Raw genomic sequence first — 57671 nt, 5'->3', positions numbered from 1 at the left:
ATGCACCAGACAATTTTGGCGCGCGCTAGCCGTAATACAGAAATTGTCAAAGCTAACCGTTTTCGTTTCATTCGCTCTAGTAGCGCTTCTTTGCCGCCGATTATCATTGAACAGCTAGAGGCAACTCTGAATGCTCCTGTGGTGGAATCTTACAGCATGACTGAAGCATCTCACTTAATGACTACCAATCCCCTACCGCCAAAAGTCAGGAAACCAGGTACTGTCGGTTATGGCTTCGGTGTAGAAGTGGGTATTATGGACTCTGAAGGCAACCTTTTATCTAAAGGAAGCTTGGGGGAAGTGGCGATCAAAGCACCCAATGTTATAGATGGCTACGAAAACAATCCAGAAGCTAACGCCACTGCTTTTGTGAATAGTTGGTTCCGTACAGGGGATCAAGGTACTGTGGATGTAGACGGCTACCTCCGCTTGACTGGACGGATTAAAGAATTGATTAATCGGGGTGGGGAAAAAATTTCTCCTTTAGAAGTGGATGATGTCTTGCTACGCCATCCTGCCGTCGCCGAAGCCTTAGCTTTTGCCGTCCCCCACAAATCTTTAGGAGAAGATATCCACGCGGCTGTGGTTCTGAAAGCAGAAGCTAGCGAAAAAGAACTTTTAGCTCACTGTGCAACTATGCTGGCAGACTTCAAAGTTCCCAAGCAAATTCACATTTTAGATCGACTACCTCGTGGTGCTACCGGTAAACTGCAACGGTTAACGATGGCGAAATTGCTGAATATAGGGGAGTAGGGAGATAACGGAATGTTAGAAATAGCGCGGTGTTAGCAGTGGGAAAGAGTTTGAGAGCGATCGCTACTTATACTAATTCAATTTTGCGACACATCTTTGGGTAAAGACGCGATGAATCGCGTCTCTACAAATGATCTATTTGTCTTTTTTCAAATTGGTGTTATTCTACTTCCCCAACACCCCTCTCCACCTGAAACCGAATTTTCAACCATCAACGTTCGCGCAGCGTCTCCAAGAGTTGCGTTAAAATCACAAACGGCTACGCAATCTATAAAAACAGAGGTTGAACAGTCAGATCCTTCTGGGTAATACTGAAGTTACGCTGTTCTGCTGTGGCAACGAATGAAACGATCGCTTCACACGTCACAGCAACGGTTAACATCACCAGGTTTCGTGCTAATGGATAATCACAGACATCATCATTCACATCGGAAGGAACGCGATAAACGTCATTCCAAATCACCTCTGCATAATCTGCTGATAGTCCAGCATGAAGACAAGGTATGCTTAATTGGTCAGCATAATCTTTCACTGCTTGACGTGCCACGCTATTGTCAAAGACATCGATAATTAGCTGGCTGTCTTGAAGTAATTGATTTGTATTTGCTAGTGTCAACTCCTTTGTTTTGGCATCAACTTTAGTACCAATTGCTCGATATAAATTGTTCGCCAAGATTTTCGCCTTGAACGCTCCCACATCAGAACGGTAATAAGGCTGAGTTGAAAGATTACGCTCCTCAATGCGATCGCGATCTATTACTGTAAGTTTATCAAAACCAGACCGAGCTAAGTTTTCTGCAATGTTAGCTCCTAATGCTCCAGCGCCACAGATGGTTACAGGATAGTTTTTCAGCTTTGCCATCACAGCATTAGTGCGGTAAAGCTGTTCGTGAAAAAAGATACTCATAATAATTCGTAATTCGTAATTAATACTCTTGTTGTTCCATCACACCTACTAAGGATTGCAAGTCAAAATCGCTATCGCGTCCACTTAGGCAAATACCAGAACTAACAACAGTCAAATCAGTTTTTGCGATCGCACTACTATGGCGAACACCATCAGCAGTTGTCCAATCGACTGTCCAGTAGTCGCTGCGATCGTGGAATTGATTTAAGGTACCGCCACCCATTTGCAACGCCTTTCTCAATCGCTTTTCATCCTGTTGGGGTTGAGTAAATCCCTCAATACGCCGAGTTGCTAATTCATACACTGTGCGGAGTTCTGGAGTAATGCCTTTAAACTGTAATTCCTCAACTGGAATGATTTGCTTAACGGTAGATTGCAGTGTTTCAACAATTACCGGATCGGTACGGCGATCTACTTCCTCGAACCAGCAAGACTGTCCATTCCATCGGGCAATGATTTGCTCAAAGGTAACGCCCTCGGTAACTAAGTGGACTGCGATCGGTTTAACTACCTTCAACCGTTGACGCATATCTACTTCATTAACCGGGTATGCTAACCAAGTTTGTCCCCGCAGTTGGTGTGCTAACCGCAGTCGTATTTGGGGAAAGTGTTGCAGGTATTCCGCAATTTGGGGTAAGTCTGCTTCTTCTACAACCGTTGCTGTTTTCTCATCCACAGGCTGAAAGATGCCCCAACCTTCAAATTTACTAGGCTTTGGCGTGAAGGTGTAGACCATCCCGGCTACCCGTGTGCGAACTCGTCCACCTTTGACACAGGGTGCAAGGAATTGGGTTGTAGACAATTGTGCTTCTGCGATCGCAATTTGGTTGATTAGCTTACGGATGTCAGTCATCATTATCTCTATTTACGCATAATTACTCAAGATATTCTCGGCATCAAAGTATATAAAAAAACATAATTGTCAGACAATAAACCCAAAAAATAGAAAAATAATGACTACCCAAATACAACAAATATCAGAGTCCCGAAAAAAGTTAGCATCTGCTTACCGTGCAGTTTACGCAATTGGAGTTTTGAGTATTTTTCTAAGCATAATATTCTTTGTTGCTGGTAGTCGATTGCCCGATTATCTAATATTGGTTTTTTGTTCTTTATTTATTGGTTTACTCTATTTAGTTCTAGGTTTTTTTGTACAACGTAAATCAAAAATTGCACTAGGTATTGCAGTAGGATTGATGTCGCTAAATGTGTTAACTGGCATTTTTAATATGATTCAAACTGGTAAACCGTTTAGCTTGATTGTTCCCATGATATTTTTAGGTCAGACTATAGGAGGATTTAAAGCTATAGAAGTATTAAAGTCAAAAAATTGAAGTTAATTTTAATTTTGTTAATCAATAGCCTCCTACTTAGAAAGTAGTAAGATTCCTGCGTGCAAGTTGGTGGAGCATTGCGTGTTCTCAGTTACTAGAGGGACTCCGCTGGTGAGTTGTTACACACTCTTTTAAGGATGGCTACTTTTAAGCCTACCTCCCAGGTTCTTCGCACTCCCCGTTCACACACGCCCACTGCATTTGGCAGTGTTACCTTTCCTCTCGTACTAGTATGTAGGCTCCAAGAGTTGGGGCACGCAGGATATTAATATAATACAATATACTACATTAATTTGGAAGAGATGAAAAGAGGGATTTTGGAATAAAGCGATCGCTGCCACTTCATACACCTTGTTCGTGTCGCTTATCAGTATTGCTTTGTTGCGTTAAAGTTAAAAATAATCTAATATTACTGATATTTTCAGATAATTTATGGGAATTCTAAGGTTAAGGTAAGTTTCTTTTTATCAACTGAGGAGCCATAAGATGATCGCTCTTGTCGTGGGATGGTTTCAGCAAAAATTCTTTAAACAAGTAGAGAAAATAACACCCAGTAAGGAAGGATATAAGTTTGAGCATGATGAACTAAAACGACTAATGAAGAGATTGCGTAATTTTGAAACGGTTGAATTTAGAGATTTATCTGGTTCTTTGCTCAGTCCTGAAACAATTGATCAACGCTTTGGTCAAGATGGTGGAATTGATTGTGTGATTCGCATTGTTACTCCTACAGAAGCAGGCGCACGGAATGTCGCTGGACGCATCAGAAATATCCTTATTAAGGGAGACTACTGATGGCTACCTATGACATTAATTTGGAATTCAAACATCGTCGTTTAACTCGCCCAATTCTTGACGCGCTTGTAGGGACTCATGTGCGTGAAGGTGGGGATGAACTAATTGTTCGTTGCCTTAGTGCAACAAAAACCGTATATGAGGCTGTTGAGAAATATAAAGCCAAAAAAATCAGGATAACTATAGTTGCTAGAGACTCTACTCCATACGAATCATGAGTTACCACCTAATTTTTGCATTAAATCTAGAACAGCAAGGTTCTCAAATCTTCTATAATCCGGAAGCGTTTGTAGGTAATCCAGTTGTCATATCAGTTCCAGAAGTTAAAAAGCTAATTGATTATTTGATTCCAAAGCTAAAGCTAGTTGCTGTTGTTGAGAAAGAAGCAGCTAAAATAACTTCAAAAGGTAAAAAACCTAGTACTGATAAAACTAAAATATCTGAGAGCAATTTAGATTCTGAGCAAGATAAAAGTCAAACTAATATATTCTTGAGAGAAGTGACTGCTGAAGCCTATGTAGGTAAGGTTAAGGATTTAGATAAAATTTATCTTGAAGAATTATGTACCGGAATTGCTACATACCTTACAAACAACGTTTCTAAAATTTCTGCCGAAACTCTTCTATCAATGGAAATTAATCCTATCTTCTCGGGACTGAGGGAAATTATTGATTTGCGAAACTATCTACTGAATTTCGTTAAAAATCCTAATGATAAGAAGAAATATCGAGAAGGTTACATCTACATCATGAATGTCTAAAATTTGTAGAATTTTCAGCAAACACTGCTCATTCATATTGAATGAGCAGTGTTTTATTGTAACCCTATTTATCCTCTCGCACAGGCAACGGTATATCCAAAATCTCCATCAGCAAATCCAGGCGAGAGGGGCGCGTTAGCAGTGGGACGATGTTCGGCAAACTGTAGTAGTCACCCGCGAAAGTGAACGTATCTACAGGTGCTTGCTGCTGCTTCAGTTGACTCTCCACCCAGTTGTAATGAGTACCTACACGGACAATCACCACATTGGGCATTATCGCCAATTCCCGGCAGTAATTCTTGTAGACTTCACCGAAGTAAGGAGCAGCATTTTCGCCCTCATCCGTTACTAGAATAATCTGGTCAACTACCTGCTTCTTCTTCCGCATGGCTTCCAATGCACAGCCGATGCTAGTACCACCGCCTGCTTTGATGTGCTGGAAGGCGCGTTCCCAGTCGCTCAACTCCTTGCCCTTTGCCGTAACAGCGTAAGGAATGGTGTCAAAGGCGTAAACAAACAATTCTGCTTTTGTGATACCAGAGATGAGGGCAGCGAGTTGCAAACCCGTCGCGATCGCATTTTCCATTGAACCAGACTTGTCTACCAATAAAGCAGTTGGACGAGCGATCGCACCACGCCGCTTTACCTGTTCGTTAGTCACCTTTTCCAGTTGGGCAACGGTGTCTGCGTCAAAATCTCCTGCATCTGTGGCAACCTGTGCTTTGAATGCTGAAACACGCCCACTCTTAGAAGCTGCTTCCAGCTTGGAATCAATCAGCTTCTTGACTTCTGGATGATCCATTGCACCTCTAGTCTGGAGAGACTTGAGGTTGTTGATCGCTTCTTGAGGAGTCATGCTGTTGATTAACGCCACCAAGACAACTGGAGTAAGTTGCTTGATAGTACCAACTGCGATCGTATAGGGAATTTTGAACTCCACAATCAGCCGTGCCTGTTCTGCGGCATTTTCTGCCTTAGCAAGCTGCTTCAGCACATTTGCTAAGGAACCCTCTGGAGGAGTATCGCCAAACAGAATCGCATTTGCCCGTTCATTTGGCTTAATGTGCAGTGAAGCATATAAGTGCTTCATTGCTTTACGACCTCGCAAAGCGGCGCGATCGAACAGAGCCGGATTGTTTTCCCGTGTCTTCAAGTAACGCCGTACCGCAGTCCGAGCCGAACGAGGTAGCTTATTTTGCTGCTGTTTCATGAAGTCCACCACACGAGCTACCTGATAGGGTGGAAACTCTTGCAGCATCATAAATCCAGCATCTCGGTGTTCAATCAAATTGCTGGTTAGTAAATGAGCTAAGAATACTTCTTTATGGTCGCGGACATCGCCATGACGCTGATACCAGACAGCTAGATGTCCGTAGAATATGGGATCGAGTTCAACAATTAACTGGTGAATTTCTGCGACTTGCTCAAGTTTGCGATGAGGAGTTGTCAGCAAACTGTTGAGCATTTCCAAACGCAGATCGCGTTCTGCGGTATTCATGGGAACCTCCTTTAGGAATTTTGGATTTTAGATTTACGATTTTGGATTGCAATCGAAAATCCAAAATCTAAAATCTAAAATTGAAGGAGGCAGATGTTGCACGCGGGGCGATATCACCGCGCAAGTTGTAGAAGCATTGAGTATAACTTTTTCAAAATTATGTAAGCTTCTGCGATCGGGGCGCGGCAACAACTGCCAGTTTTGATATGAGTATCGAAATCGTTAGTACTACTCCCTAAAAGTAGTAGCTGCGTAAACTGCCATCATATCTGCCGCTATTGCGACAGCACTTCTTGAAAGCAGCGACCAGAACCACAAAGACAAAGGTCATTGTTACCAAGCTTTTCTTCTAGTTCCTTGTCGCCATGAACAAGGCGATTGCCACGTTTAACAGCTTTTTCAGATGGGTAGCCACGACGACGTTTGCTCGATGGTTCAAAAGCAGAAATCGTCAAAATTGTCGAAATCTTCAGGCTCGATGTTGAAAGAATTAATCTTTTTCATCGTTCTCACCTCCATATTTAAATAAAATAAAGTCGCTTCGTGCAAGTCGAAAAAGCTGTTGATTCACACACGGGATTTGAACCCGTAATTGCTCGATCTCCAATCAAGTGCCTTACCATTCGGCTAGTATGTAAGCTTTTTCAGTTAGGGCACGAAGCGAAAAATTTAGATTTTAGAAAGTTGATTTAAAATAAATCGAATTTCTTTCTTGTTACACTGCTTTTTACTAACAGCGTAAATCATTCGAGCTGTATATGCCACAGAATGATGAATTGTACCTTTGACAGCATCCTTCACATAATGAATGGGTGGCGATGGCAAATCTTCAAAGGTAATTAAATACCAAATCTCGTTTAGCTTTTGGTATTGATGATAATTATCAATGATGACAATATCAGTTTGTTCTTGCTTTTGCTTTTGCTTTTGCTTTCGAGGTATTTTCTCGGCGGCACAAAGAATTCCGGTTTCAGGATGGATATAGAAGCGATCGCGATAGCTTACATCTAGCTGATTTCGATACCCTTGATAAGGCTTACGATAAAAACCACCATCAATTATTTCCACATGCCGTTCAACATAATCCCACACATGATCGATAACATGCTGTCCTGCCATTGTGTTGGGATCTAATCGTTGACACAGTTGACTATAAACCTCATTCCAAGGCTGTCCAACTTGCGATCGCAAAAACCGACGCAGAGGGCCGAGATGATCTGAAAGATACTTAGATTTATTTATTGGTTTAATCAGGTAGGGATTCAACAATCCATCCTGAATTGCATCCTGGGTGATTTTGTATAATTGCTTCTTAAAGCCAGTCACCTTTTTGAGGCTAATTCTCCTTCCACTCCGAGGACGCTCAATTACAATCTCGCTCAAACGATGTTCGCTCATATCTCACGTTCTTTAAATGCAGTTGTACTAATTGAGTTGTTATTAAACATGAGTTAGCTAACATCATTGAACTCACCTCCGTATTGAGTACAGGTTATAAATAAATACAATTCAAATAATTGAAATTCCGCACAAGTTAGCAAAGCAGTTTTCACAATTGCCTATACCAATTTGGCTACGCTCCCATCAAAGGGAGCGGCAGGAATCGAACCTGCATTCCGTTGCCGGAGTGTGTGTAGGCTTCACAAGTTAGGGCGCGGAATAAAACTATGTAATTAGAAATGAAGCAAAGGTTTATGTTTTATACTTTCTTACCTCTGCTTTAAAAGTGCTAAGTCATAAGTTCAGAGTTAAAAATTAAAAGCGATCGGTCAAAGAAACTAATTTATTCAAAACTCCTAACTCCTAACTCCTAACTCCTAACTCTTAACTCCTATCTAACCATAGACAGCTTCAGGGCGGACGATCAAATCGCCACTAGGACGGCGATCGATTACATAAGCAGAAAGGCGATCGCTATTTACATCTAAATGTCGAGCAACCCGCTCCTTCACTGCTGCATCATTCATCCCTGTTGCAATTCCCAATTGGGTTTTTGGTACGTCAACAGAACGTCCTTCAAATCGAATATGAACCATTGCAATCACCTCTTGTTTTAATTACGAATTGATATTAGTGGATCTGATCGGGATTGAACCGATACCCTCCCTGTGAGAGTTACACTCACACCTCATGCAAGTTGAAAAAGCTGTGGTTACACCGCAGGAATTGAACCTGCAACTTATCGTTTTAGAGACGATCGCTCTACCATTGAGCAAGTATGTAAGCTTTTTCTGTCAGGGCACAAGTGACATCTGGGAACTCTACCGTTAGAGCTACAGACCCAAGGAAAGCATTATTGCAATGCTTTTGAGGAGGCTTTTCTTTTATACTACATTTGTAATACACAATTTACATAATGTCAAGTGTCGGGATGGATCTGTTAAGCTGAAAGCCATGAAAAAATAAAAATTGCAGGCTGTAAAGCCATTGAGCACTGGTATAGTAGGATTCCACTTGTTACAACTACAACGGATAGCGCAGCGTAAAGCCTGCGGCATGGCAACTCTTGGAGACGCTATGCGTAGCTTGCTTCTCTGTAAGAGTACGCTTAGAGCGAGTACTCGAGCGTCGGGAATCTCCCTTCAGGTGACGCTCCTTCTCTGCGAGACCCTACGCGAACGTCGCTAACGCTACGCTAACACCAGTGACCTACGGCGGGAAACCCGCCTACAGCGCTGGATTCACCACAACGCAGTGGCTCCCCCACAAGAATCATCTTTTGATTCAGCAACGCCAGCAAATCTAACTCTATCGACAGATATTTAAGAAAAACCAAAAAAAGTATACGATGGCGAAAGCGATCGCTGTGAGTATTATGCTAAACCTCTGGTACAAAAGTGCTGTCATCTATTGCATCGATGTTGAAACGTTTATGGATGGTAACGGCGATGGCATAGGAGACTTTGAGGGACTGATCGATCGCCTAGATTATATTGCAGGCTTAGGCATTAACTGTATTTGGCTGATGCCATTTTATCCCACACCAAACCGAGATAACGGCTATGATGTTACGGATTATTACAGTGTAGATCCGCGTTTGGGAACATTAGGAGACTTTGTAGAATTTCTCCGTCAGGCAAACGATCGCGGGATGCGCGTTATTGTTGACTTAGTAATTAATCACACCTCGACTGACCATCCTTGGTTTAAAGCTGCTTGCAAAGATCCGCATTCTAAATACCGGAATTATTATATTTGGTCAAAGGAAAAACCGGCTGATGCTGAGTCAGGAATTATTTTCCCTGGCTATCAACAGAGTACTTGGACATATAATGAGGAAGCTGGAGCCTATTACTTTCACCGCTTCTTTGAGTATCAAGCAGATTTGAATATTGGTAATCCTCAAGTCCGCGAAGAATTCGACAAAATCATGGGATTTTGGCTCCAACTGGGGATTTCTGGCTTTAGAGTTGATGCAGCTCCGTTTTTAATTGAGCTAAAGGGTATTGAAAAACAGGCAGATATTAAAGACCCTTACCGTTATCTGCAACAGATGCGGAACTTTCTTTCCTGGCGACGAGGAGATGCGATCGTTCTGGCAGAAGCAAATGTCTCAATGGAGGATGTACCGAAATATTTCGACGATGGCGATAAGTTGCAGATGTTGTTTAGCTTTATCGTTAATCAGTATCTCATGCTTGCCTTGGCTCGCGAAGCAGCGGCTCCTCTTATAGAAGGATTGAAAGCACCGCCAAAGATTCCAGACATTTGTCAGTGGGCGCACTTTATCCGCAATCATGATGAATTGTCGTTAGACAAGCTCTCTAAATCGGAACAAGAAGAAATATTGACCAAATTTCATCAGAATAAAGAGCAGGTGTGGATTTACGATCGCGGTATTCGGCGTCGCTTTCCACCTTTGGTTCAAGGAGACGAGCGTCGGATTCGTTTGGCTTACAGCCTGATGTTTACTATGCCAGGAACACCAGTCCTAAAGGCGGGTGAAGAAATTGGTATGGGAGACGACTTATCGTTGGAACAACGCGACGCCAGCCGCACCCCAATGCAATGGTCAGCCGAGTCTAATGGAGGGTTCTCGACCGCTCCTAGCGATCGACTTATTCTCCCGGTAATCGAAGAAGGGGAATATGGCTACCCACACCTGAATGTCATTGCTCAAAGAAGAGATTCCAACTCACTTTTAAACTGGATGGAACGAGCAATTCGGATGCTTAAAGAATGTCCAGAGTTCGGTTGGGGAAGTTGGGAACTGATTGAGACAGATAACTCAGGAGTGTTAGCTTTACACTATCAGTGGCGCGATGGAAGGGTTGTAGCCCTTCATAATCTGGCAAAAGATGGTTGTACAGTAACTCTCAAGTTTAGCGGCGATCGCGAATCCCATTGGATTGATTTGCTTGGAGATAAACCCTATGAGCCGATCAAACATCCAGAAAGCGGCATACAACTTGAAGGCTACGGCTACCGTTGGGTGCGTGTTGGTAGGGAACGCCTTTAAATAGGGGTTATAGCGATCGCCAGATAGATTAGGACATAAAATAGGTGTGGCTCAAATAATATCAATTCAAATGCCCATTCTGTCCGGCAAGAACAGCAACCCTAGCCCTAGATATTAGCATCAAAGCTGGCATTAAAAGCACCAGCGGAACTATCGCAAAAAGATAGATGTAATACTACCCAATACGGTTCGGATAAGCATTTTTCACAATCGAGTGTGGTCTGGGGAATGGGTTTGGAGGTATTGGGTAAAGGATGTATTCAAAACCAATACCTTTTCCCTTTCCCCTTGCCCCTTATCCCTAGAGCAGGGTGGTTTCATACAAGCAGAGAAAAAATAAAACTGAGTTTCAAAGCCTCTCTCCGCTTCGGGGAGAGGTTTGGAGAGGGGTCAAAATCTATGGTTGTACATGAGAAATCAAGACTTATGTAACCTGAGTTCGGGATAAGGAAAAGGACAGGTAGTAAGCTGAAAATAACAACAAATCCAGCAACCTGTCCTATGTTTAGTTTAGATGCTTTGTTCTGTCATGTAGATGATTTCTGTAAAGCGTTTGAAGCTCAATGGCACAGAAAACTGTTAAATCATGGAGGAATAAAACGTGTAAGAGCGAAAAGCTTGTGTTTAAGTGAAATAATGACAATTATCATCGCTTTTCATCAAAATCACTACCGGAATTTCAAACATTTTTATTTGAATCAGGTGAAACAGCAGTGGAGTTCTGCGTTTCCAGGTCTTCCTTCTTATCAACGATTTATTGAATGGATACCATCAACTTTAATACCTTTATGCGTCTATCTGAAGCATTGTTTCGGACAATGTACGGGTATCGGCTTTATCGATTCAATCTGCTTGAAGGTATGTCATAATCGTCGGATTTCTCGGCATAAGGTATTTAAAGGTTTAGCCGCTCGTGGCAAGACTTCCGTGGATTGGTTTTTTGGTTTTAAGCTTCATATTGTTGTCAATGAGCTTGGTCAACTCTTAAATGTGACTCTTACTCCTGGTAATATTGATGACCGTAAACCCGTACCAGATTTACTGTGTAAGCTTTTTGGCAAAATATTTGGCGTTAGCGAAGCTTACCGAAGGTATCGCGGCTATGTTTCTGAAAAACTTGCTTCTCAGCTTTTGGAAGAGTTCGGAATCCAATTTTTCGCTAAACCCCGTCGCAATATGAAGAATAGGCTGATGCGTCTTCATGACAAACTTTTGTCCCGTAAACGCTCAATTATTGAAACGATTAATGATCAACTCAAAAACATTTCTCAGATTGAACATTCTCGACACCGAAGCCCCGTTAATTTTTGCGTTAACGTTCTTTGCGGATTAATCGCTTATTGTCATCAACCTAAGAAACCTAGCCTTCAACTGGAGTGGCTTTTACCTCCTTATCTTTAACCCGAACTCAGGTTATGTATTTTTCTTTTTTTGTATGAAACCACCCTGCTTGCCCCTTATCCCCAGAGGGGGCCCCACCTTCCCCTTTAACCGAACCGTATTGTAATACTACCCACATTTCGCAGGTGCGATCGCTTTCGTGTTGTATTTTTGAAGTATGAGTATTTCAGATTACAAATCAAAGTACAAGATTATTCATCGCTTAGGCATAGTGGCATCAAGGTAAGTCGCTTAGTGACCACCTGCTCCCTGCCTCCTGCCTTCTGCCTCCTTCACGGCTTTGTTTTTAATTAAAAAGTATTGAATGCAGTTAACAAATTCTTCTAATTCTAAAATTAAATTAGTAGTACCTTTAAGGTCTCGATCGCTAGCTAGTTGTTCTAGTTTGTCAGTTGCTAAGTACATAGCTGTGGCTCCAATGTTGACACTAGCACCTTTAAGGTGATGAGTTTCTCGCGCTATTTGCCCAAGGTCATCAGCTGCGATCGCTGCTTTAATTATCTCTAAACGGGGTTTAATATCTTCAACGCATATTTGCAATAAATTTAATTCAAATTCTCGATCGTTTCCTGATATCTGATGCAAGTGTTCCCAATCAATTGCTAAGTCAGTGGAAACTGTCTGTTCATACACACCTGCCTCTTGCTGGGAAACGATCGCACCTGTCCAATATTCTAGAGTCTGTGCTAATTTTTCTTTAAATACTGGTTTACTCAAATAGTCGTCCATTCCGGCATTTAGACAAGTTTCTTCGTCTTCTTTCATCACATTAGCTGTCATCGCAATCACTACAGGACGATGACCCAATGCAAAAGCATCCTCTTGCCAACGATGAATTTCTTTTGTGGTTTCCAAACCGTCGAGAATTGGCATTTGGCAATCCATTAAAATCAAATCGTAAGGAATTTTTTCTAAGAGCTGCAAAACTTCCTTTCCATTAGCAACGACATCGGCTTTGTAGCCCAAACTCTGGAGTTGCTTTAGTGCTACTTTTTGATTCACCAAATTATCTTCGGCTAAGAGAATTCTTAACTTGGATTTAGTAGAAGGATTAGGTGGACAGGAAGTAACAATACTTGAAGTTTCTGTACTGGGAATTTCTTCTGTAGCCTCTAGCTTTCTGTTTCTACACCCTTGTTCTGATTTCGGCTGAGTTTCTAAAATATTTATGATGGTATCAAGGAGTCGTGATGGCTTAATGGGTTTGAATAAATAAGTAGCAAATCCGATTTTGAGCGCCTGTTGTACTTCATCCCGTTGATTAGTAGAGGCGAGTATAATCAAAGGGATCTTAGCAATTGCAGAATTGGCTGGAATTTGTTCTTTTATTGTCATGCCATTTGTTTGGGCTATTTGCATATCAATCAAGGCAACATGATATGATTTCCCCTGCTCGCTAGCTTGCTGAATAACTTTAACGGCCGCAGCAATACTGTCAGCTCGATCTACCTCCATCCCCCAATGAGTAGCTTGATGGCAGATAATTTTATAATTAGTAGTGTGGTTATCCACTACCAATAAGCGGCGATTTTGCAAAAGTCCGCGATCGCATTTTGGCTCAACAGGCTCAACTTGTTTGGTAAAAAGTAACTCAAACCAAAACTTAGATCCTTTGTCCATCTGGCTTTCTACCCCAATCGCTCCTCCCATCAAAGTTACAAGTTGTTTACAGATAGCTAATCCCAAACCGGTACCACCATACTTGCGAGTGGTCGAAGCATCCACTTGGGTAAATGGTGTAAAGAGTTTGCGTTGGTCTTCAGGGCTAATGCCAAGACCTGTATCTGTAATCGCAAAATGGATGGTGGCTGTAGTCAAAGAAAGCGAACGCAATTCGGCTTGTACTAATATTTCGCCAGCGCTGGTAAATTTGATGGCGTTGCTGATTAAGTTCATCAAAATTTGCCGCAGCCTACCAGTATCTCCCTTGAGTTGAGTGGGGACGTTGCGATCGATTATTGCAGCAATTTCTAATCCCTTGTTATGGGCTGAAGGAGCCAATAATTCCACCACGTCTTCTACACAAGTGGATAGGTCAAAATCGAGAGTTTCGAGAGCCATCTCTCCAGCCTCAAGTTTGGAAAGATCCAAAATCTCGTTGATCAAACTTAAAAGAGCGTCTCCACTACTGCGAATTATTTCAATAAAATCTCGCTGTTCTTCGTCTAAAGGAGTATCTAACACCAAACTAGTCATCCCCAATACAGCGTTCATCGGAGTGCGAATTTCATGACTGATATTTGCCAAAAAGGCACTTTTCGTCTGAGAAGCTAATTCGGCTTGGCGACGGGCAATTTCAAGTTCTTGTCGCTGACGAGTTTCGGCTGCTAATAGTTGGGCTTGGGTCAAAGCAATACCTACTTGGTCGGCTATTTGCCGCAAAAGATCGGTTTCAAAGCTAGACCAGTGGTGGGAATCGTCACACTGATGAACTATGAACAAACCGCTAAGTTCTTCTTTAACAAGAATAGGTACAACCAAATTGACTTTGACCCCAAACTGTTGCATTAATTCCAGATGGCTTTGTTCAACTTCTAAAAGATCCAAGTTATCCAGTCCGAAAACCTTGCCTTGACGATACTGCTGTAGATAGTACTGTTGGAGATATTCTGCTTCAAAGTAGGGGGCGGCGTTATTTTGCTCTTTGATTGCTGGTAAGCCAGAAACTACTGCTTCAACAACGGTGTTTGCAGTAGTTTCTGGCATCAGCTGATAGATTAAAACTCGGTCAGTCTGGAGAATCTTTTGTACCTCTTCGACAGTGATTTGGAGAATTTCTTCGATGTCCAAAGATTGACGAATCTTCAGGGTGATTTCGGTAAATAGTTGCGATCGCAAATTTTGGCGTTGTATTTCTTCTTCAGCCTGTTTACGCTGGATAAATTGCCCTACTTGCTCGCCGATAGAATTCATCGTTTTTACTAAATCTTCGTCAAGGGGCTGGATTTCACGATTAAAGCAGGTAATCACACCGAGGATTTTATTACCACTGCGGATCGGAAAACCAAAAGCTGCATGTAGTCCTACTTGAGCAGCTATTTTGAAGTTAGGCAAATTAATATCTTTAGCGATATCAGCGATCCAAACCGATTCAGAACTAGCCCAAACCCGTCCAGGTAGTCCAATTCCGGGTGCAAAGGTGGTTTGCCGCTTCAGTATTTCAAACTCTTGCATTTCAATGGATGCTTTATGCCAGATATCGACAAAATGCAGCACATTTGCTTGCTCATCTACCATCCAAATTTCACCCAAATCCCATGCCAAACTCTCACAGATTCCTTGCAATATTTGGTGAGTAGCTTCGCTAATTGTGGTGGACTCTGCTAGAACGCGGGTTGCAGCATATTGTGCAGTCAAATGCTGTTGTGTTCGTTTGGCATTGGTAATGTCAATGCCAGTAGCAACTATATATTCAACACAGCCCTCATAGTCTTTTAAGATGGTATTCGACCAGGCAATCAGCCGCCGACTACCATCTTTCATTACCCAATAGTTTTCATAATTATGGGAAAGTTGACCAGATCGTAACCGATCAAAAACCGCTTTAACTGGCTCCACTTCTTCAGGAAGTAGTAACAAGTTCCAGCTATACCTACCCCTCACCTCATCAAAAGAGTAACCAGTTATTTGCTCGCAGGCTTGATTGAAACGAACGATTTGCCCTTGAGAATCGAGAACTATTACCAACGCACCGACCGTATCAAGGACTGCTGAGATAAAGTTGCGTTCTTGATTTAAGGTTTCTTCTGTCCTCTTCCGTTCAAGAACCTCACGATAGATCGAGTAGTAGACTACAGCAAGAACGATAAAACTTAGGCAAATAGCGATCGCCAATGTGAGAATTGTGTTCCGAGTCCAAATCTTTGCTGCTTGTGACTGCTGTCGGATTCGTCCCCTGTCCTCGTTTTCTATCTCATCGATCGCCTTGCGGATATCATCCATGAGATTTTGTCGATCGTTTTTCAGCAGTACTTGCAACGCTGCCTCTAATCCCTTATTCTGGCGCAAATCGATAGTCTGTTTTAGTTCAGTAAGTTTAGCCGTTATCAGAAATTCAAGCGTTGCCATCTGCTTTTGTTGATTCGGTTGAGCTGCTGTTAACTTCTTCAGCTTGGCAATTTCTCGATCGACGTTACTAAGTGCTGTTTGATACGATTTTAGATAAAGTTTGTCTCCAGTGAAGATGTAACTACGTTGCCCAATTTCAGCATCCTTTACCTGGGACAGTATTTCCTCTTGGCTGTTAAGTTTTTTATAAGTATTTGTTACTAGACTGCGATTAAAATTACTAAATACTCTTGTATTTTGATCGGAAACCACCCCAATCAGAACTAAAATTATTGACGACAAACCAAAACTTGCTGCAATCTTTTTGAAAAATTGCTTGCGTACCCTCTGTACCTGGTTGCTTTTCTTGGAAGCAAGTACCAAACTTGCTAAATTTCGGCGCAATTCCAGTTGCTTTATGACTTGACGAGCTAAAGTTTGTAATGCCTCTATTTGTTTTGGATTAAGTTCTCGTGGTACGTAGTCAATTACACACAGCGTTCCGAGGGCGTATCCTTCAGCGTTAGTTAAAGGTACACCAGCATAAAACCGAATATTTGGGTCAGATGTCACCAGTGGATTTGTTGCAAACCGTTCGTCATCTTTTGCATCAGGCACTACCAAAACATCAGACTGGAGAATGGCATGGGCACAGAATGCGAAATCTCGGTGCGTTTCTGGGGCATCCAAACCGACTTTTGACTTGAACCATTGGCGATTTGTATCAATTAAGCTAATTAAGGCAATAGGAGTCTGACAAATATACGAGGCTAAACGAGTCAGATCGTCAAAGGTGGCTTCCGATGGCGTATCGAGAATCTTATACTGCAAAACTGCATCGATTCTCTGGGCTTCGTTATCAGGTAATGGTGCTTTCATCCTTGAGTCTTATCTACATTCTGGGGAGTGGGGAGTGAGGGAGTGAGGGAGCAGGGGGAGATAGGGAAGATGAGGGAGATAGGGAGACAAGGGGACAAGGGGGTAAACAAAACTCCTAACTCTTAACTCTTAACTCAGCACTCCTAACGCCCAATGCCCCATGCCGAATTTGGTCAATAAACTTACCTTTAATTAATGACAATAGTTTACTTAAAACCGTTAGCGTAATTTTACTGAGTTATATGTTGTTAAATAATCGATCAAATGCTTAAATCTCTGCTATATTTTTTGTGGGCTGGCTTATTGGAAATTGGGGGCGGCTACTTAATCTGGTTGTGGTTGCGCGAAGGTAAGCCGTCCTGGTTGGGTATATTGGGAGGAATTGCTTTAGCTTTCTATGGGGTTATTGCAACTCTCCAACCAACAAATTTTGGCAGAGTCTATGCGGCTTATGGCGGCGTGTTTATCGCAATGGCAATGCTTTGGAGTTGGAAGGTAGACGGGGTAACTCCAGACCGCTACGACTTAATCGGAGTATGTTTAGCTTTAATAAGTGTTTTAATTATCATGTTTGCCCCCAGAAGTTAAGTAAAATTTCTAGATTATTTTGAACTTTTATAGTGTTCTCTGGTAAACAAATAATAATCTCACGCAAAATTGCAAAAGTTTTTTCGCAACTAACCTGTTAGAAGCAGGCATCTGGATATCTACATGTTTATGAGGGAAATAGAAAGAGAACTCATGATGCAACATTTTGCAACTAGATGAGGTAAACTTCTCCACAACCCTCACGCTACTTGCTTCTCTCTTCTCTAAAATGACGATCGCGATCGCACCAGTAGGGTATTTCTCTACCTCATATTGGCATAACCTCTGTCTTTGCACCCTGTTCGCGATCGCACGAGAAGTTGAAATTTGCAGCATATTTGGGCAAATTATCGGAAAATACTGACAAGAATTTACAATACTCGTTACATATCACAATTATTTTGGTTTGTAACAGTAAGTAACTAAAAATTCGTAATTTTGTCCGGCTTGAATAAAATACTATTCTTCTATTCTTTAAAAAAAAAGATGCAATGTAATGATTGCGTGTTTATACGCTAATTTAAATCTTGGCAACTACAATCGGGTTTATATTTTTGTTAACATTTCAAGAAAATTCAAGTTAAGTAACTTTCAAGACAAAAATGTGTCAATAAAAGTAATCAAATGTAGTTAAGGATACAAATTGTTGGTGCTTAGGAAGAAAAAAAAGTGTTGAAGAAAGTTGTGATGATTGGAGCTATCACCCTACTATTTTTAGGAGGGCCGTTGATGGGCAATGCTTTTGCCCAAACCCCAACTGCTGCCCCGCCTACTGCTGATACTGGAGACACAGCATTTATGCTGATTTCAGCAGCACTTGTGCTGCTAATGACACCAGGATTGGCGTTTTTCTATGGTGGATTTGTGCGATCGCGTAACATCCTAAACACATTGATGATGAGCTTTGTGTTAATGGCAATCGTCGGAGTTACCTGGATTCTGTGGGGCTATAGTCTTTCCTTTGCGCCAGGTTTACCATTTATCGGTGGATTGCAATGGCTGGGTTTGAATGGTGTCGGATTAGAGATAACCGATTATCTCAAAGGGTCAAACCCGCCGGAAGTCGTTTCTTATGCCGGCACAATACCCCATCAGGCATTCATGATTTACCAAGCCATGTTTGCCATTATCACCCCAGCCTTAATTTCTGGGGCGATCGTTGAGCGGATTAGTTTCCGCGCCTATTCGCTGTTTGTTCTACTGTGGTCAACCTTTGTTTACGCTCCCCTAGCCCACATGGTGTGGGCGAAAGGTGGATTCTTGGGTTTGTACGGTGGATTAGGTGCCCTCGACTTTGCAGGTGGCACAGTAGTTCATATTAGTTCTGGCGTTTCTGCTCTAGTAGCAGCGATCGTCCTTGGGCCTCGGAAAACCCATCCCGATCGCCTTAGCCCGCCGCACAATGTTCCTTTCATTTTACTGGGTGCTGGCTTGCTATGGTTTGGCTGGTTCGGTTTCAACGCTGGAAGTGCCTTATCTGCTGCCAGTGGAACTTCTGGTAATGTAGTCACAAATTTAGCAACAACAGCCTTTGTTGCTACCAATACAGCAGCGGCGGCGGCGGCTTTAATGTGGCTAATTTTGGAAAGCGTTTTACGGGGTAAACCGACCGCAGTGGGAGCAGCTACAGGAGCTGTTGCTGGTTTGGTGGGTATCACCCCCGCCGCCGGATTTGTCACACCGCTATCAGCGATTTTAGTTGGTTTCATCACCTCCTTTGTTTGCTTCTATGCTGTGAGTTTCAAGCATAAGCTGCAAATTGATGATGCCTTAGATACCTATCCTGTGCATGGCGTTGGCGGTACAGTAGGAGCAATTTTAACGGCCATTTTTGCCACGACTCAAGTCAACGGAGGAGGTAAAGATGGAGTGCTGCGTGGTAATTTTGGTGAATTGATAGTTGAACTAGTAGCAATTGTCGTTGCCTATGTAATCGCAGGTGTCGGTACGTGGATTATTCTCAAAGTTATCGATGCTACAGTCGGGCTGCGAGTCAAAGAGGAAGCGGAATTGCAAGGTATGGATATCAACGAACACGGCGAAGAAGGTTACAACTCCGAGTTTGGCGATCGTCCTACTCAGTAGAGAGTGCTGAGTTAGAAGTTAGGAGTTGCTTCCCTAATGCCCAATTTAAGATTGTGTAATTTGCGATCGCTAGCGTTAAAATTTGATTCAAATAATTGGTAAATTTCGCTAGTCGTGTCTACATCTCTTAAAACCTTTCCTATCTGGGCATTTTTCTCGCTGTTAACCAACGGCATCCTAATGTTGGCGGTCATTCTGCTCATTTGGCAACAGCAGAGATTGGCCGCTTTTTTTGGGATAATCGCATCCCCACAGCCAATCAACCTGAATAATTCACCGCAAATTGCTACACCTGATTTAGGTCGCCGTCACCAACTCACTTATCAAGAGTGGATAGATATCCTCAACCAAGAAGCCAAGGTCGCCGCTGACCAACATCCTCCGCATTTAACCATCCTGGCGGGAGATTCTCTGAGTTTGTGGTTTCCCCCTGAGTTATTACCCGAAGGTAAAAATTGGCTCAATCAAGGAATTTCTGGCGAAACCAGCAATGGACTCTTAAAAAGATTAAAAATATTTGACCGCACCCAGCCAGAGGTGATTTTTGTAATGATTGGCATTAATGACCTAATTCGGGGCATGAGCAATGGGGAAATTTTAGATAATCAGCGCCAAATTATCAATCACCTACAAAAGACTCATCCTACAGCGCAAATTGTTGTCCAATCGATTTTGCCACATGGGGCAGAAGCAGCAACTTGGAAAGGACGAGATAAACTATTGGCTGTTGCCAATAGTCGCATTCGCGAGTTGAATCAGCAACTACAAAGCATATCTACCAAAAAAGGTGTCAAATACCTCGATTTACATCCCCTGTTTACCAACAAGCAAGGAAATCTCCGCCGCGAATTTACTACTGATGGCTTACATTTAAGTCCTGAAGGCTATATGGTTTGGCGTTCTGCATTGCAGATTTATAGCGAGATTGAATTAAAACCTCAGCAAGAAAAAGAGGGGAAAAGGTTAAAGGGTAAAGGGTAAAGGCATTAAATCCTTTTCCCTTTGCCTCTCTCTGATAATATCTTTGAAGACAACTCTGTATCAATCGCGTCTAGGCGCGAGAAAATAAGAAATAGTGAGTTTAAGTAGACAAATCTAATGGATACAAAAGCTTTTAAGCGCAACCTCCAACATTCAGAAAATTACAATCGCAAGGGCTTTGGTCATCAAGCAGAAGTTGCCACGCAGTTGCAATCTGAGTATCAGAGTAACTTGATTCAGGAAATTCGCGATCGCAATTACACTCTGCAACGGGGTGATGTAACAATCCGACTAGCACAAGCCTTTGGCTTTTGCTGGGGTGTAGAACGGGCTGTGGCTATGGCCTACGAAACTCGTCAGCATTTCCCCACAGAACACATCTGGATTACTAACGAGATTATCCACAACCCTTCTGTAAATCAGCGGATGCAGGAGATGGAAGTACAATTCATCCCCATTAAAGAAAAGAATAAAGACTTTTCTATTGTTGGAATTGGTGATGTGGTCATATTACCCGCTTTTGGGGCTAGCGTTCAAGAAATGCAGATACTTCACGATAAAGGCTGCAAAATTGTTGATACAACTTGTCCTTGGGTATCTAAAGTTTGGAATACAGTAGAAAAGCACAAAAAAATCGATTATACATCAATAATTCACGGTAAATATAAGCACGAAGAAACAGTTGCGACTAGTTCCTTCGCTGGCAAGTATTTAATTGTGTTAAATTTGCAAGAAGCAGAATATGTTGCTGACTATATTATCAATGGTGGCAACCGTGAAGAATTTCTGACAAAATTTGCGAAAGCTTGTTCAGCAGGATTTGACCCCGATCGCGATTTAGAAAGAGTTGGCATTGCTAACCAAACTACCATGCTTAAAGGCGAAACTGAGCAAATCGGCAAGCTTTTTGAGCGGACTATGTTACAAAAGTATGGCCCCACTGAGTTAAATCAGCATTTCCAAAGCTTTAACACTATTTGTGATGCCACTCAAGAACGGCAAGATGCCATGTTGGAATTAGTGGAACATAATTTAGATTTGATGATAGTAATTGGTGGGTTTAATTCCTCGAATACTACTCAGTTGCAACAAATTGCCTTTGAGCGAGGAATTCCTTCTTACCATATTGATACTGTTGAACGCCTTAAATCGGTATATTCTATTGAACATCGCCAATTAAATGGGCAGTTAATAACTACAGATAACTGGTTGCCTGATGGGGAAATTGTTGTAGGCATTACTTCTGGTGCTTCTACGCCTGATAAGGTAGTAGAAGATGTAATTGAGAAGATTTTTAGATTAAAAGCAACAACAGCACTAGTTTAAAAGTTCTCAGAGGACTTTCAAATAAAAACATCCAATTACTTAGGAGGTGGGCAGCATTCGACTGAACAAAGCCAAAGTCTTGCCCGCCTTACAAAAGTATTTTTGCTGTATTATGCAGACTGCAATACATCACAATACATCATTAGACCTTTTGGCATTTGTGCTTTTTGCACTCTTGGGGAAAAGGGTAAAGGTGAAAGGGGAAAGGGACTTTTGCAGAACCTTTTCTCCTTTTCCCAACTTATACAATAAGTCTATTATCTCCAGCTTTGCTCCTGAATTCAGAATAGTTGAATTCTTCAATTGTTTGCAATTGCCAAGATAATGAATGAGGTACAATAACTGCATCCTTCACCTCTCTTTGCAAGCGAGGAAGGGACTATAATGTACCTTCACCATGATGAAGAAATACTATATTTATTCACACATCACGCGTTTTGAAAAAATTATAGATAGCAAGACCAATAGCTAAAAGCAACACTGCATGAATGAGATTTCCGGCAATATGAAGTGCCAGTCCTAATGCCCAAAAAGCAACCAGTATAACAACAATACCCCAAAGTATACTCAACATATTATTTGTTCTGAATTAAATCAGTTTTAATTTATTCAAATATTTTACTCCATCGCTTCACTTTTATCTATTTGCCTTAAGAAAGATTACTTTGAGTGATGGCGCACAGTCATTTGCTATGCTTAATCTTTCGTTACTATTTAATTAGATAAAGATAGCGGTTCTGAACTGTCAGTTAACTGCCCCGATCGCTACCTCAAGCGACAGGATTGCTCTATAGTCGGAGCCTGTGCGAGTTGCACCATAATTGCTACTAATCAACCGCAACCTTACGATCGCCTGAAGCTAGCAATTCTAGCAATTATTGAGTCACATCCAAAAACGGCAACAAACCAGGGAATACCAGCAGCAGGTATCCAACAAGCGGCAAGTTTTCTTTGACTAGCTATTTTGGTGATTCTGGCATGACTTTAGAGATTTGCAATAATTAACGCCTCTAGCCATTGGGATAATAAACCTCTTGCAAAAGTAATTTTTGCAAGAGGGGTTAAAGGGAAAAGGGTTTTTATGAGCCGCTTTCCCCTTTAACCCTTACCCTTTTCTCCACTTTTGCAAGAAGTCTAAGAAATATTTCTACCGAAAGAACTATAAAAATTTCATCACGATTTCATTATTGGATGAAATCTTTAAAGGATAAATTCAGTTACATGTCTTTCTTCAGCTAGAGATAAATTTTATCATATTTTTGATATTGATTTATACAAGACTCATATTGAATTTTTGCGAAGCTAGTACATAATAAGTACAAAGTCTGTTGAATATGTCAAGTCAAACCGATGTACAAGTACAAAGAATTAGAGCTATTGGCTTAACAGTGACAAACTGCAATCGCTCTTTGGATTTCTATACACAAGCACTTGCTTTTGAACTAGTTTCTGACATTACTGTTGAAGGACAGGATTACAGCGACTTAGGAGGTGTGACTGGGACAACAATTCGCATTGTCACTTTACGATTAGGTGATGAACCGATCGAGTTGATGGAGTATCTTAATATTCAGGGTAAACCCATTCCCAGCGATTCACAAAGTAATGACTTGTGGTTTCAACATCTGGCAATTGTCGTGAGTGATATGGATCGTGCTTATACTCACTTGCGTTCATTTCCCATTGAACCAATTTCAGTTGCTCCCCAGACAATACCACCTGAGAATAAAGCATCTGGTGGTGTCCGCGCTTTTAAGTTTAAAGACCCTGATGGTCATGATTTAGAGTTAATTTGGTTTCCACCTGATAAAGGACAAGATAAGTGGCATCAAAATAGTCATAGCTTGTTTTTGGGAATCGATCATAGCGCGATCGCTATTTCCAATACCGAGCAGAGTCTACACTTCTACTGCAACCTCCTGGGAATGCAAATTGATAGCCGCAGTCTCAACTGGGGTGCAACCCAATCTCGCTTGGATAATTTACCAGGAGCCGAAGTCAAAATTACAGCACTACGACCTGTTCAAGATGGTGTGGGAATTGAACTGTTAGACTATATTGTGCCTGAAAAAGGCCGCCCAATACCGAGTGACTGGAAAAGTTGCGATATTGCACATATCCAAATTGAGCTTGTTGTAAATAATCTTGAACAGTTTGTAGATAAGCTACGGCGTAACAAAGTTCAGTTTATATCGTCGCGGATTGTACAGTTTAGCGATCGCTCTTTTCCTTACCGCCAAGGTTATTTAGTTAAAGATCCTGATGGACACGCAATATTGCTAATTGCGGAATCTTGATGTGGGAAGCGATGGATCGTTGATTGGCTATAATACTTGTAGTGAGGTAGGACATAAATAAAAATGTCAGAAAAAACTTTCGATATTGCTTACTTATCTGATAATTTACTTGAGTTATTATCAGATATCCAAAATAATGTTGAAATTACGCTAACTCGTCAAGGGGTTCCTTGGGCAAAGGTTTTACCTCTGTCTCAAGCAGAGTCTATAGTTGAAAAAGCAAGTTTAAATCATGGCTCGATGGTGATGATTAGTGAAGATATCTTAGAACCCAGAGTTGCAGGTTTTTGGCAAGGACAGGTTAAGATTTCTGATGATTTTGATGAAACTTCCGAAGAGGTGATTGCTGCTTTTTATGGGGAAGATCAATGAGTTTTCTGCTAGATACTCATATCCTGCTATGGTTTTTAGCAAATGATTCTAAGTTGTCAAATCAGGTACGAGAAGTAATTACTAATCCTGAAAATTTAATTTTTGTCAGTGCTATTAGTGCTTGGGAAATTTCGATTAAACAGTCTTTAGGAAAGTTAATAGCTCCTAGTAATTTAGAGGAGGCTTTGCGCTTTAGTCGATTAGAGGTTTTAGCAATTACGTTGGCACATGGAATAAAAGTTGCTGATTTGCCAATGTATCATAAAGATCCTTTTGATCGGATGTTAATTGCTCAGGCTTTGGTAGAAGGTCTAACAATAATTACTGTAGATCAGAAGTTTAAATTTTATGATGTGGCGTTGTTAATAACTGAATCATAAATATGATGATTCACCTTCCAAAAATCAAAGCATCAAGCGAATAAGCACCAGGGCCTAAAACTGCGATCGCAATTAGCATAACGCAATACATAAAAGCCTTTTCCCAACTTGGGGGTTCACCTTGTCCTAAAGCACCTTGATACTGTTCTGGAGGAATTAAGTATGGATCTTGAGCGACAAAAGGCTTACCTCCAGAGATGTGCAAATATATTGCAAAAATCATTGAGCAGAGAATAGGCAAAGTTGCTAAGAGTGTGAGGAATCCAATTATCAGAAAAATTCCACCACCTAACATCGATGCAGCTGATAAAAAGCAAAGAAAAACAGGCATTTTTAGAGACTCAGCCCACCGTCGAAGATGCGTTATCTTGGGATAGCCGTGTAGTATAAACAACCAGCCAAGGCTAACTCTGAGAAGTAAAAGTGCCAATCCTGGGAATCCGTCAGGATACACCGGAGAAAGTGAACTTAACAAGTGTGGACTGAGCTGTGGGAAATTAAATGCAGCTAGGAAAAAAGCGAGTTCCTTCGGAATAGCTCCGCTTAACGCTACACCCAACCCAAATTGATAAATCATAGTTGTACACCACGAGTATTAAGGTTGATAGCATATAACGAATGACCGGCTGTGATAAATAAGCGTTCACGAAGTGTCCCTGAAAGGGAATCGCCTTCTTGACCACCGAAAGTCAGGTTAGCTGATGTCTCCGGTACAAAAATTTTTCCTAAGCGAGTTCCATCGGGGGCGTATATCTGCACGCTATCTTGAGAGGTAGTAAAAACATTGCCATGTTCGTCAACCCGCAGTCCATCCGGTTGTCCTGGCTCAATGACTGCAAATACACGCCCATTCTTTACATAGCGCTCGCCTACAACCTTATAAACACGAATATGATGAGGCCCCCCAGGAATATTAAACGCAGCTGTATCTGAAACATATAAAAGGCTTTCGTCTGGACTGAAAGCCAACCCATTAGGGCGTACCATGTCTGTTACTACAGGATAAATCTCACCTGTTTCTGGGTCAAAGCGATACACGTAACTTCCGGGTTGTTCCTGTTCGCCGCCGTAACCTTGATTTGGCTCGGTAATCCCATAAGGCGGATCGGTGAACCAAATTGTACCGTCACTTTTGACTACCAAATCATTTGGACTGTTCAGGCGTTTGTCTTGGTAGCGATCGACTAAAACCTTCCATTCACCATTTTGTTCGCGTCGGATAATAGCACGCAAACCAGAGGAACAAGCAACCAGACGACCCTCTAAGTCACGGTAATTACCGCTTTGGTAATCAGATGGATCTCGTAGGACAGTCACATTGTCAGTAGCACTCCACCGCAACAGGCGATTACCGTGAGCATCGCTCCACACAACACTGTCATCTTCATGGAAGTAAACAGGCCCCTCGCTATGGACTGCACCGTTGGCAAGCTTTTGAAGTGAGGCTTCTGGGCGTACAATAGCACGCAGGCGATCGTCATAAATCTCAATGGCTTCAGGCATAGAAATCTCCTGTTATTTAACTTGGCTACTGACGATAAATATCAGGTATAAATTAATACTAAAAGTATTGCCAATGTCTACTTAATATCGGGCAACAAACTAAGTGTAAAATTTTCAACTATTCTCATCAGTTACTAAATACAATATTGAAGTTAATGATTATAAAGCTAATTTTTACTATATCGATCTCCATTAACATTGAACCATAGATATAGATTGCACTAAAATACTATTTTTGTTCAAGATAAATCTTTTATAACACCATCGAATTAATAGCTTCCTTAAATGCCAAGCAAAATTTATTTACTATTTTTGTAAATATATTACATGACTAATTCACACAATAAAAATAAAAAATGAAATTAAAATGAAATAAGAACCTGTCTTTAGGCATAAATAAATATTAATCCATTAGAGAGAAGTAATATTGTAATTCAAGCTTTAATCTAAGCATAATAATCTGTCTTTAAAGGGTGTTTGAAAAGCTATAGTTATTGGTCAAAGTGTCTAATACCCCCTCTAACCCCCCTTGTAAATCTACGGTGCATACACAAGTCTCAAGTAGTTGATAAATCTTGGTTTTACCCCACCCTAACCCTCCCCTTATAAAGGGGAGGGAACAACATTTGTTCTGTTTCCCCCCTTTATAAGGGGAGATTAAGGGGGGTGATTCGACTTGTGTATACACGGTAGCCCTTGTAAATGGTGGGGAATAATCTCTTAAATCCCTCCTTTACAAGGGGATTTTGGGGGTTAAGATCAGAATTTAATGTGTTATACGACACTTTTAAAACATATTTTTAAAAGTATTCAAATTTTGAAAAAACTTATAAAGTAAATTAAAAGATTGCCAAATTAATTTGTGGCATCAAAGAAATTAAACCGTAATTAATATGAAATTACCAATTATCAATTATGACTAGCATCACAGAACATTACGATATCATTATTATCGGTACAGGAGCCGGTGGAGGTACATTAGCTCACCGCCTTGCACCCACAGGTAAAAAAATTCTAGTACTGGAAAGAGGCGACTTTTTACCGAGAGAGAAAGCTAACTGGAATCCAGAGGAAGTCTATCAAAAACATCGTTACCATACTGATGAGCAATGGTATAACAAGGAAGGTAAAGCCTTTCAACCTCAGACAGGCTATTGGGTTGGTGGCAATACCAAACTCTACGGTGCAGCCCTAATTAGATTCCGGGAGCGAGATTTTGAAAGGGTAATTCATAAAGAAGGAATTTCTCCAGAATGGCCTTTGAAGTATCAAGACTTTGAGTCATACTACACCCAAGCAGAAAAGCTATATGACGTGCATGGTCAGGAAGGAGAAGACCCCACAGAACCACCTCGCAGCGAACCATATCCCTATCCGCCAGTGAGTCATGAGCCAGATATGCAGTCCCTTGCTGATGGCATCCGGGAACTGGGTTACTACCCATTTCATTTACCACTAGGATTAAAGCTCAATGAAAGCGATCGCCTAAATAGCCCTTGCATTCGCTGCGATACCTTTGATGGATACCCTTGTCTCGTACACGCAAAAGCCGATGCTGATGTCAACGCCATTCGTCCGGCTCGTGAAAAATATGCCAATGTTACTCTTTTAACTAATACTAAAGTCTTGCGGCTGCATACCAGTGAGTCGGGGCGAGAAGTGACGAAGGTAGAAACTGAAATTGCAAAAGAGCAACATTGGTTTGCAGGCGATATTGTGGTTGTTGCCTGTGGTTCTGTCAACTCAGCTGCTTTGCTGTTACGCTCTGCTAATGACAAACATCCCAACGGATTAGCAAATAGTTCCGATCAAGTGGGGCGGAATTTTATGAAACAACTGGAAACAGCCATAGTTTCCATACATCTAGAGGTGAATCACGCCAACTTTCAAAAAACGATCGCTGTCAACGATTTTTACTGGGGAGAGCCAGATTTTCCTTATCCGATGGGCATGATTCAGAATACAGGTAATGTCCTAGCTGATATGATTCCCGGTGAAGCACCCCCACTGATGGCTCCATTTATCAAGCTGATTCCTCATTTTGAGCGCCATTTGCTGGCCGAGCGATCCGTTGGCTGGTGGTTGCAGACAGAAGATTTACCAGACCCCAATAATCGGATTCGGGTTGTGGGCGACAAGATTCATGTTGACTATACACTGAACAATACCGAAGCAAGCGATCGCTTAATTCATCGCTGGACATCTGTACTCAAGTCAATTCCTGATTCTGCCAAACACGTCCTGCCATTTAGCATTTATCCCCGCACTCATATACCTGAACAAGCAGTTGCTCATCAATGCGGTAGTTGTCGATTTGGCACAGATCCCAAAACCTCAGTCCTGGATCTAAATTGTCGTGCCCATGATGTCGAGAATCTTTATGTTGTAGATAGTAGTTTCTTTCCGTCAAATTCGGGAGTTAACCCCACGCTTACGATTATGGCGAATGCATTGCGTGTTGGCGATCTGCTTGCAGCAGCGCTTCTTTGACGCATAGCTAAACGATTGAAGTAGAAAGCTAGTACACCTGAGCAAGAAGTAGTTTCATGCTGATTATAGTTTCAAGGAGAAACAGATTATGAACGAAGAACACTCTATTTCTAACCGAGAAAATGAAAATCAAACACCCTCAAATACTCATTCTATTGCAACAGGATTGGGAGCAGCCGGAGGCGGAATTGCAGGAGCCGCACTAGGCCGCTCAATTGGTGGTAAAGTTGGTGCTGCAATTGGTGGCGTTGCAGGTGCGATCGCACTTGGAGTTGCAGCCAATGAACTGGCAGGATACACCGAGCAATTCATTGAAGAACTCCAGCCAACAGTAGGCTTAGGATTAGGAGCAGATCGCAAACCAATTGAATTACCTAGTCATTATAGTTGGGAAGAACTACAAGCACTATCAAAACCTCAAGGGAAAAAAATCTAGAACCGCAAAGTTTGCTACATCAACAAGCTAACCCAAACAATTAACATTTTGAATCTTGCAAGACAAGCTAGCTTGGGGCACAAGCGAAGTAACGCTGTAGGACTCGTAACCTCTACTCTTTTAGGCGAGAGCCTATTAGAGCAAGTGACAAGGTAGATTACAGAATCCCCGTACCTTCAGGTCGGGGAGTGTCAATCAATTACATCGAGGATAACGATTAAACAACCACAAAATTGTTGTTCGTTAGTGACAACCCAGGAGATAATCCGGCAAATTGTACTTGAGTAAATGCACCTGCACTACCATCTCGATCAAAGAACAATGCACCTGTAGTGGAGTTATAAATAAATCGCTGGAGAAGAGTGGTTGCAGATTCTCCAAGTGTAAACTGACTTGCCTGAAGTACACCTGCTGATAAACTGCCACCAAAACCAGCAGCCGACACTTGAATTATTTCATTCGGTTCATTAATCGCCCCGAAGTCACGTATCAAATCGAGACCTTCATCGAAACTATTGAAAACAAAGGTATCAGTACCACCTTCCCCAAAGAGGCGATCGTTACCCTTGCCACCAATGAGGATAGCATCGCCAATGCCACCTGTGAGGGTATCATCACCATTGCCACCTATGACGGTGTTATTACCAGTCGCATAAGAGGCTCTCAGGGAATCATTACCATCGCCCCCATCTAATAGATTATTGCCTGTTGAACCGGAAACATCCAATGTATCGTTACCAACACCACCGTTGAGGGTGTTCTCACCAGAGGCGTCAGAAAAGACAGAGAGAAAATCATTACCATCGCCCCCATCTAATAGATTGTCGTCTGCTGAACCGGAAACATACAATATATCGTTACCAGCACCACCATTGAGGGTGTTATTTCCAGATACGCTATCCTTAACATAATTTCCGAATTCGTCCTCAATGGAACTCAAGGCCTGTAAAGAATCATTGCCATTGCCTCCATTGAGAAGGTGATTCCCTGTTGAAAGACTAATATCCAAGAAATCTTCACCAGCGCCGCCATCTATTGTATCGTTACCATTGCCTGAACGGAGCGTATCATTACCATTGCTTCCCACAAGATAATCATTGTAGTCTGTACCTGTGATATTTAATTGTTCGATATTCTTGTAGTTAAACACTGTTGTGTCTGCCGTCGAAGAAATTACTCCAATGTTAGTAGTCGCATCAAAAGTTGAAGTAATTCCTGTGGTAGCACTGCCATAACTGAAAGACAAAGTGTCGTTACCTGTTCCCCCGTCTACTGTTTGAGTCACTAACGTAGATAGGGAGTAGAAATTTAAAGAATCATCGCCATTCCCGCCATTGAGGGTGTTATTGTCGATGCCACCATTGAGAGTATCATTGCCATCGCCACCGTTGAGAGTATTATTGCCATTGCCACCCCTCAAAATATCATTGCCACTTAAGCCTTCAATAATGTCATTACCCCCTTGACCATTGATGACATCATTTGAATTGTCAAATCCACTAACATTGTTAGATAGGTCGTTTAGGAAGGTGACTGTATTTTTTCTAAACACAGTGCTTTGGGTGGAGTTGGCATCGAAGACATCAAAGCTGTCGGCGATCGTAGTTTGCCCATAAAACAGAATATTGCCCAAATCTACACTGGCTCCAGTAGATTTGGTGAGGTTATCAAGGTTGGACAGGGCAAAGTTTTCCAGGATGAATCTGGTATCACCATATCCTTGAAAGCTGATTTCTAAACTTGTGCCATTCTGGGTGAGAAGCAAATTGTCGGCAGTGAAGCCAATATTGTCCTGGAATATCAGAGTATCCACTTCGGCTATGACTGCTGCTGTGGGGTTTGTTCCTTTACCTACTCCACCGAAATCGGCGATCGTATGAGTGCCAGTATTAATCGGGTATGTGCTTATTTCGCCAATCGTGTTTCTGACTAAGCCGTTGTAAACAAATTTATCCTTACCACCGCCGCCTGTGAGGCTATCGTTACCACTACCGCCTGTAAGGCTATCATCGCCATTACCACCGTTGAGGGTGTTATTACCAGTGCCACCAGAGGCTGTTAGAGTATCATTGCCATCGCCCCCAGAGAGGAGGTTCTTGCCAGATGAGCGAGAGTTGGAGTAGTTGTCAGTATATAGGTAAACATAGCCAGAGATATTTAGAAAATCATTGCCATCGCCTCCAAAAAGCAGGTTATCGCCTGATGAACCACTAGCATTTAAAGTATCATCACCAGCACCACCGTTGAGGGTGTTATCGCCATCTGATTCAGAGTTAGACAATGTCTACTCCGCACTACTTCTACCCCCAAGGATGGAGAGAGAATCATTGCCGTCGCCTCCATCTAAGAGGTTATCGCCTGATGAGCCACTAGCATTTAAAGTATCATCCCCAACACCACCGTTGAGGGTGTTATCGCCATCTGAGCGAGAGTTAGACGATGTTTGCTCCCCACTACTGTATCCACTGCTGTTTTCCCTCCCAGAGATGGAGAGAGAATCATTGCCATCGCCCCCATCTAAGAGGTTATCGCCAAATGAACCACTAGCATTTAAAGTATCATCACCAACACCACCGTTGAGGGTATTATTACCTAAAGAGCGATCGTCGACTTTTGCGCCCTCATAGGCGGAGTAGTAGGAGTACTCGTAGCTGCCAGAGGCTGTCAGAGAATCATTGCCATTGCCACCATTAAGCAGATTATTGCCTGAGGGGAAGTTAGCATCCAAAGAGTCGTCACCAACACCACCGTTGAGAGTATTATTGCCCGCACCACCTCTCAAAAGGTCATTGCCACTTAAGCCTTCAATAATGTCATCACCCCCTTGACCATTGATGACATCATTTGAATCGTCAAATCCACTAACATTGTTAGATAGGTCGTTTAGGAAGGTGACTGTGTTTTTTTTAAAGACAGTGCTTTGGGTGGAGTTAGCATTGAAGACATCAAAGCTGTCGGTGATGGTAGTTTGCCCATAAAACAGAATATTGCCCAAATCTACACTGGCTCCAGTGGATTTGGTGAGGTTATCCAGGCTTTCTAGGGCAAAATTTTCCAAAATAATTTTGCGAAAAGTAAACCCTTGGAAGTTGATTTCCAGATTGTTGCCATTCTGGGTGAGGAGCAAGTTTTGGGCAGTGAAGCCATTATTGCTCTGGAAATTTAGGGTATCCACTTCAGCAATGACTTCTGCTGTGGGGTTTGTTCCTTTACCTACTCCACTAAAATCAGTTATTATACTGACAAAAGAACCTACTTCATCAACGCTGTAAGCAAATATATCCTTGCCACCGCCACCAGTTACGGTGGTTAGGGCTTTGTAGAAATCATCAGAAGTGCCCTGTAGGATATCGTTACCGTTGGTTCCAATGGTAATTGCCATAAGTTTTTCCTACCTGAATCGATTTTTAGAGTAACTTTAGTTGTCAATAATTGAGTTAATGCTATTAATGCTATTTGACGGCACAAATAATGTGCCAAAAGTTGCAGCTTTCGGCATACTCTATTCAGTCTTTAGATAGAGCGGCAAATTGTTCATTAAAGATTTCCCCTTTAATTCGCTTGCAAACATTACTATCCCAGTATTGAAGACTATCTAAGTCTTAAGCACTGTACAAAATTTAGTTGGTTTGTCAACGCATAAGTCTTACTAGTTTCAAAATAGGTAGGGAACACTTGAGACAGCACAAAACAGGAAATTTTTATGCATTCGTTGTCAGCATAGCTTGCCACCGTAGGCATCGCCCTGGAATTTCTATCTGGAAAATAGGAAACATCAAAATAACCTGACAATAATTAAATATCGAATATTTACTTAGATGTCTATCTTTTCAAAAAATCTTTGCATACTCTTCATATTTATAATCGTTCAAGCGGGGGTAGGAGAGCGATGTCTACGGCGGCAAGCTACGCAAACAATGGTTATCAAAATCTGATAAATTAAGTACACCAAGATGCTAAATAGATATAATCTTCTATGAGTAATGGTATAAAAAAGCTTGCTGTTGCTAAACCCAAGCGAGTTGCAATCGCAATCTTTTCTTTCACCGTCTTACTTTACAGTCAAGTTGCATCAGCAGCCTTAACTTTACCCCTACGCAGCAAGAAGGGGATGGTGGTTTCAGCCCATCCCCTAGCAAGTGAAGCGGGAATTTTGATGTTACGCAAAGGTGGTAACGCAGTAGATGCAACTGTAGCCACAACCTTTGCACTTTCTGTAGTTGAGCCTTTTTCGGCGGGAATCGGCGGCGGCGGATTTTTGCTGATGCACTCTGAGAAAACTGGCGAGATCAAAGCGCTCGATTTCCGCGAACGCGCACCCCTGAAAGCTACCAGAAATATGTATCTAGATGCAGCAGGAAAAGTCCGTCCAAATGCAAGTATTAATGGTTATTTGGCAGTAGCAACACCAGGAACGGTAGCAGGACTTTATGAAGTGCATCGTCGCTATGGTAAACTTTCTTGGCAAGAGGTAATGAAACCTGCGATCGCACTCGCTAAAGATGGCTTTATTCTTGGCAATGTGCTAACCCAGAGGCTCAACCAGCGCCAGGAAGCAATTCTCAAGAATCCCGCAGCGCGAGAAATTTTCACTCGCAATGGTGAATTTTATCAACCAAGGGAAAAACTGGTGCAGCGCGATTTGGCACGCACTTTAACAGCAATTGCCGAAAATCCCCAAAGTTTTTACACCGGAAGTATTGCTCAAGCGATCGCTTCTGATATGGTAAAAAATGGTGGTTTAATTTCTCTCGAAGACCTGAAAGCCTACAAACCAATCTGGCGTACTCCCGTTTGTGGCAACTTCCGCAAAGCTAAAATTTGCTCAATGCCACCACCATCATCAGGAGGCATTCACTTATTGCAGATTTTAAATATTATCGGTGACACTGATTTAAAATCTTTAGGATGGCATCATCCAGACGCGATACATTTAATGGTAGAAGCAATGAAGATTGCTTACAGCGATCGCTCAAAATATTTAGGCGATCCTGATTTTGTCAAAGTCCCCGTACAAGAACTGCTCAGTCCAGCTTACGCCAAAAAACGCCGTCAAGAAATTAATATGCAAATGGCTCGACCCTCCACCGAAGTCAAGCCAGGAGATTTAAATTCAAAATGTCTGCGTCTTCCTTCATCCCCTTGTCTTCCGCATGAATCTCTCCAAACCACTCATCTAAATGTTGTTGATGAAGAACACAACGCCGTCAGTCTGACTTTCACCATTAATCTTAGTTTTGGTGCTGGTGTGGTGACACCGGGAACTGGAATTATTCTCAACAATGAGATGGATGATTTTGCTGCTGCGCCAGGAGTGCCTAATGCTTTTGGTTTAGTTGGTAATGATGCCAACAGCATTGCACCCCGCAAAACTCCTCTATCCAGTATGACTCCCACAATTGTCACAGAAAATGGTCATTTTCGGATGGCAGCAGGTGCGCCTGGTGGTAGCACCATCATCACTCAGGTTTTGCAGGTAATCCTGAATGTGCTGGAATACAACATGGATGTTGGTGCGGCTATTTCTGTTCCACGCATACATCATCAATGGCTGCCAGATGAGTTGCGCGTTGAATCCTGGGGCTTGGATGCTCTGACTTTGCAAGACTTACGGCGTCGGGGGCACAAAATTAAGGAAACTACTCCTTGGGGTAATGGTAACGCGATCGCTGTTACATCTGATGGAATTTTAGAAGGAGCCGCCGATCCTCGCGGTGAAGGTTCCCCCAGAGGTTTGTGAGGAAGACGCTAGGAGGCAAAAAATAACTAATGACAAGTGACAAATCACAAATGACTATTGATTTTGGATTGTTGACTCTGCGTAGCTGCTGCTGCCAAACTCGTTTGCCCGTGCGCTAGGTACTAGTGTCCAACCTGCTTTCAAAAGTTTTTGATAAGTTGCCCAACCCTTAGAGCCACCTGGTATTTGATAATCTGGGACTGCAAAATGTCCAAAAGCTGTGTAAGGACGCCAAGGTTGATTAGGTTCTGTCTGCAAATACAAAATTTTCTCTCCATCGCCACCAGACTTAGATAACCAGCACATTTGTCGATGCATTGCAAACTCCTTTGCTTTTAGCTAATGATGCATAACAGCTGATCTTTGTCAAGCTAATTATCACCCTTGGGGATAATTTTTGCCTAGTACTTTAGACAAAATGTAATTAAGTTCTATCCACTGCGAGATAATTGCTTAATAACTCATAGCCTGGAAGACAGCTGCTAACGGGACATAAAGATAAACAGCCTTGGCTCACCTTGGTTATTGGGTGAGATTTTTCTCATGTTATCCGCGTTTTTTGCGATCGTGTGTAACAATCACTACTATTTTGGCTGGGGTTGGCAATCAGACTATTTGTTTTTCTGCTGAGATATATAGCAACGGACAAGACTGTTAGGACGTAAACTGAGAAGGTAAAAGAGAAAATTAAATACAGTCGATGCCAAAACCCTACAGTTATGATTTAAGACAAAAAGTAATCAATGCGATCGTATTAGATGGCATGACCAAAACTGAGGCGGCGCAAGTATTCCAAATCAGTCGCAACACCATAAATCTATGGCTACAAAGGCAGGCGGAAACTGGAGACTACCAGCCTAAGCCGACTCGTCCCCAGAAAACAAACGCCAAAATTATAGATTGGGAGGAGTTTAGTCAGTTTGCTCAAATGCACGGGGACAAGACACAAGTGCAAATGGCACAGCTATGGTCAGGTCAGATCAGTCCGAGGACGATTTCACGAGGGTTGAAAAAAATAGGTTGGTCTCGAAAAAAAAGTCTTATGGATACCGAGAACGAGATCAGGCTAAACGTGCCATTTTTATCCAGCAATTAGATTTAATTCCAGAGTCACAACGAGTGTATATAGATGAATCAGGAATGGATGCACGGGATGATTACGGTTATGGCTGGTGTCAACGAGGTCAAAGGTTTGAAGCACTCAAGTCAGGACGCAGAACGGGTCGGGTCAATATGATTGCTGCCTACTGCCAACAACAGTTGATGGCACCATTTACTGTGGAAGGAGCTTGTAATCGAATAGTTTTTGAAACTTGGGTTTCCACTTGCTTAATTCCTGTACTCCAACCAGGACAAGTGATTATTCTTGATAATGCCACCTTTCATCATGGCGGACGTATTGCCCAATTGATTGAGCAGGCAGGTTGTCAGTTATTATATTTGCCGCCTTATTCTCCAGACCTCAACCGCATTGAAAAGTGTTGGGCTTGGCTTAAATGTCGTATTCGCCACATCTTATCCTCTTGTTCTGATTTACGACCAGCTATGGAATCTGTTCTCAAATCTGCTGTGTCCTAACTCTACTGGCAACAGCTATATAAGCGTAGATTCTAGAAGTTATAGCAATCGGAAAAAAGAATGCGACAAATGGTCTACTTGTAGAGACGCGATTCATCGCGTCTTTACTTTACCCAAGGATGTGTTGCAATCATTAATTGAATTAGTATTAGTTATAAAGTTCCGTTGATTAAACACTCAGAGCAAACAATATAAAATCTATTTTGATGTTGATTAGACCTCTTGCAAAAATCCTTGAATCACCCCTCCCCAAGCCTCCCCGTATGTGTTGGGGAGGGGGCAAGATTTTAAGTTTCCCCCCAATATATCGGGGGGATTAAGGGGGGTCTATTCGACTTATGCAAGAGGTCTATTGTATACAATCGTCCGTTTGATGACAAGAAACAATTTCGTATTTATCTATAAGCTAAATTTAAATCCCCAACTTCTTTAAAAAGCCAGGGATTTGGGCAACAAATTGGGTTATTAGAAGGATGGAGCATACAACTTATCGCCGACAATCTCGCGAATTGTCTCTACTAGTTGGCTGTATGCAAAGTTAGATAAAACTGGTTGTGCTGTTTGCAACTGAATTTCTCGATCTAAATCAATCCATGACTTGCAGCCAGCGTATTTGGCGTAATAGGGAATTTCTAGCTCTTGCGATAGTTTATATGTCCGCAGAAGCAGAATATAAAGGGGCTGACGTGCTTTCCATTTGAGGCGATCGCTAATAAAATGCTCGTTCCAAATATGGAAGGGAAGTAAGTTGTTGACAATAGATTCGTCACTACAGGGCAAAATATCTGTAATTTCAGCCCAACTACCAATGCGAACTGTTTCAGGATGCCAGCCTGATGTTACTGGATAGACATTATTGGCATATTCAGCTTTCAGCATGAAAGCTTGTTGATGTTCATAAGTAGGATAAAGCAGAATTTGCTTGTGAGCAACTTGGAAATGTCCATTTCGTTCGTGGATACCGCCTTTGCGGAGCAACATAATTGTATTGCCATTTTCTAAGGCATTTATGGCAACTGCCCATTCTTTGAGAGCATGAAAAGTTGTAGTCAATTCCATCGGTATCTACTGTAACTCTGATTTAATTTGAAGCTAAGACTGATAAAGTGCGAACCTGTCTAAGGCAATAAATTAGGAAAGCGATCGGTGTTTCCAATTTTTCTGGCGTTCAGTTAGCAGAAGCAGCAAGTTATAGACATATTGATAGTTTACAACCACCCTATTCTTTATTCTGGAGACAGGTAGAACAAGATGCATTGCCCTATTGTATCGAAAACAATATTTCTATTCTTGCTTATTCGCCTTTAGCACAGGAGTTGTTAACAGGAAGATTTACTCTCGGTCAGAAATTTGACCCAACAGACAACCGTGCTAAAAATAAACTGTTTCAAGGCGAAACTTTGAACGTGCCCAACAACTGCTAGAAAAACTGCGTCCTATAACCCTTCTTAATAATTGTACCCTTGTTCAGTTAGCTTTAGCCTGGTTAATTGCTCAACCTCAAACAAACGCCTAGACGCGTCATAGCGGCTTGTCGCCAGATATCGCTAGAGGGGGTTATCCCGAACAAGCACTCTTTCAATGCATTAGCCGCCCAAATCAAGCTTTCTACAGCCGAATTGGCAGAAATTGATGCCATTAGTCCTATTGTCACCGATCATCTGGATGACAATCAGATTATGTGGAATTGATGACAATGTAGTTTGGTTTCTATGCTTAATCTATTCAAGATCCCTTTAACTTTCTTCAAAAGAGGGTCGGGGATCAAATTTATGCCTCTAGATTGCAAAATCTAACAAAACGTCAACTTTCGTAAACCAAGGGTTGCAACTCACAAATGTAAGTGATAATTTAGATAGTAGGACACCAAACAAAATAAAACCAAACAAAAGGGTCAATGACTTAGTGTCCCCTCGTCATCAGCCCAAGCAAATTTCAGCATATCAAATGTGATAAAAGTGGCAAAAAGCTTAATGTAGAAGGCAAAGCCAAATCCTAAAGCGGAAAAACGCAAGAATGCTGAGTTTGTTAGTTTTTTAGTCCACCCTAGTTATTAACCTTCAGTTAGTTAATTAGTTTAAAATTTGAAATCTGTAAACTCGATAAAACCTGGTCAACCTCGACCAGGTTTTTGGCGTTTTATTGTAATATGATTTTCTCAGTACGCCAGGGATTATCGGTGGGGCTTTGTTGGGTTTCGTTCCTCAACCCAACAAAATCTCGATAATGTTGGGTTGAGGAACGAAACCCAACCTACATCAGTATAATTTAGTATAATTTTTAGTCTTAGCTAAACTATATTGAAGCGTATTGGACTCTAGCTAATTTTCCAGCAGGGAATAAAATAAGACAGCAACATATCCTGCGAGGAAAATTTGATGAAAAATTATCGCTTTTTAAATAAGATTACTACAGCTATGATTGTAGCTGCTCTTTCTTTTTCCTGTAAATCTTCTGTTAGTAAAAATGCAGAACAGGCAAAAGCAACTGAGAAACCGAAGCCACAACAAAATCTTATTTATGGCGATTTAATTATTAAAGAACAATCAGATTATCTGATGATTCCTGTTAGTCTTGTAGAGCATAATGAAGATAAAGGAATTGATTTAAACCTTTCCCGTTCTTATGAAAAGGAAAGAAATAATCAATTTTATAACATCATCTTTTATCAAAAGCAAGGTGGTGAAGCTCATCTTTTATTAAATAAAAAAGCCATTATCGCTTCCTTCGATTTATTGGAAGTAAAAGCGGCAAACAAGCCCAATACAAGAGTTTGGTTATATAAAATCATTGACCAAGATACAAATATAGATAAAAAACTTAATAGCGAAGATGCTACTATTGGCTATCTTTCTGATTTATCAGGTAAAAACCTCCAACAAATTACCCCAAATAATACTCGAATCATCAGTTGGGTTGTTGTTCCAGGTCAAAATGCAATTTTTCTAAAAATTCTTAAAGACTCGGATAATGATAAAAAGTTTACAAAAGAAGACAAAACAAATTTTGTGAGGGTTAACCTCGATAAAATCGGTATGGGAACTGAGATTATTAGTGACCAAATAGAGCAAGAAATTAAATCTTACGTTTTTAAATAAGTTTTTCGTAGTAAGCAGCTGAAGCCGCTTACTACAGATCTTTAATCCAATACGCTTGGGTTAAGGGTTATTGCTGTAAATAATTGGTTTTTCAAGACGCGATCAATCGCGTCTCTACATGAGGGTTTGGTTGCTCATTCTGAACTGTATTAACCTTTACAAAACCCAATCGCGTAAAAGTTGGTTTACTTTATCGGGTACTTCATCGTGGGGACAATGACCTGCTGTTAAAAAATGCTCTGTCAATTCCGGGCAATATTGACGAAACTTTCGAGAACGTTCTCTAGCATTCATCCACGGATCGGCTTCTCCCCACAACATTAACAGAGAACAAGTTAATTGCTTTAGTAGTACATCAACTTTTTCCCCTTGAGGACTGCTAAAAACTGAAACAAATACATCCAATGCACCCGGATCAAAAGCAGGACGAGAAATTTCTTCTACCAATTGATCTGTAACTGCACTTTTGTCAAGATATACCTTTTCTAAAGTTTGGCGAATTACCCAACGTTGTCGCACGTATTGAAATAACACAAACTGAGCTAAAGGTTGTTGAAAAATCCATTTAACCGAGTCACCCAGAAGTTTCTCTAAAGAAGAGGGTTGTTTGGGTGGCTGAATTTCGCTTTGCAAAGCTTCCGGTTCCGATGTCGGCTGGCTTTCGCTAAAAGGCCCGGCACTATTGAGCAACACTAAGGAAGCCGCACTGTCAGGACGTTGGGCTGCAACACATAAGCAAGCATAACCACCAAGAGAATTACCTGCTAATACTGCTTTTTGACCAATCACTTCGCTGATAAAATCATGGAGTTGGTCGCGCCACAAGTCGCCACTATACTGCAATTTTGGTTTTGCCGATCGCCCGAATCCCAAAAGGTCGATCGCAAATACTTCAAAATCTTGACACAATCCTGTGATATTCTTGCGCCAGTGGTCTGTAGAAGCACCAAATCCATGTACCAAAAGCAAAGGCGGACGTTGCGTTTGTTTCTCTCCCGCACGCACGTAGTAAACGTTGTGCCCGCGCCACTGCCAATATTTGCCAGGAATTGGAGTTGTAGAGGAGGCTGTAGTTGCCTGCATGATTTAAAGAAATGTTAAGGAGCTTTTAATAATTGTAGGCTAGGTGAGGGGATTGGGGCAGGGGGCAGGGGGCAGGAGGCAGGGGGCAGGGGGCAGGGGGCAGGAGGCAGGGGGCAGGGGGCAGGGGGCAGGGGAGAATAATTACTGACTAATGACTAATGACAAAAAAAATTACAGGCAAAACTAAGCTACTAGGGGTAATTGGGAATCCGGTGGAGCATTCGCTGTCGCCGGTGATGCATAATGCAGCGATCGCACAATTAGGATTAGATTACATTTATCTGCCTTTTGGGATTGAACCACAGAATTTAGAGGTGGCGATCGCAGGTTTTGCTGCTGTTGGGGTTGTCGGCTTTAGTGTGACAATACCTCACAAACAGGCAATCATTCCTTTACTCTCAGAAATTACACCCCTGGCTCAAACTATTGGAGCCGTGAATACTGTTAGCCGCCAAAATAACCAATGGGTAGGCACAAATACAGATATAGAAGGATTTATCGCCCCTTTGCAGACAACATATAAACAAGATTGGAGTCAGAAAGTAGCGGTAATTTTAGGCAATGGTGGTGCAGCTAGAGCAGTTGTTGCAGGTTGTACTCAGTTAGGTTTTGCCCAAATTCATGTTGTTGGGCGCAATATGCAGAAATTAGAAGAATTCCGCAATAGTTGGAGCAATTCGCCCCTTGCTGAGAAATTCCAGGTTCATCAATGGGAGGAATTACCAAAACTAATTCCCCAAGCAAATCTGCTGGTAAATACAACTCCGATTGGGATGTATCCCAAAGTCGATGAATCGCCTTTAAGTGTAGAAGAAATCGCGAATTTACCAACGGGTGCGATCGCTTACGATTTAATATATATTCCTAAACCAACACAATTTCTCCAGCAGGCACAAAAACAAGGCGCAATTGCGATCGATGGATTAGAAATGCTAGTTCAACAAGGGGTAGCAGCATTAAAAATCTGGTTGCAGCAGGAAACTTTGCCTGTAGAAGTGATGCGTCAAGCATTACAAAATCACCTGGATTTGGGGAAATGAAACTTCTATAAGACTCCTACTTGATTTTTTAACAAAATTACAATTCAACTTTATTTCTTCTTCCCTATTTCCTGTCTCTATGAGTAATTTAGGATTGAAAAAGGCAGGACGCAGAAGGAGTAATTCACTTATCGGTTCAACCCCTCCTGAATTGAAGCCACTGAACGTCATATATTAATTTTAACTGCTTCTTGACAACAGGATGCTTATTTCGTTGCGTAATTGATTCTTTGAAAGTTTCATTTAGGAAATACGTATCTACGGACGTGTAATTACTTGGTTAGCAAATCAAGAAAGTATAAAAACTCTAGTATATTTTCGCCTATCAATTCAGCATTAGCCCCAATAGGATGTAGCGGAATACATATCACTCGCCAGATTAACAGGTGCGTTCTTAGCTAAATGACTATTAAGAAACCTTTGCTAATCAAGCAACCGGAAGTTGGAAAGCTCATCCGTGAACTTCGTGGCATAACTGGTCTTACCCAAGAACAGTTTGCAGCATCTTTAGGTATAACTTCTTCGACGGGAAACTGTTGGGAGAAAGGATATACCAAGCCTGAATCTCTAGCTATGCAAAAGATTCAGGGGATGTTAAAGGAGATGGGTGAGCTGGGGCAGAAAGTGTTGGTAAAGTATTTGTCGAATTAGAAAGCAGCCAGAGAGGCTTAATTGAAGTTACTTTCCCCCAATTAACAGGTTATCGCTACGACATAACCACAAACAATTCAATTCTAATTTTAGCGATGTTTGCAGATATGCATATTTTGCGGGTTACTCAACCTTTGAGTTTGAGTTTACCGTAGCCAATATTTTCTTCAATTTTCAGACGAGTTTAGCTTCAAAACGCGCAAAAACTCCCAAATTTTTTTCTTAATTGAGCGCCAATATTTTTCAGTCAACCTTATCTAGGACTGTACAATGTTTGATTACTCTACCCCCGCTTTAGCTACATATCTTAATATTTCTTCGCCAAGAGCAGCTTGTACTAATGGCAGTAAAGTTGCGGTCATCAATACTGAAGGTGTATGGGAAGTAGAAAGTAATGGGACGAAAAAATTAATCCCAAACTCTAATTATGATGCTCGTGACATTGTAGCAATTGACGGCAAAACTTATGTCTTAGCTGTTCCAACAGGACTAGTAAAAATCAAAACTGACGGAACTAGGCAAAAAATAGTTAGCAATAAAGCTAATTCAAAGACACGGGTAAAATTTTTGCAAAATTGGATTATTTACCAGTCTGCAAATACTCTATCAATTTATGATAAAAACCTCAACTTTAAAGCCAAACAGAGCTATGGCGTAACTGAGGTAATGGATTTTGAGTATAAAAATGGCTATCTCTACACTAGTGGCTACCAGCAACAAAAGAGGTTAGGTATTCCCGTCCAGGTAGCTTTTCTTTACCGGATGGTTTTCGACGGAGCAAAAATATTTGCTTTGGCAAATATAGCAGGAAATAACCAAGGTAAGCTTTGGGGCTACAATTCTGCCGATCTTGCTCGCGACATGGCAGACACAAGACTTAACCGATTACATATTGTTGAAGACAAGCTTTATGTCCTCGGTTCAGTTTATGGGGGTAACTCAATCTACAGGTGGAATGGCAAAGACTTATTAACAAAGACTTTGATTACCACAGACAGCTATACCAATGCTGCACAAACCCGTGATGAGACAAAGGTTTATATAGGAACTATTAATCTGACTAATTTTACTGTTGAGCGTGGACAGCTAAGTATTCCAAGAAAGCCGACAACTGCGGGGATGGGAGACGGCAGTAGCAATTTCCCTAAAACTATTTACTCAGATGGGAGTAAAATTTTTGTGGGTTCTTCTGCTGCTTATGCGATCGCCAATAGAGATAATCAAACCTTCATGGGTAAACCCATCTCGCCTTACCGTGGAGATGCATCTCTTTTAGTTGTCTCCAAAAACCTAATGACTCGCCACGCTTGGGTAACACCGGGAAATGGTGAAGTATTGCTATTTACTGATAAGTTTGCAGTAATCAAAACAGATAATAAAATTAATGACTTGCCTACAAATGTAGGAACTGCCCAAACCTTACCAACAAATACTTATTTCGTTAAGTTTTAATTAAGCAACAAGATTGTCTACAATCTCATTACTCAATTCTTTTTTGCAGAAAACTGTCAGCCAATATAGTTCAGATAAACCCAAAACCTAGATATAGAGACGCGATAAATAAATCGCGTCTGGAAAGACCAATTATCTACACCAATAACCCTGAAATTAAGCGTATTTAACTATAAGCAAGATTAATTATTAGTTTTGTTCGCGTAGAGTTTAAGCCAACAAGTTACAAAAAAGGCAGCAGTTAGGATACGTGCATCGCTACGCTCAACAACCGGATAGGAGGTTAGGAGTATTAATTAAAACTTTCGATGCAGGATATATTATTTTAACCATTGAGGACAAGTATAGTTCTTGTCCTTTATTTTTTTGAGAAAGTTTTCGCCACAGGCTGCATTTTATTCAAGAGTAATATCAATAAATTTTAATAGCCTCTTGTTTTTTAGCACAATCTATGTAAATCTCATAAATAAATAATACGGTAAATCGATGTGTTTATCGTATTTCACCAAAAAATTAGGTGGGTTAGCCAATAAACTCAAAATTTAGTGCCAAGTAAACTTTTTAGGAAATGTAATCGTGAGTACATATCAATCTGAGTCAGTCAATAGTTCGACTTCGCAACTGAATTTAGAAACTGATGTTCTAGTCATAAGCCGCGATCCATCAGCAACTTGGGCAACTTGGAATGCTGCTCAAGGGGTAAGAGTGATACTCGTAGATAAAGGCTACTGCGGTATCAGTGGAGCAACAGCACCTTCTGGTACTGGTTGCCTCGTAGATGACGAAGGGCGTCCTAGTCGTCGCGCTATAAGAAGCTCATGATTATATGCGCTTGATACGTAATTTCCCCAGCTTGGGAGAGAAATTTAGGGTGAGGACATTTGATTTATGCAAGAAGTCTATTCTGTAAGCTGCTAGTCAGGCAACTTTGCTGATTTCTAACCCTGGATTTGCATTTAATTTTGAGTAGACAAATTGGTAGCGATCGCGCTCATCCGTTTGCCTTTTTTCAACGGATTATTGCCCTCACAGAACGCGATACCATCGACAATATCTGTAATGAAAAGTTACTTAAATATGCACAAGTTAGAGATTTTCTTAACAAGCAGTATTCAGGGCGAATAGTACCTGTATTTTAAAGATAGCGAAAGAATGAAGAATGACAATTTTGTTACTTCGTCTTTCCTAAATTAGCAGTTACTAAACTGAAAATTGAACATTCGTGGAGGTCAAATCATGTTTTCTGGAAAAATTGAAAAAGAATTCTTTAGTGAAGAAATTTGGTCAATTTGGCAAACAACCAAATTACCAGACCATCTACAGTTATTAGTGGATCGAGAATTAGGAAAACGCGATATTTGGGAATTGCAGTCTCAAAAGCCTGACAATCGGCCTATTTATCCAAATCTCTATGATGACTCTAGTCATTCAACAAATATTTAACAAAAGAGGTAGTTCTTGCGTAAGGCAAGATATCGTAGCAGCAGCGAGTCCGCGTACTCTGTAAGAGTTGCAAGCTAGCAAAAGCGTCTTGTAGAGAGCGTTGCCTGGAAGAATACTGCCCTACACAAGAACTACTGCGATACCTGCGGCAGTAAATTCGGCTTTGAGAGTAAGGGTTTAAATCTCCCAGCAAATTCAAAATTTGGTGGGAAACTATCAAGTGGTGGGTCGAAATTCCCCACTAATTGCATTCTGAATTTTGACTTCTCTATTTCGGGATTTCCAAATAAAAAAATATCCAATTAACTCCTGTAGGGTTGGATAATTTATTTCTTGGAGTTACCTTTAATTAATGCAAAATCGAATTCATGCTGTAAATCCCTCCCTAATTTATTTTACTTAGCAAGAGAAGGAATCAAGATTAATGGCACATCTATTTGAACCATTCAAAATTCGTGAAATTACCTTTCGCAACCGCATCGCCGTTTCACCGATGTGTCAATATTCCAGTACAAATGGATATGCTAATGATTGGCACGTTATTCATCTAGCTTCTCGCGCAGTTGGCGGTGCAGGTATAGTGTTCACAGAAGCGGCAGCTGTAGAGCCGCGTGGACGCATTAGCCCGCAAGATTTGGGAATTTGGTCAGATTCACACATCGAAACTTTAGCCAAGATTGTGGCATTAATTCATAACTTTGGCGCTGTTGCAGGTATTCAACTTGCTCATGCAGGTAGAAAGGCCAGCACTGCCAAACCGAGTAAGGGAGGGAAAGTGCTGGATGAATCTCAGGAAGGTTGGCGTCCCTTAGTTTCGAGTAGTGCGATCGCTTTTAGCAAAGATAGCCCAGTTCCAGAAGCTCTCAGTCTTGAGGGAATTCAAGAAATTATTGACGCCTTTGCTCAAGCAGCCAAACGTTCTCTCCAAGCTGGTTTTAAGGTAGTGGAAATCCATGCTGCCCACGGTTATCTACTGCACCAATTTCTTTCACCTCTTTCCAACCACCGTCAAGATGATTATGGTGGCAGCTTTGAAAACCGGACTCGTCTGCTCAGAGAAGTAGTTCAAGCAGTCCGAGAGGTTTGGCCTCAAACACATCCACTTTGGGTGCGCATCTCCGCCACCGATTGGGTAGACAATGGCTGGGACATTGAGCAAAGTATTGCTTTAAGCGACAAACTCAAGTCTTTAGGAGTCGATCTGATCGACAATTCATCAGGCGGTATTATACCGGGCGTTCATATCCCCATTAAACCTGGTTATCAGACTCAGTTTGCCGAACGCATCCGCCGCGAAGCTAATATTCATACAGGAGCCGTGGGTTTAATTACATCCCCTGAACAAGCTGACGAGATTATTCGTACAGAAGTAGCTGATATAGTGCTGTTAGGACGCGAACTACTCCGCAATCCTTACTGGCCACATCTGGCAGCCAAACAATTGGGACACGATAAACTCTGGCCTGTTCAATACGATCGCGCTTGGCTGTAAGCTTACCTCGTTCCCATGCTCTGTAGATTGGTGACAACTTAAAGCAATGTCTACGACAATATACACCTACGCCAAAATGCCAAGCAAGGTGTGGACATAAATCTAAAGTGCTTTGGTGTCTGGATTTGGGTTGATATTTAACAAAGCCCAAATCCCGAATAAAAAAAAGCATAAGTACGAAAAAAAACCGAAACCTAGACTATGTACGATGTACATATTAGGTGAATTCATTGGAGCAATTATTTGATGTTGGTGTAGATTAAAACAATCTCTGAATACTGAATCAATGTTCTAGTAGAGTTTTACCCCTTGTTTATAAGCATCTACAAAACCCCTGTAGTCATATTCGACTTGAGTTGCATAGTCCACTGCAAAGTTAAAAATTTCGTCTTTGAATACAGCTTTATTACCACTCACAATATCAGTCACTTCTTTGTCAACGCTGACAGGAATAATCGCAGCATCGTAGTCTCGATCGGAGATTGCATGGTTTTTGGCAACCACCTTCCCTGCGTACCCCATCGCATCCATGAATTTTGACTTGCTAGTTAACAACTTATAGTCAAAGTCCACTTGGTAGGGTGATTTTTCACGCACCATAAAGGGGATGCTACTGACAGTAGTATAGCCAACCAAGGGATCGAGATTGGATAACATCGCTTTCGTAGTGATTGTCACCCTTGCCCCTTCTTGGTTTCCGTAGACTGAACTCGGCAGCAAACCTGGAACTGCGATCGCCTCCGGCGGGCGGAACGCCATCGCAACTGCGCTACTGCTTTCCTGTTTCATCTCTAAAATGCGATCGTCGTCGGTTGCTGAACTTGGCCCCTCAATTAGCAAGTAATATCGGTACTTCCCAAGACTACCAACACCTGAACCTAATTTAAGCCGAATATCCTTGAGGGTATAGTAACTGTCGTTGTAGCGCTTACTGATAGGAATTGAGGCGATATAGCTGCTCATAGCCCCAGCAATATCAGAATAGGTGCTGCTGGATATACACTGGAGTTCTGAGGCTGTCTTGAAGAGGCGATTGTTACTGTTATTTAGCACTGTGTACTTTTTTAAAAGCTTAGAACGGCTCTTATCTGATGCCTTTTGAATTAAATCTTTGACCACACCGTTCGTATTGCTAGATTCTAAACGGTATGACAGTTCATCATTGCTTCCCTTAAAGTCGTTCATTTTATTGAGGTAAGCATCCAAGAAATTTCGGACAACATCCTCAGCATCAGTTGAATTAAAACCATTCTCTTTAGCTACCAACAGAATGGAGACTGCCATCCGTCGCAAGTCCCAAACATAAGGGCCAAGATAGCCTTCATCAAAGTCGGTGGTGTCAAAAACGTTGTTGTCTTTGCTATCTCTTATCGCTCCAAGATTTTGCAGATGCATATCTCCTTCTAACCAGATGGCTGAGGTTGAAGAGTTGACAAATCGTGAACTTGGTAAGGTCTGCATATCACGATAAAAAATGTGAGCCGTCCCCCGATAAAAAGTGAAAAAGCTATCTTGATCTGCCATCTTTTGCATTTTCGTTGCTAGTTCTTGAGGCAATTGAGAAGCAAAGGGATGATTATATTGGTAAATTTCATTCACCACCCAAGTCGAACGGGGAGTTGCAGCTTGAACTGGAGATGCAAACCCCAAAATTATAATTAAGACAAATACGACGATTGCAGATATGTGGTTAAGCATGATAGTTTCTGAGGCGTAAAAAAACTCTTGTGTAGAGAGAATCATTCAACAACAGTTTTTTACCACCTTGAGCCATACTTAACAAAGTGATTTAAAGCACAATGCAATAACTATTCACCGAAGAAGCGGAAGGCCAGGGGGCAGGGCTTGCTCCCCCTGCTCCCCGGTCACTGAGCGTAGCCGAAGTGCTGCCCCCTGCTCCCCTGCCTCTTTTGACTCTCAAGTGTGGAGGGGATTCAAAAAGGTAAAATTATAAAGAATCGTTACAACATAATCATGTCAACCATCCAAACAACTGTGGTTCTGGCGATGACGGCCGATGGAAAAATTAGTGCCGTAGATCCGAAAGCGCCTCGCGAACCCAATGTAGTCGATCAAGCACACTTGGAGTATCAAGTCTCCCTTGCCGATTTAGTGCTGGTAGGAGCAGGGACAATTCGGGCTGAGGGGGGAACCTTTGCAATTAGCGATCGCGAACTGTTGGCAGCACGTGAGGTTCGCGGCCAGTCTCCTCAGCCGATAACTTGCGTTGTTTCACCTTCCCTTAACTTATCGCCGGACTTGCCTTTTTTGAGTCAGGACATTGAGCGATGGATATTTACCACACGGACTGCTATAGAGCGCAGTTCTGATACAACAACTTTGCAAAAACTGGCTGAATTAATTGATTTGGGAGATACAGACCTGAACTGGGATCGGGGCTACAGCTTGATGGCAGAGCGGGGTATTCGCAAAGTCGTTGCTTTGGGAGGTGGCTCTTTAACAGCTGCTCTAGTTCAGGCAGGACGAATTGACGATTGGTGGCTGACCATTTGGCCGCTCATTTTTGGGGGAAAGCACGCCCCTAGCCCAGTGGAGGGAGAGGGTTTTCTTCCCGATGCTGCTCCTCATCTAGAACTCATAGAAACTCGTCAGGTTGGAAGCAATCTGTTTTTACACTACCGCACAATCAAGTGAAAACGCGCTGCCAGAATTCAGCACTACGATCTTTGATACTAGAAAGCAGGGGAAGAGGGTGCTTTTGCCCACAATTTGACTGAGTTTGTACCTTTTACCCTACCCCCTGCCTCTAATCAACCAGGAGGCCAATTTAACTGCCGTCCTCCCAAAATATGCAAATGTAAGTGATCGACTGTTTGACCGCCGTCATCACCAGCATTGATCACAACTCGATAACCATTTTTTAATCCAGCTTCTTCTGCAACACGTTTAGCAGTTAACAAAAGATGCCCTAACACAGCATGATCCTCAGATTCAGCCTCAGCTAGTGTCGCAATGGGTTTTTTAGGAATCACGAGGATGTGAACGGGCGCTTGGGGATGGATGTCTTTGAATGCTAGGGCTAAATTATCCTCATAAACAATATCAGCGGGAATTTCCCGACGAATGATTTTGCTGAAAATCGTTTCTGTAGTTTCACTCATGCCAATCTACCTACTAATCTGCTAGAGATTTTATATTAAGTCCGCCTAATTACTTATCATTGACAAAATTTGATTGTGCGGGTGATACCATTTTGGATTTTAGATTTTGGATTTTAGATTTTGGATTGTGAAACATCCATTGGATAAGGGACTTCCAAGAAATAAATTATCCACTCTTGTGGGATGGGCGACACGAGCGCCCGTTGACAGGGGCGGACAAGATGTCCACCCCACAAGAAAAGTTGTATATTTTTTTATTTGTCAGTCCCTAAGTGTTTCAGTTTTCCATCTGTCGCAATCATTTTTCACGCTTGGTATAACATCCCTATTTACTATTCGGTTAGGTTTTTTCAGGAAAAAGCTATGAAAAAACCTGCTAATCTTTTAAAAAGACTAGCAGGCATGGCTTATCATCAATCGGAGCGGCGGGATTCGAACCCACGACCTCCACTACCCCAAAGTGGCGCGCTACCAAGCTGCGCTACGCCCCGGTCAGAATTCCTATTATATAGCAAAACTGTAGGTTAATCAAGAGGTAATTTTAAAAAACCTTAAGCATCCCACTAGCTTGCAGTAAATTTGGAACAGCAGAAGCATTCCATTTACCTTCTACACATCGCCCTGTATTTAGGATGAAGCGCAGACTATAATCATGAGGATAGCCTTGCACTTCCATCCATAATAAATCGCTTTCGGCTTCACAAGTAATTTTTTCCTCTTCCATCAATTCAGTTGCGAGTTGCTTCATGGTGTCTGCTAGCTGTGCTAGTAGACGACAAAAATCATTTAACTCAGCTTCGGTTAACTCAATTGCCCAATCATCTGTACCAACTAAACCTTTAAACTCAGGTGTATCGGGGTTCCAGCCAATACGCCAACCCAATCCGGTTTTAACAACGCGTTCCATTCAAAGTAGGCTTGTGCATTCTCAGGTTAAAGTTTTAAAAGTTATCCGCCAACTAGTAATCACAAATCATACTTGAAAAATGCCGTGTTTCAAGCTTGACAAAAGTACACTTACATAAGGTACGCTCATGTAGGTTTTGTTTGCGATCGCCTATAGTCATATACAATTTGTAGGTGACGAAAATAACGTAATCACAAGTTTTCCAGACATCAATTCGGAAAATTAAATCAAAAAATAATTACTAATTGCTAAAAAACTCCGGTTTTTTTGGCTTTGTGATGATAAATAAAAGTAATACTGTTGAATCACGTGCTTCGTACCGCAAAGGATTACTAAAATTCTTCGCTGCTTTCAAGATGACTACTAAACATCAAACAATATCTGCTACCAATCAGCTTTTTGCTGGTGATGCTTCTTTGCCACAAAAAAAGGCTCTACCACAAAACTTACTCTAGATGTATCTAAGTAACTATGCTGATAAAGTGTAAAGATGTCACAGTATCTAGCAGCCAATTTTAAAGGAATCGCAAAGGACTTGGTGCCAATTTGGCAAGTTTTTCTCCCAAATATGAGATATTAGTAGATTGTAGAAATCTTTATTCTTATTCACATCTCTCTTCTTGCATTAGTTCCTATCTACTAAAACTCTTAAGACCAAGCAAATTTGACACGATAAGTTGAAGTAATTTAATGAAGTAGGAAATAATACATGGTATTATCACTGTCTTCTCATAACGTTATCCAGTATCTGCAAGACGCGGGTCTGTGTAGCTCAGAAGATGGCCCATCAGACAAATCTGAGTTGCCAGGAAGTAGTCAGAAAAATTTCAATTTACTAGTGACTTTAGCAGATAATCGCCAGCTGCTGATTAAACAAGAACGTAACGTTAATAACAATGACGGCGCGCCTCATGAATTGTTTCAGGAGTGGCTGTTTCACCAGTTGTTACAACAGTTTCCAGTTCTAGGTAACACTTCAGCAATTGCGCCATTGGTAGTGCATTTTGACGAAGAAAATTCGATTCTTGTCCGTAGTTACTTGAATGAATATCTACAGCTTGCGACATTCTACCACAACAATGAGATTTTTCCACAAGAAATTGCCTCTGCCATCGGCACAACTTTGGCGGGACTGCATCGCGCCACCTACAACCGCCGAGAATATCGGGATTTTATGGCAACTGCTCCCCAAGGAGAGTTTCGCTACGGGTTTTACAATCCAGCGCAAGGGGTAGGGTCAATTGGGCCGGAGATTTTTGGGACTGTTCCCACAGATGCACTGAAATTCTATGTTCTTTATCAACAATACGAGAGTTTGTCATCTGCGATCGCAGATTTGGCATATAGCTGGAATCCTTGCTGCTTAACTCATAACGACCTGAAATTGAGCAACATTTTGGTTCATTCCAGATGGGAGCAATTAGACAATTGTCTTATACGACTAATTGACTGGGAAGCTTGTTCTTGGGGAGACCCAGCCTTTGATTTAGGAACTTTACTGGCAAGCTATTTAGGAATTTGGCTTAAGAGTCTGGTAGTAGACCCCACCATTGAGTTAGAAGAATCCCTACATTTGGCGTTAACACCGTTAGAGATTTTACAACCTTCAATTATTGCCTTAATTAGGGCTTATATAAATGCTTTCCCGATGATTTTGGAATACCGCAGTGACTTTATTTCGCGGGTTATCCAGTTTGCGGGGCTGGCACTAATTCATCAAATTCAGGAGATGATTACCTGCCGTAAACATTTTAATAATGTTGAACTGTGTATGCTGCAAGTAGCTAAAAGTTTACTTGTAATGCCAGAGCAAGCTGTATTGACCATCTTTGGGATGTCAGAGTCAGAAATACTAAATCCTGTAGCAAAGATTCATAAATTTTCTCAGCCTGTAAAGGAGCAACAGTTACTTCGGATTTATTACGAAAAAACTCGGCTGCGTGGTTGTTAGTAATAGGTTGCAGAACAATTCAAAAAGAACACATAATTCTGAATTATGTATTCCGACTCCTGAATTCTAATTTTGTTAAAGTTTGATTTCTGAATGGATTAATGCTAAATTCCTCTATCAATCAATCGCTGAATTCTCTATTTGATATTGCTCAGAATATCCAGATTGAGTCAAATTTTTGTATTTACCATCCCAATTATCAACCCTTCGGTCTGCCGACTAAAATAGCCGATAGATTTCAGCAAAATTCTGTAGATTTACAACAGAAGTATCTCACTCTCCTGCTGCGAAATTTTCTCTATGGAATCTATTACAATGGCTCCCTGCAAAGTACTTTGGCAGTCAATACTGATAATACTAATCGCCCGCAAAAGCATAATTTAGCAGATAATTCTATTTTAGAGATTGACTGGGACTTTTACGAGCAACTGCACGCCAGTAATCACGGCATAGGTTACTTTGACCCTCAATGGCAGGTGTTGCGGAAAGAACCTGATGGGACTATGGCGGTGACTAAAGGTGGTTTAACACTTTATGTTGAGCCAGATTGTCATCTAGAATCCAGTAAGAAATCTACCAAAGTTGGTGATATGGTAGCAATCTGGATGCCCAAAAATCGACTGCAAAATGGCTGTTACTTAGCAGTTAGCAATGTTGGACAGGAACGGCAAAGCAACCCAGACGCCGATTTAGGAGCAGGGCGAATCTACTTTAACTTTACGGCATCTGGTGCGATCGCTCTCATGGAAAGCTTGACGCTGCAACTAAATGCAGCCTCGATTCCCTTTAGCTTTCAAGTTCTCCACAACCCCTCTGCATACGGACGCTATGATTCGGGGCTACTTTACTTTGAACTGCCCGACTATCCAGCAATCCGCGCAATCCTTCAGACTGTTTATATCAAAAATCAATTTCATTTCCAGCCCGAAATTCCTTTGTTTACCAAATTTTTAGCTCCAGGGTTAGGTTTAGCCGAAGAACCAACCCAAAAATTTGCCGCACAAGAAAGTTTTGGGATGAACCGTTGCCAAATCGTCGCAAATGCTTTGTTGGAAGCTTGGCAAAAAGGTAAAAATGCAATGGAGGAAAGGATGAGGGTTATTGACCAACACTTTGCGCGGCATCTAATAGATTTACAGCGTCCTTATCTCAATCCCAGTTCTGAGGATATATATCAGCCGTTAAATTGATTAATTGATTGATTGGGCATGGGGCATTATTTGTCATTTGTCACTTGTACTGAGCAAAGTCGTTGGCGCAGCCTCTCGTAGAGAAGTATTTGTCATTTGTCATTTGTCATTTGTCATTTGTCATTAGTTATTCTCCCCTGCTCCCACTTCGGCTACGCTCAGTGACCACCTGCTTTCTGGTCAGTGAGCGTAGCCGAAGTGCTGCTCCTCCAATCTCCATTCAAAATTCCACAATTACCGGCACATGGTCGCTAGGTTGAGTTAATTTTCTCGGCGCGACATCAATAATGCAACTTGTAGCACGCTCATACAGGATGGGCGTGAGATAGTGATGGTCAATCCGCCAACCTAAGTTACGACGGAAGGCAGCAGAGCGATAATCCCACCAGCTATAATTTCCACCTTCTGTGGTGAATTTGCGAAAAGCATCGGCAAATCCCAATTTCAGAATATCCCGTAAGGCTTGGCGCTCTGTTTCTGTTGCCATAATGTGATTTTCTGTACTCACTTGCTCGTGAATATCCTTATCTTCCAAGGCGATATTGAAGTCGCCGCAGACACAAATTGCGGATTCTGACAACACCAGCAATCGCAAATACTCGTGTAGCGCTGTCAACCAACGCAGTTTGTATTCGTATTTCTCCGTTCCTACCGCTGCGCCATTAGGAACATATAAGTTTACAATCCGCACGCCATCAATTACACCTGTAATCACGCGCTTTTGCTCGTCCCATTCGTGATGTAAATCTGGCAAAATCGCCCTAAACCCGCTACTGACATTTAGAAGTGGCTGGCGGCTAATCAGGGCTACACCGTTATAAGATTTTTGCCCTGACATATAAAGGTTATACCCTAACTGCTCAAAAGGCGATCGCGGAAATTCAGCATCCACAACTTTGGTTTCTTGCAAGCAGAGAACATCAACAGGATTTAGGGTTAACCAATCAATAACCTGTTCCAGGCGAGTGCGAATTGAGTTGACGTTCCAAGTAGCGATTTTCATTAGTTAGTTATCAGAATTTTTGTAAATTACTAATTACAAATTATGTAATTATTGTACAATTCCTTAATATTTATATTTTCTGTTATCTTTCCCAATTACCTTTAAATGAAGCTCTAATGGCTTGATCCCATTGAATATTTTAGTATTGTCAGCTACTAAATATTCAATTTTGTAAGTTTTACTACAAAACATTCTACCTCTTTATGATCCCCAAGACAGATGCAACAAATAATAGATAGCTATACGGTTAGAAGTGTGGCTCAGAGTTGACTTTTGCCGATAGTCAGTTAGATTTGTTGGCAGAAAATTTGCGGTAGGGTTAACCGTTATTGCGCTTTTGATAGCCTGTAAGGTTAATTTAAATGTCAAAAGAGTAAGTACAAATGCTCTTTCCTCATAAAATAACGATCTAGTTCATTATTGAGGACAATTTCATAGACTGAACCAGAAAAACTTATGAAAATCGCTCAAGTTGCCCCCTTATGGGAAAGGGTTCCACCTCCTAATTATGGAGGAATAGAATTGGTAGTGAGTCGCTTGACTGATGAACTTGTTCGTCGCGGTCATGAGGTAACTTTATTTGCTTCTGGTGATTCTCAAACTTTGGCTAACTTAGAAGCAGTTTATCCACGTGCATTACGCTTAGACCAAAATGTGAAAGAGTATGCAGTGTATGAAATGCTAGAACTAAGCCAAGTTTACCAGCGTGCTGACCAATTCGATATTATCCATTCTCATGTAGGGATTTCGGCATTACCTTTAGCGAGTTTGATAACAGTAACTGCTACAGTCCACACCCTGCACAATAATTTTACAACTGACAACCGTCACGCATTTACTTATTACCAAAAGCAACCATACATCAGCATTAGTAACTCGCAGCGTCAAATCGATCTTAATTATGTTGGCACGGTTTATAACGGAATTGAACTAGCAGATTACCCATTTGTAGCCCAACCGTTAGAACCTGGATATTTAGCGTTTTTAGGTCGTTTTTCGCCAGATAAAGGCCCGCAACATGCGATCGCCATTGCTAAACAGAGTGGTTGGCGCTTGAAGATGGCAGGAAAGGTTGATGCAGTACACTCAGAGTTTTTTGAACAAGAGATTGCTCCCCACATAGATGGTCAGCAAATCGAATATCTCGGTGAAATTAACCATGCCCAAAAAACTGAACTTCTGGGTAATGCTGCCATTACTCTTTTCCCCATTAACTGGCAAGAACCTTTTGGTTTAGTAATGATTGAATCAATGGCAAGTGGTACGCCAGTAATTGCCATGAATTTCGGCGCCGTACCTGAAGTTATTGCTCACGGTAAAACAGGTTTTATCTGCAATAACTATGCAGAAATGGCGGCAATGATTCCACCAGCTTTGGAACTCAATCGTCAAACCTGTAGAAAACACGTAGAAAACAACTTTAGCGTTAGCCAAATGGTTAACGGATATGAAGCTGTTTACAGACAAATTATAAAAGACCGCATAGAATCGAATGGCCGCATTCATGCAGCTAACATCCAGTTTTAATCAACTGCTTTTTTGACTTAGTTTAAAACAACAATTTTTTAAGGAGGACATTGGTATGAGTACGAGAGCCAACACTTGCCCATGCTGCGGTGGTTCCCTCCTGCGTCATGCCCGTCATGGTGAACTCTATTGGTTTTGCCTGTCATGCCGACAAGAAGTACCGCTGTTAACTGCTACTCGCCTGCCTAATGTGGAAACCCGGAACACCGGAGTAGTTCCTCAGCCAGCGGTGAATACCTAGTTTTTGAATATATAAAAGCTACTAAAAATCAATACTGATTTAGTTTAAACCTATCAATAAGCCTCAACTGATAAAATCGGATGGAGCTAATTAATAGGTTTAAAGTTTTGTTAGCAGCGTTACTTTATGGTCAAGAAAATTTACGCCTAGAGGAAGTTTCTGACCCGACTCCGGCGGCTGGAGAGGTTGTAATCCAAGTGGGGGCTGCAACAACTTGCGGTACTGATTTAAAAGTCTGGCGGCGTGGTGGTCATGCCAGGATGCTGATCCCGCCAACCCTGTTTGGTCACGAAGCGGCTGGGCAAATTGTTGCCTTGGGTAGAGGAGTGACAAATTGGCAAGTAGGCGATCGCGTTGTCGCTAATAATTCTGCTCCCTGCATGAAATGCTTTTTTTGTCAACGTCAAGAATATTCCTTATGTCCAAATTTGACCTGGAATAATGGGACCTTTGCCCAATACTTGAAAATTCCTGCACCGATAGTAGAACATAATTTGTTGCAGATTCTCGATGAGTTGCCGTGGGAATTGGCAGCGATGACGGAACCTTTAGCTTGTGTGTTGCATGGTGTAGCGCGTTCTAATATTAAGCCCAAAGATAAAGTAGTCGTGTTAGGAGATGGGGCGATCGGGTTAATGTTTGTGGCGGCGTTGAGTGAGAAAGCTGAGGTTTTGCTGTGGGGAGGTAATAACCACAGACTAGAAATTGGTCAGAAATTGGGTGCAACCCAGACTTTTAATTATCATCAAATCTCAGAGATTCCCAGTGTAGTGAAAGAACTTACCCAAGGATGGGGTGCAGATGTAGTAATTGAAGCCACCGGTGTCCCAAGTGTTTGGGAAACTGCGATCACCTGCGCCCG

At 41.6% G+C, this 57671-nt stretch carries 53 protein-coding genes, 2 tRNA genes and 1 pseudogene (2 of these 56 cut by a window edge); 35 read left to right on the top strand and 21 right to left on the bottom strand.

The window, feature by feature from the left end:
• Nucleotides 1–753: the 3' portion of an acyl--CoA ligase gene (locus NSTC731_RS18435; protein WP_445626214.1), read on the top strand. It extends 750 nt beyond the left edge of the window; 753 of the gene's 1503 nt are visible here — the last part of the coding sequence; its start codon lies off the left edge, out of view; it ends in the stop codon at nucleotides 751–753.
• 268 nt (nucleotides 754–1021) lie between these two features.
• On the opposite strand, the gene NSTC731_RS18430 is transcribed toward NSTC731_RS18435, so the two are convergent.
• Both NSTC731_RS18430 and NSTC731_RS18425 read right to left on the bottom strand, forming a co-directional pair.
• A complete protein-coding gene (locus NSTC731_RS18430) occupies nucleotides 1022–1660 on the bottom strand; it encodes a HesA/MoeB/ThiF family protein (protein WP_445626213.1) in 639 nt (212 codons plus the stop codon).
• Between the two features lie 19 nt (nucleotides 1661–1679).
• A complete protein-coding gene (locus tag NSTC731_RS18425) occupies nucleotides 1680–2513 on the bottom strand; it encodes a hypothetical protein (RefSeq protein WP_445632120.1) in 834 nt (277 codons plus the stop codon).
• A gap of 100 nt (nucleotides 2514–2613) precedes the next feature.
• On the opposite strand from NSTC731_RS18425, the gene NSTC731_RS18420 reads away from it, so the two are divergent.
• From NSTC731_RS18420 to NSTC731_RS18405, 4 genes are all read left to right on the top strand, one after another.
• The gene (locus tag NSTC731_RS18420; protein WP_445626212.1) at nucleotides 2614–2994 is read left to right on the top strand and encodes a hypothetical protein; all 381 of its coding nucleotides are present in this window, start codon (nucleotides 2614–2616) and stop codon (nucleotides 2992–2994) included.
• Nucleotides 2995–3480: 486 nt separating this feature from the next.
• On the top strand, nucleotides 3481–3789 hold the full coding sequence (locus NSTC731_RS18415; protein ID WP_445626211.1) for a hypothetical protein: 309 nt from the start codon (nucleotides 3481–3483) through the stop codon (nucleotides 3787–3789).
• On the top strand, nucleotides 3789–4007 hold the full coding sequence (locus tag NSTC731_RS18410) for a hypothetical protein (RefSeq protein WP_445626210.1): 219 nt from the start codon (nucleotides 3789–3791) through the stop codon (nucleotides 4005–4007). The genes NSTC731_RS18415 and NSTC731_RS18410 overlap by 1 nt, the downstream gene beginning before the upstream one ends.
• A complete protein-coding gene (locus NSTC731_RS18405) occupies nucleotides 4004–4549 on the top strand; it encodes a hypothetical protein (RefSeq protein ID WP_445626209.1) in 546 nt (181 codons plus the stop codon). The genes NSTC731_RS18410 and NSTC731_RS18405 overlap by 4 nt, the downstream gene beginning before the upstream one ends.
• Nucleotides 4550–4613: 64 nt before the next feature.
• Here NSTC731_RS18405 and NSTC731_RS18400 read toward each other — a convergent pair whose 3' ends face one another.
• From NSTC731_RS18400 to NSTC731_RS18380, 5 genes are all read right to left on the bottom strand, one after another.
• Entirely contained in the window at nucleotides 4614–6047 is a 1434-nt protein-coding gene (locus NSTC731_RS18400; RefSeq protein WP_445626208.1) for a vWA domain-containing protein, read from the bottom strand.
• A 275-nt stretch (nucleotides 6048–6322) separates the two neighbouring features.
• On the bottom strand, nucleotides 6323–6502 hold the full coding sequence (locus tag NSTC731_RS18395) for a hypothetical protein (protein WP_445626207.1): 180 nt from the start codon (nucleotides 6500–6502) through the stop codon (nucleotides 6323–6325).
• 113 nt (nucleotides 6503–6615) lie between these two features.
• Nucleotides 6616–6684 (bottom strand) — tRNA-Ser (locus tag NSTC731_RS18390).
• A gap of 32 nt (nucleotides 6685–6716) precedes the next feature.
• A complete protein-coding gene (locus NSTC731_RS18385; protein ID WP_445626206.1) occupies nucleotides 6717–7445 on the bottom strand; it encodes a hypothetical protein in 729 nt (242 codons plus the stop codon).
• A gap of 437 nt (nucleotides 7446–7882) precedes the next feature.
• On the bottom strand, nucleotides 7883–8083 hold the full coding sequence (locus NSTC731_RS18380; protein ID WP_445626205.1) for a hypothetical protein: 201 nt from the start codon (nucleotides 8081–8083) through the stop codon (nucleotides 7883–7885).
• 94 nt (nucleotides 8084–8177) lie between these two features.
• Here NSTC731_RS18380 and NSTC731_RS18375 point away from each other — a divergent pair, with 94 nt between their 5' ends.
• From NSTC731_RS18375 to NSTC731_RS18365, 3 genes are all read left to right on the top strand, one after another.
• On the top strand, nucleotides 8178–8318 hold the full coding sequence (locus NSTC731_RS18375) for a hypothetical protein (RefSeq protein ID WP_180277454.1): 141 nt from the start codon (nucleotides 8178–8180) through the stop codon (nucleotides 8316–8318).
• A 517-nt stretch (nucleotides 8319–8835) separates the two neighbouring features.
• Nucleotides 8836–10506: an alpha-amylase family protein gene (locus NSTC731_RS18370; RefSeq protein WP_445626204.1), complete on the top strand. Its 1671-nt coding sequence runs from the start codon at nucleotides 8836–8838 to the stop codon at nucleotides 10504–10506.
• 501 nt (nucleotides 10507–11007) lie between these two features.
• Nucleotides 11008–11907, top strand: coding sequence for an IS982 family transposase (locus NSTC731_RS18365; protein WP_445626203.1), 900 nt, complete (start codon nucleotides 11008–11010; stop codon nucleotides 11905–11907).
• Between the two features lie 231 nt (nucleotides 11908–12138).
• Here NSTC731_RS18365 and NSTC731_RS18360 read toward each other — a convergent pair whose 3' ends face one another.
• Nucleotides 12139–16833 (bottom strand): GAF domain-containing protein, encoded by a 4695-nt coding sequence (locus NSTC731_RS18360; protein WP_445626202.1) that lies wholly within the window; start codon nucleotides 16831–16833, stop codon nucleotides 12139–12141.
• A gap of 264 nt (nucleotides 16834–17097) precedes the next feature.
• On the opposite strand from NSTC731_RS18360, the gene NSTC731_RS18355 reads away from it, so the two are divergent.
• The 5 genes from NSTC731_RS18355 (at nucleotide 17098) to NSTC731_RS18335 (ending at nucleotide 21813) form a co-directional block, all read left to right on the top strand.
• Nucleotides 17098–17421: a YnfA family protein gene (locus tag NSTC731_RS18355; protein WP_445626201.1), complete on the top strand. Its 324-nt coding sequence runs from the start codon at nucleotides 17098–17100 to the stop codon at nucleotides 17419–17421.
• Between the two features lie 166 nt (nucleotides 17422–17587).
• Complete coding sequence (locus tag NSTC731_RS18350) at nucleotides 17588–17785, top strand: hypothetical protein (protein WP_445626200.1); 198 nt, start codon at nucleotides 17588–17590, stop codon at nucleotides 17783–17785.
• Nucleotides 17786–18108: 323 nt separating this feature from the next.
• Nucleotides 18109–19506 carry an ammonium transporter gene (locus NSTC731_RS18345; protein WP_445632119.1) on the top strand — a complete coding sequence of 466 codons (1398 nt, stop codon included), beginning with the start codon at nucleotides 18109–18111 and terminating at the stop codon, nucleotides 19504–19506.
• 114 nt (nucleotides 19507–19620) lie between these two features.
• A complete protein-coding gene (locus tag NSTC731_RS18340) occupies nucleotides 19621–20487 on the top strand; it encodes an SGNH/GDSL hydrolase family protein (RefSeq protein WP_445626199.1) in 867 nt (288 codons plus the stop codon).
• A 117-nt stretch (nucleotides 20488–20604) separates the two neighbouring features.
• Entirely contained in the window at nucleotides 20605–21813 is a 1209-nt protein-coding gene (locus NSTC731_RS18335; RefSeq protein ID WP_445626198.1) for a 4-hydroxy-3-methylbut-2-enyl diphosphate reductase, read from the top strand.
• Nucleotides 21814–22234: 421 nt separating this feature from the next.
• On the opposite strand, the gene NSTC731_RS18330 is transcribed toward NSTC731_RS18335, so the two are convergent.
• Nucleotides 22235–22387 (bottom strand): lmo0937 family membrane protein, encoded by a 153-nt coding sequence (locus NSTC731_RS18330; RefSeq protein ID WP_322670168.1) that lies wholly within the window; start codon nucleotides 22385–22387, stop codon nucleotides 22235–22237.
• A gap of 760 nt (nucleotides 22388–23147) precedes the next feature.
• Between NSTC731_RS18330 and NSTC731_RS18325 the strand changes: the two genes are divergently transcribed.
• The 3 genes from NSTC731_RS18325 (at nucleotide 23148) to NSTC731_RS18315 (ending at nucleotide 24862) form a co-directional block, all read left to right on the top strand.
• The gene (locus NSTC731_RS18325) at nucleotides 23148–24110 is read left to right on the top strand and encodes a VOC family protein (protein ID WP_445626197.1); all 963 of its coding nucleotides are present in this window, start codon (nucleotides 23148–23150) and stop codon (nucleotides 24108–24110) included.
• Between the two features lie 63 nt (nucleotides 24111–24173).
• Entirely contained in the window at nucleotides 24174–24482 is a 309-nt protein-coding gene (locus NSTC731_RS18320; protein ID WP_445626196.1) for a type II toxin-antitoxin system Phd/YefM family antitoxin, read from the top strand.
• Complete coding sequence (locus NSTC731_RS18315; protein ID WP_445626195.1) at nucleotides 24479–24862, top strand: type II toxin-antitoxin system VapC family toxin; 384 nt, start codon at nucleotides 24479–24481, stop codon at nucleotides 24860–24862. The genes NSTC731_RS18320 and NSTC731_RS18315 overlap by 4 nt, the downstream gene beginning before the upstream one ends.
• A 10-nt stretch (nucleotides 24863–24872) precedes the next feature.
• Here NSTC731_RS18315 and NSTC731_RS18310 read toward each other — a convergent pair whose 3' ends face one another.
• Both NSTC731_RS18310 and NSTC731_RS18305 read right to left on the bottom strand, forming a co-directional pair.
• Nucleotides 24873–25439 (bottom strand): DoxX family protein, encoded by a 567-nt coding sequence (locus tag NSTC731_RS18310; RefSeq protein WP_445626194.1) that lies wholly within the window; start codon nucleotides 25437–25439, stop codon nucleotides 24873–24875.
• On the bottom strand, nucleotides 25436–26365 hold the full coding sequence (locus tag NSTC731_RS18305) for an SMP-30/gluconolactonase/LRE family protein (RefSeq protein WP_445626193.1): 930 nt from the start codon (nucleotides 26363–26365) through the stop codon (nucleotides 25436–25438). Before NSTC731_RS18305 ends, NSTC731_RS18310 begins: the two co-directional genes overlap by 4 nt.
• Before the next feature lie 915 nt (nucleotides 26366–27280).
• On the opposite strand from NSTC731_RS18305, the gene NSTC731_RS18300 reads away from it, so the two are divergent.
• Together NSTC731_RS18300 and NSTC731_RS18295 are read left to right on the top strand one after the other, a co-directional pair.
• Entirely contained in the window at nucleotides 27281–28855 is a 1575-nt protein-coding gene (locus tag NSTC731_RS18300; RefSeq protein ID WP_445626192.1) for a GMC oxidoreductase, read from the top strand.
• Nucleotides 28856–28943: 88 nt separating this feature from the next.
• Nucleotides 28944–29291 carry a hypothetical protein gene (locus NSTC731_RS18295; protein ID WP_445626191.1) on the top strand — a complete coding sequence of 116 codons (348 nt, stop codon included), beginning with the start codon at nucleotides 28944–28946 and terminating at the stop codon, nucleotides 29289–29291.
• Between the two features lie 217 nt (nucleotides 29292–29508).
• Here the strand turns inward: NSTC731_RS18295 and NSTC731_RS18290 are convergent, their stop codons facing one another.
• Both NSTC731_RS18290 and NSTC731_RS18285 read right to left on the bottom strand, forming a co-directional pair.
• Nucleotides 29509–31572 carry a beta strand repeat-containing protein gene (locus NSTC731_RS18290; protein WP_445626190.1) on the bottom strand — a complete coding sequence of 688 codons (2064 nt, stop codon included), beginning with the start codon at nucleotides 31570–31572 and terminating at the stop codon, nucleotides 29509–29511.
• Nucleotides 31573–31575: 3 nt separating this feature from the next.
• Nucleotides 31576–32673 carry a calcium-binding protein gene (locus NSTC731_RS18285; RefSeq protein ID WP_445626189.1) on the bottom strand — a complete coding sequence of 366 codons (1098 nt, stop codon included), beginning with the start codon at nucleotides 32671–32673 and terminating at the stop codon, nucleotides 31576–31578.
• A gap of 594 nt (nucleotides 32674–33267) precedes the next feature.
• On the opposite strand from NSTC731_RS18285, the gene ggt reads away from it, so the two are divergent.
• The gene (gene ggt, locus NSTC731_RS18280; RefSeq protein ID WP_445626188.1) at nucleotides 33268–35031 is read left to right on the top strand and encodes a gamma-glutamyltransferase; all 1764 of its coding nucleotides are present in this window, start codon (nucleotides 33268–33270) and stop codon (nucleotides 35029–35031) included.
• 54 nt (nucleotides 35032–35085) lie between these two features.
• On the opposite strand, the gene NSTC731_RS18275 is transcribed toward ggt, so the two are convergent.
• Nucleotides 35086–35349 (bottom strand): hypothetical protein, encoded by a 264-nt coding sequence (locus tag NSTC731_RS18275; RefSeq protein ID WP_292785151.1) that lies wholly within the window; start codon nucleotides 35347–35349, stop codon nucleotides 35086–35088.
• Between the two features lie 382 nt (nucleotides 35350–35731).
• On the opposite strand from NSTC731_RS18275, the gene NSTC731_RS18270 reads away from it, so the two are divergent.
• Nucleotides 35732–36609 (top strand): IS630 family transposase gene (locus tag NSTC731_RS18270; protein ID WP_445626187.1). Its coding sequence is split into 2 segments (ribosomal slippage): nucleotides 35732–36061 and nucleotides 36064–36609, totalling 876 coding nucleotides; the frame shifts between segments, so codons are not numbered across the junction.
• Nucleotides 36610–37074: 465 nt separating this feature from the next.
• Here the strand turns inward: NSTC731_RS18270 and NSTC731_RS18265 are convergent.
• A complete protein-coding gene (locus NSTC731_RS18265) occupies nucleotides 37075–37668 on the bottom strand; it encodes a DUF1802 family protein (RefSeq protein WP_445626186.1) in 594 nt (197 codons plus the stop codon).
• Nucleotides 37669–37745: 77 nt separating this feature from the next.
• Between NSTC731_RS18265 and NSTC731_RS18260 the strand changes: the two are divergent.
• Both NSTC731_RS18260 and NSTC731_RS18255 read left to right on the top strand, forming a co-directional pair.
• Nucleotides 37746–38300, top strand: a pseudogene (locus NSTC731_RS18260) (aldo/keto reductase); the annotation flags it as partial.
• Between the two features lie 687 nt (nucleotides 38301–38987).
• On the top strand, nucleotides 38988–39707 hold the full coding sequence (locus NSTC731_RS18255) for a hypothetical protein (RefSeq protein ID WP_445626185.1): 720 nt from the start codon (nucleotides 38988–38990) through the stop codon (nucleotides 39705–39707).
• A 156-nt stretch (nucleotides 39708–39863) separates the two neighbouring features.
• On the opposite strand, the gene NSTC731_RS18250 is transcribed toward NSTC731_RS18255, so the two are convergent.
• Nucleotides 39864–40790: an alpha/beta fold hydrolase gene (locus tag NSTC731_RS18250; protein ID WP_445626184.1), complete on the bottom strand. Its 927-nt coding sequence runs from the start codon at nucleotides 40788–40790 to the stop codon at nucleotides 39864–39866.
• 158 nt (nucleotides 40791–40948) lie between these two features.
• Between NSTC731_RS18250 and NSTC731_RS18245 the strand changes: the two genes are divergently transcribed.
• The 7 genes from NSTC731_RS18245 (at nucleotide 40949) to namA (ending at nucleotide 46868) form a co-directional block, all read left to right on the top strand.
• Nucleotides 40949–41830, top strand: a complete 882-nt coding sequence (locus tag NSTC731_RS18245) for a shikimate dehydrogenase (RefSeq protein WP_445626183.1) — start codon at nucleotides 40949–40951, stop codon at nucleotides 41828–41830.
• 402 nt (nucleotides 41831–42232) lie between these two features.
• The gene (locus NSTC731_RS18240; RefSeq protein ID WP_445626182.1) at nucleotides 42233–42481 is read left to right on the top strand and encodes a helix-turn-helix domain-containing protein; all 249 of its coding nucleotides are present in this window, start codon (nucleotides 42233–42235) and stop codon (nucleotides 42479–42481) included.
• Nucleotides 42482–42751: 270 nt separating this feature from the next.
• Complete coding sequence (locus NSTC731_RS18235) at nucleotides 42752–43933, top strand: hypothetical protein (RefSeq protein ID WP_445626181.1); 1182 nt, start codon at nucleotides 42752–42754, stop codon at nucleotides 43931–43933.
• A gap of 576 nt (nucleotides 43934–44509) precedes the next feature.
• Nucleotides 44510–44755: a hypothetical protein gene (locus NSTC731_RS18230; protein WP_445626180.1), complete on the top strand. Its 246-nt coding sequence runs from the start codon at nucleotides 44510–44512 to the stop codon at nucleotides 44753–44755.
• 140 nt (nucleotides 44756–44895) lie between these two features.
• Nucleotides 44896–45072 carry a hypothetical protein gene (locus NSTC731_RS18225; protein ID WP_445626179.1) on the top strand — a complete coding sequence of 59 codons (177 nt, stop codon included), beginning with the start codon at nucleotides 44896–44898 and terminating at the stop codon, nucleotides 45070–45072.
• A 97-nt stretch (nucleotides 45073–45169) separates the two neighbouring features.
• Nucleotides 45170–45376: a hypothetical protein gene (locus NSTC731_RS18220; RefSeq protein WP_445626178.1), complete on the top strand. Its 207-nt coding sequence runs from the start codon at nucleotides 45170–45172 to the stop codon at nucleotides 45374–45376.
• A 424-nt stretch (nucleotides 45377–45800) separates the two neighbouring features.
• Complete coding sequence (gene namA / locus NSTC731_RS18215; RefSeq protein WP_445626177.1) at nucleotides 45801–46868, top strand: NADPH dehydrogenase NamA; 1068 nt, start codon at nucleotides 45801–45803, stop codon at nucleotides 46866–46868.
• A gap of 291 nt (nucleotides 46869–47159) precedes the next feature.
• Here namA and NSTC731_RS18210 read toward each other — a convergent pair whose 3' ends face one another.
• Complete coding sequence (locus NSTC731_RS18210; RefSeq protein ID WP_445626176.1) at nucleotides 47160–48611, bottom strand: DUF2252 domain-containing protein; 1452 nt, start codon at nucleotides 48609–48611, stop codon at nucleotides 47160–47162.
• A gap of 231 nt (nucleotides 48612–48842) precedes the next feature.
• Between NSTC731_RS18210 and NSTC731_RS18205 the strand changes: the two genes are divergently transcribed.
• Complete coding sequence (locus NSTC731_RS18205; RefSeq protein WP_445626175.1) at nucleotides 48843–49523, top strand: RibD family protein; 681 nt, start codon at nucleotides 48843–48845, stop codon at nucleotides 49521–49523.
• 116 nt (nucleotides 49524–49639) lie between these two features.
• Here NSTC731_RS18205 and NSTC731_RS18200 read toward each other — a convergent pair whose 3' ends face one another.
• The 3 genes from NSTC731_RS18200 to NSTC731_RS18190 all read right to left on the bottom strand — a co-directional run bounded on the left by NSTC731_RS18200 (nucleotide 49640) and on the right by NSTC731_RS18190 (nucleotide 50897).
• Nucleotides 49640–49990: a histidine triad nucleotide-binding protein gene (locus tag NSTC731_RS18200; RefSeq protein WP_445626174.1), complete on the bottom strand. Its 351-nt coding sequence runs from the start codon at nucleotides 49988–49990 to the stop codon at nucleotides 49640–49642.
• 417 nt (nucleotides 49991–50407) lie between these two features.
• Nucleotides 50408–50481, bottom strand: a tRNA-Pro gene (locus tag NSTC731_RS18195).
• 50 nt (nucleotides 50482–50531) lie between these two features.
• Complete coding sequence (locus NSTC731_RS18190; protein WP_445626173.1) at nucleotides 50532–50897, bottom strand: DUF1818 family protein; 366 nt, start codon at nucleotides 50895–50897, stop codon at nucleotides 50532–50534.
• Between the two features lie 709 nt (nucleotides 50898–51606).
• Between NSTC731_RS18190 and NSTC731_RS18185 the strand changes: the two genes are divergently transcribed.
• Both NSTC731_RS18185 and NSTC731_RS18180 read left to right on the top strand, forming a co-directional pair.
• Entirely contained in the window at nucleotides 51607–52848 is a 1242-nt protein-coding gene (locus NSTC731_RS18185; protein ID WP_445626172.1) for a phosphotransferase family protein, read from the top strand.
• Nucleotides 52849–52949: 101 nt separating this feature from the next.
• Nucleotides 52950–54038, top strand: coding sequence for a T3SS effector HopA1 family protein (locus NSTC731_RS18180; RefSeq protein ID WP_445626171.1), 1089 nt, complete (start codon nucleotides 52950–52952; stop codon nucleotides 54036–54038).
• A 220-nt stretch (nucleotides 54039–54258) separates the two neighbouring features.
• Here NSTC731_RS18180 and xth read toward each other — a convergent pair whose 3' ends face one another.
• Nucleotides 54259–55041 (bottom strand): exodeoxyribonuclease III, encoded by a 783-nt coding sequence (xth, locus tag NSTC731_RS18175; RefSeq protein WP_322738259.1) that lies wholly within the window; start codon nucleotides 55039–55041, stop codon nucleotides 54259–54261.
• A gap of 456 nt (nucleotides 55042–55497) precedes the next feature.
• Here xth and NSTC731_RS18170 point away from each other — a divergent pair, with 456 nt between their 5' ends.
• The 3 genes from NSTC731_RS18170 to NSTC731_RS18160 form a co-directional block, all read left to right on the top strand.
• Nucleotides 55498–56568, top strand: a complete 1071-nt coding sequence (locus tag NSTC731_RS18170; protein WP_445626170.1) for a glycosyltransferase family 4 protein — start codon at nucleotides 55498–55500, stop codon at nucleotides 56566–56568.
• Nucleotides 56569–56623: 55 nt separating this feature from the next.
• Nucleotides 56624–56809, top strand: a complete 186-nt coding sequence (locus NSTC731_RS18165; protein ID WP_104909358.1) for a hypothetical protein — start codon at nucleotides 56624–56626, stop codon at nucleotides 56807–56809.
• 107 nt (nucleotides 56810–56916) lie between these two features.
• Nucleotides 56917–57671, top strand: partial view of a zinc-dependent alcohol dehydrogenase gene (locus NSTC731_RS18160; protein ID WP_445632118.1) — the 5' portion only. The gene runs 268 nt beyond the window's last position; 755 of the gene's 1023 nt are visible here — the first part of the coding sequence; it begins with the start codon at nucleotides 56917–56919; its stop codon lies off the right edge, out of view.

The organism is Nostoc sp. DSM 114167 (genome assembly GCF_052692655.1).
This window is presented reverse-complemented; position numbering and strand designations above follow the sequence as displayed.

Bases quoted from the DNA above. Each gene is read 5' to 3' on its own strand.
- NSTC731_RS18295 (WP_445626191.1), top strand. From the start codon at position 28,944: ATGAACGAAGAACACTCTATTTCTAACCGAGAAAATGAAAATCAAACA.
- NSTC731_RS18170 (WP_445626170.1), top strand. From the start codon at position 55,498: ATGAAAATCGCTCAAGTTGCCCCCTTATGGGAAAGGGTTCCACCTCCT.
- namA (WP_445626177.1), top strand. From the start codon at position 45,801: ATGGCACATCTATTTGAACCATTCAAAATTCGTGAAATTACCTTTCGC.
- NSTC731_RS18205 (WP_445626175.1), top strand. From the start codon at position 48,843: ATGTCAACCATCCAAACAACTGTGGTTCTGGCGATGACGGCCGATGGA.
- NSTC731_RS18405 (WP_445626209.1), top strand. From the start codon at position 4,004: ATGAGTTACCACCTAATTTTTGCATTAAATCTAGAACAGCAAGGTTCT.
- NSTC731_RS18180 (WP_445626171.1), top strand. From the start codon at position 52,950: ATGCTAAATTCCTCTATCAATCAATCGCTGAATTCTCTATTTGATATT.
- NSTC731_RS18335 (WP_445626198.1), top strand. From the start codon at position 20,605: ATGGATACAAAAGCTTTTAAGCGCAACCTCCAACATTCAGAAAATTAC.
- NSTC731_RS18360 (WP_445626202.1), bottom strand. From the start codon at position 16,833: ATGAAAGCACCATTACCTGATAACGAAGCCCAGAGAATCGATGCAGTT.
- NSTC731_RS18325 (WP_445626197.1), top strand. From the start codon at position 23,148: ATGTCAAGTCAAACCGATGTACAAGTACAAAGAATTAGAGCTATTGGC.
- NSTC731_RS18300 (WP_445626192.1), top strand. From the start codon at position 27,281: ATGACTAGCATCACAGAACATTACGATATCATTATTATCGGTACAGGA.
- ggt (WP_445626188.1), top strand. From the start codon at position 33,268: ATGAGTAATGGTATAAAAAAGCTTGCTGTTGCTAAACCCAAGCGAGTT.
- NSTC731_RS18235 (WP_445626181.1), top strand. From the start codon at position 42,752: ATGTTTGATTACTCTACCCCCGCTTTAGCTACATATCTTAATATTTCT.
- NSTC731_RS18330 (WP_322670168.1), bottom strand. From the start codon at position 22,387: ATGTTGAGTATACTTTGGGGTATTGTTGTTATACTGGTTGCTTTTTGG.
- NSTC731_RS18420 (WP_445626212.1), top strand. From the start codon at position 2,614: ATGACTACCCAAATACAACAAATATCAGAGTCCCGAAAAAAGTTAGCA.
- NSTC731_RS18425 (WP_445632120.1), bottom strand. From the start codon at position 2,513: ATGACTGACATCCGTAAGCTAATCAACCAAATTGCGATCGCAGAAGCA.
- NSTC731_RS18375 (WP_180277454.1), top strand. From the start codon at position 8,178: ATGCAAGTTGAAAAAGCTGTGGTTACACCGCAGGAATTGAACCTGCAA.
- NSTC731_RS18385 (WP_445626206.1), bottom strand. From the start codon at position 7,445: ATGAGCGAACATCGTTTGAGCGAGATTGTAATTGAGCGTCCTCGGAGT.
- NSTC731_RS18285 (WP_445626189.1), bottom strand. From the start codon at position 32,673: ATGGCAATTACCATTGGAACCAACGGTAACGATATCCTACAGGGCACT.
- NSTC731_RS18250 (WP_445626184.1), bottom strand. From the start codon at position 40,790: ATGCAGGCAACTACAGCCTCCTCTACAACTCCAATTCCTGGCAAATAT.
- NSTC731_RS18310 (WP_445626194.1), bottom strand. From the start codon at position 25,439: ATGATTTATCAATTTGGGTTGGGTGTAGCGTTAAGCGGAGCTATTCCG.
- NSTC731_RS18185 (WP_445626172.1), top strand. From the start codon at position 51,607: ATGGTATTATCACTGTCTTCTCATAACGTTATCCAGTATCTGCAAGAC.
- NSTC731_RS18355 (WP_445626201.1), top strand. From the start codon at position 17,098: ATGCTTAAATCTCTGCTATATTTTTTGTGGGCTGGCTTATTGGAAATT.
- NSTC731_RS18345 (WP_445632119.1), top strand. From the start codon at position 18,109: ATGATTGGAGCTATCACCCTACTATTTTTAGGAGGGCCGTTGATGGGC.
- NSTC731_RS18220 (WP_445626178.1), top strand. From the start codon at position 45,170: ATGTTTTCTGGAAAAATTGAAAAAGAATTCTTTAGTGAAGAAATTTGG.
- NSTC731_RS18320 (WP_445626196.1), top strand. From the start codon at position 24,174: ATGTCAGAAAAAACTTTCGATATTGCTTACTTATCTGATAATTTACTT.
- NSTC731_RS18190 (WP_445626173.1), bottom strand. From the start codon at position 50,897: ATGGAACGCGTTGTTAAAACCGGATTGGGTTGGCGTATTGGCTGGAAC.
- NSTC731_RS18240 (WP_445626182.1), top strand. From the start codon at position 42,233: ATGACTATTAAGAAACCTTTGCTAATCAAGCAACCGGAAGTTGGAAAG.
- NSTC731_RS18400 (WP_445626208.1), bottom strand. From the start codon at position 6,047: ATGAATACCGCAGAACGCGATCTGCGTTTGGAAATGCTCAACAGTTTG.
- NSTC731_RS18275 (WP_292785151.1), bottom strand. From the start codon at position 35,349: ATGCATCGACAAATGTGCTGGTTATCTAAGTCTGGTGGCGATGGAGAG.
- NSTC731_RS18365 (WP_445626203.1), top strand. From the start codon at position 11,008: ATGTTTAGTTTAGATGCTTTGTTCTGTCATGTAGATGATTTCTGTAAA.
- NSTC731_RS18415 (WP_445626211.1), top strand. From the start codon at position 3,481: ATGATCGCTCTTGTCGTGGGATGGTTTCAGCAAAAATTCTTTAAACAA.
- NSTC731_RS18245 (WP_445626183.1), top strand. From the start codon at position 40,949: ATGACAAAAAAAATTACAGGCAAAACTAAGCTACTAGGGGTAATTGGG.
- NSTC731_RS18410 (WP_445626210.1), top strand. From the start codon at position 3,789: ATGGCTACCTATGACATTAATTTGGAATTCAAACATCGTCGTTTAACT.
- NSTC731_RS18380 (WP_445626205.1), bottom strand. From the start codon at position 8,083: ATGGTTCATATTCGATTTGAAGGACGTTCTGTTGACGTACCAAAAACC.
- xth (WP_322738259.1), bottom strand. From the start codon at position 55,041: ATGAAAATCGCTACTTGGAACGTCAACTCAATTCGCACTCGCCTGGAA.
- NSTC731_RS18305 (WP_445626193.1), bottom strand. From the start codon at position 26,365: ATGCCTGAAGCCATTGAGATTTATGACGATCGCCTGCGTGCTATTGTA.
- NSTC731_RS18265 (WP_445626186.1), bottom strand. From the start codon at position 37,668: ATGGAATTGACTACAACTTTTCATGCTCTCAAAGAATGGGCAGTTGCC.
- NSTC731_RS18165 (WP_104909358.1), top strand. From the start codon at position 56,624: ATGAGTACGAGAGCCAACACTTGCCCATGCTGCGGTGGTTCCCTCCTG.
- NSTC731_RS18210 (WP_445626176.1), bottom strand. From the start codon at position 48,611: ATGATTCTCTCTACACAAGAGTTTTTTTACGCCTCAGAAACTATCATG.
- NSTC731_RS18255 (WP_445626185.1), top strand. From the start codon at position 38,988: ATGAAAAATTATCGCTTTTTAAATAAGATTACTACAGCTATGATTGTA.
- NSTC731_RS18200 (WP_445626174.1), bottom strand. From the start codon at position 49,990: ATGAGTGAAACTACAGAAACGATTTTCAGCAAAATCATTCGTCGGGAA.
- NSTC731_RS18430 (WP_445626213.1), bottom strand. From the start codon at position 1,660: ATGAGTATCTTTTTTCACGAACAGCTTTACCGCACTAATGCTGTGATG.
- NSTC731_RS18370 (WP_445626204.1), top strand. From the start codon at position 8,836: ATGGCGAAAGCGATCGCTGTGAGTATTATGCTAAACCTCTGGTACAAA.
- NSTC731_RS18315 (WP_445626195.1), top strand. From the start codon at position 24,479: ATGAGTTTTCTGCTAGATACTCATATCCTGCTATGGTTTTTAGCAAAT.